General features: G+C 62.3%; 54 protein-coding genes and 1 tRNA gene (2 of these 55 only partly in view). 37 read left to right on the top strand and 18 right to left on the bottom strand.

Annotated elements, in window-relative coordinates:
• From C8N43_RS11580 to rbfA, 5 genes are all read right to left on the bottom strand, one after another.
• Nucleotides 1-297 carry the 5' portion of a DUF1643 domain-containing protein gene (locus C8N43_RS11580; RefSeq protein WP_107845746.1) on the bottom strand. Its footprint begins 213 nt before the window's first position, so the window shows 297 of its 510 coding nt (coding positions 1-297); its start codon is at nt 295-297; its stop codon lies off the left edge, out of view.
• A gap of 32 nt (nt 298-329) precedes the next feature.
• The gene (locus tag C8N43_RS11575; RefSeq protein WP_107846340.1) at nt 330-815 is read right to left on the bottom strand and encodes a hypothetical protein; all 486 of its coding nucleotides are present in this window, start codon (nt 813-815) and stop codon (nt 330-332) included.
• 168 nt (nt 816-983) lie between these two features.
• Nucleotides 984-1,898, bottom strand: coding sequence for a tRNA pseudouridine(55) synthase TruB (gene truB, locus C8N43_RS11570; protein ID WP_107845745.1), 915 nt, complete (start codon nt 1,896-1,898; stop codon nt 984-986).
• 51 nt (nt 1,899-1,949) lie between these two features.
• The gene (locus C8N43_RS11565) at nt 1,950-2,675 is read right to left on the bottom strand and encodes a phosphodiester glycosidase family protein (protein WP_107845744.1); all 726 of its coding nucleotides are present in this window, start codon (nt 2,673-2,675) and stop codon (nt 1,950-1,952) included.
• Nucleotides 2,662-3,075: a 30S ribosome-binding factor RbfA gene (gene rbfA / locus C8N43_RS11560; RefSeq protein ID WP_107845743.1), complete on the bottom strand. Its 414-nt coding sequence runs from the start codon at nt 3,073-3,075 to the stop codon at nt 2,662-2,664. The genes C8N43_RS11565 and rbfA overlap by 14 nt, the downstream gene beginning before the upstream one ends.
• Nucleotides 3,076-3,153: 78 nt before the next feature.
• Between rbfA and dapB the strand changes: the two genes are divergently transcribed.
• Nucleotides 3,154-3,954 carry a 4-hydroxy-tetrahydrodipicolinate reductase gene (dapB, locus tag C8N43_RS11555; RefSeq protein WP_107845742.1) on the top strand — a complete coding sequence of 267 codons (801 nt, stop codon included), beginning with the start codon at nt 3,154-3,156 and terminating at the stop codon, nt 3,952-3,954.
• A 68-nt stretch (nt 3,955-4,022) separates the two neighbouring features.
• The gene (locus tag C8N43_RS11550) at nt 4,023-4,388 is read left to right on the top strand and encodes a dihydrodipicolinate reductase (protein WP_107845741.1); all 366 of its coding nucleotides are present in this window, start codon (nt 4,023-4,025) and stop codon (nt 4,386-4,388) included.
• A gap of 21 nt (nt 4,389-4,409) precedes the next feature.
• Here C8N43_RS11550 and C8N43_RS11545 read toward each other — a convergent pair whose 3' ends face one another.
• Entirely contained in the window at nt 4,410-4,583 is a 174-nt protein-coding gene (locus C8N43_RS11545) for a DUF1674 domain-containing protein (protein ID WP_107845740.1), read from the bottom strand.
• Between the two features lie 59 nt (nt 4,584-4,642).
• Here C8N43_RS11545 and C8N43_RS11540 point away from each other — a divergent pair, with 59 nt between their 5' ends.
• The 10 genes from C8N43_RS11540 (at nt 4,643) to C8N43_RS11495 (ending at nt 16,646) form a co-directional block, all read left to right on the top strand.
• A complete protein-coding gene (locus C8N43_RS11540) occupies nt 4,643-5,935 on the top strand; it encodes an RsmB/NOP family class I SAM-dependent RNA methyltransferase (RefSeq protein ID WP_107845739.1) in 1,293 nt (430 codons plus the stop codon).
• A gap of 67 nt (nt 5,936-6,002) precedes the next feature.
• Entirely contained in the window at nt 6,003-7,751 is a 1,749-nt protein-coding gene (locus C8N43_RS11535) for a heparinase II/III family protein (protein WP_245912978.1), read from the top strand.
• Nucleotides 7,752-7,781: 30 nt separating this feature from the next.
• Nucleotides 7,782-9,368: a bifunctional phosphoribosylaminoimidazolecarboxamide formyltransferase/IMP cyclohydrolase gene (gene purH, locus C8N43_RS11530; RefSeq protein ID WP_107845738.1), complete on the top strand. Its 1,587-nt coding sequence runs from the start codon at nt 7,782-7,784 to the stop codon at nt 9,366-9,368.
• A 1-nt stretch (nt 9,369) separates the two neighbouring features.
• Nucleotides 9,370-9,858: a signal peptidase II gene (gene lspA, locus C8N43_RS11525; RefSeq protein ID WP_107845737.1), complete on the top strand. Its 489-nt coding sequence runs from the start codon at nt 9,370-9,372 to the stop codon at nt 9,856-9,858.
• A 56-nt stretch (nt 9,859-9,914) separates the two neighbouring features.
• The gene (locus C8N43_RS11520) at nt 9,915-10,430 is read left to right on the top strand and encodes a DUF3035 domain-containing protein (protein WP_107845736.1); all 516 of its coding nucleotides are present in this window, start codon (nt 9,915-9,917) and stop codon (nt 10,428-10,430) included.
• Between the two features lie 78 nt (nt 10,431-10,508).
• Nucleotides 10,509-11,855 (top strand): M16 family metallopeptidase, encoded by a 1,347-nt coding sequence (locus C8N43_RS11515; RefSeq protein WP_425437061.1) that lies wholly within the window; start codon nt 10,509-10,511, stop codon nt 11,853-11,855.
• Nucleotides 11,852-13,168: a M16 family metallopeptidase gene (locus C8N43_RS11510; RefSeq protein WP_107845734.1), complete on the top strand. Its 1,317-nt coding sequence runs from the start codon at nt 11,852-11,854 to the stop codon at nt 13,166-13,168. Before C8N43_RS11515 ends, C8N43_RS11510 begins: the two co-directional genes overlap by 4 nt.
• Before the next feature lie 45 nt (nt 13,169-13,213).
• Entirely contained in the window at nt 13,214-15,055 is a 1,842-nt protein-coding gene (gene mutL, locus C8N43_RS11505) for a DNA mismatch repair endonuclease MutL (RefSeq protein ID WP_107845733.1), read from the top strand.
• A complete protein-coding gene (locus C8N43_RS11500; protein WP_107845732.1) occupies nt 15,052-16,266 on the top strand; it encodes a DNA recombination protein RmuC in 1,215 nt (404 codons plus the stop codon). Before mutL ends, C8N43_RS11500 begins: the two co-directional genes overlap by 4 nt.
• A gap of 182 nt (nt 16,267-16,448) precedes the next feature.
• Nucleotides 16,449-16,646 carry a hypothetical protein gene (locus C8N43_RS11495; protein ID WP_107845731.1) on the top strand — a complete coding sequence of 66 codons (198 nt, stop codon included), beginning with the start codon at nt 16,449-16,451 and terminating at the stop codon, nt 16,644-16,646.
• Between the two features lie 76 nt (nt 16,647-16,722).
• Here C8N43_RS11495 and C8N43_RS11490 read toward each other — a convergent pair whose 3' ends face one another.
• Nucleotides 16,723-17,376 carry a ChrR family anti-sigma-E factor gene (locus tag C8N43_RS11490; RefSeq protein ID WP_107845730.1) on the bottom strand — a complete coding sequence of 218 codons (654 nt, stop codon included), beginning with the start codon at nt 17,374-17,376 and terminating at the stop codon, nt 16,723-16,725.
• Between the two features lie 8 nt (nt 17,377-17,384).
• Nucleotides 17,385-18,038, bottom strand: a complete 654-nt coding sequence (locus tag C8N43_RS11485; RefSeq protein ID WP_107845729.1) for a sigma-70 family RNA polymerase sigma factor — start codon at nt 18,036-18,038, stop codon at nt 17,385-17,387.
• Nucleotides 18,039-18,176: 138 nt separating this feature from the next.
• Between C8N43_RS11485 and C8N43_RS11480 the strand changes: the two genes are divergently transcribed.
• The 6 genes from C8N43_RS11480 (at nt 18,177) to C8N43_RS11455 (ending at nt 23,178) form a co-directional block, all read left to right on the top strand.
• Nucleotides 18,177-19,469 (top strand): NAD(P)/FAD-dependent oxidoreductase, encoded by a 1,293-nt coding sequence (locus tag C8N43_RS11480; protein ID WP_107845728.1) that lies wholly within the window; start codon nt 18,177-18,179, stop codon nt 19,467-19,469.
• Entirely contained in the window at nt 19,466-20,227 is a 762-nt protein-coding gene (locus C8N43_RS11475; protein WP_107845727.1) for a DUF1365 domain-containing protein, read from the top strand. Before C8N43_RS11480 ends, C8N43_RS11475 begins: the two co-directional genes overlap by 4 nt.
• Nucleotides 20,224-21,465, top strand: coding sequence for an MFS transporter (locus C8N43_RS11470; RefSeq protein WP_107845726.1), 1,242 nt, complete (start codon nt 20,224-20,226; stop codon nt 21,463-21,465). The genes C8N43_RS11475 and C8N43_RS11470 overlap by 4 nt, the downstream gene beginning before the upstream one ends.
• A 5-nt stretch (nt 21,466-21,470) precedes the next feature.
• A complete protein-coding gene (locus C8N43_RS11465; protein WP_107845725.1) occupies nt 21,471-22,043 on the top strand; it encodes a DUF3833 domain-containing protein in 573 nt (190 codons plus the stop codon).
• Nucleotides 22,040-22,771: an SDR family NAD(P)-dependent oxidoreductase gene (locus C8N43_RS11460; protein ID WP_107845724.1), complete on the top strand. Its 732-nt coding sequence runs from the start codon at nt 22,040-22,042 to the stop codon at nt 22,769-22,771. The genes C8N43_RS11465 and C8N43_RS11460 overlap by 4 nt, the downstream gene beginning before the upstream one ends.
• A 92-nt stretch (nt 22,772-22,863) precedes the next feature.
• Nucleotides 22,864-23,178: a DUF3775 domain-containing protein gene (locus tag C8N43_RS11455; RefSeq protein ID WP_107845723.1), complete on the top strand. Its 315-nt coding sequence runs from the start codon at nt 22,864-22,866 to the stop codon at nt 23,176-23,178.
• Nucleotides 23,179-23,196: 18 nt separating this feature from the next.
• Here C8N43_RS11455 and C8N43_RS11450 read toward each other — a convergent pair whose 3' ends face one another.
• Both C8N43_RS11450 and C8N43_RS11445 read right to left on the bottom strand, forming a co-directional pair.
• Nucleotides 23,197-24,243, bottom strand: a complete 1,047-nt coding sequence (locus tag C8N43_RS11450) for a saccharopine dehydrogenase (RefSeq protein ID WP_107845722.1) — start codon at nt 24,241-24,243, stop codon at nt 23,197-23,199.
• Between the two features lie 9 nt (nt 24,244-24,252).
• Nucleotides 24,253-24,918 (bottom strand): histidine phosphatase family protein, encoded by a 666-nt coding sequence (locus C8N43_RS11445; RefSeq protein ID WP_158269970.1) that lies wholly within the window; start codon nt 24,916-24,918, stop codon nt 24,253-24,255.
• 156 nt (nt 24,919-25,074) lie between these two features.
• Here C8N43_RS11445 and fdhF point away from each other — a divergent pair, with 156 nt between their 5' ends.
• A complete protein-coding gene (gene fdhF, locus C8N43_RS11440; protein WP_107845720.1) occupies nt 25,075-27,858 on the top strand; it encodes a formate dehydrogenase subunit alpha in 2,784 nt (927 codons plus the stop codon).
• Here fdhF and C8N43_RS11435 read toward each other — a convergent pair.
• Entirely contained in the window at nt 27,840-28,250 is a 411-nt protein-coding gene (locus C8N43_RS11435) for a DUF6326 family protein (RefSeq protein WP_107845719.1), read from the bottom strand. The genes fdhF and C8N43_RS11435 overlap by 19 nt on opposite strands.
• Before the next feature lie 244 nt (nt 28,251-28,494).
• Here C8N43_RS11435 and C8N43_RS11430 point away from each other — a divergent pair, with 244 nt between their 5' ends.
• On the top strand, nt 28,495-29,676 hold the full coding sequence (locus C8N43_RS11430) for a hydantoinase/carbamoylase family amidase (protein ID WP_107845718.1): 1,182 nt from the start codon (nt 28,495-28,497) through the stop codon (nt 29,674-29,676).
• Here C8N43_RS11430 and C8N43_RS19725 read toward each other — a convergent pair.
• The gene (locus C8N43_RS19725; protein WP_170114421.1) at nt 29,670-29,834 is read right to left on the bottom strand and encodes a hypothetical protein; all 165 of its coding nucleotides are present in this window, start codon (nt 29,832-29,834) and stop codon (nt 29,670-29,672) included. The two genes, C8N43_RS11430 and C8N43_RS19725, sit on opposite strands and share 7 nt — an antisense overlap.
• 154 nt (nt 29,835-29,988) lie before the next feature.
• On the opposite strand from C8N43_RS19725, the gene C8N43_RS11425 reads away from it, so the two are divergent.
• From C8N43_RS11425 to C8N43_RS11375, 11 genes are all read left to right on the top strand, one after another.
• Nucleotides 29,989-31,950, top strand: a complete 1,962-nt coding sequence (locus tag C8N43_RS11425) for an AMP-binding protein (RefSeq protein ID WP_245912977.1) — start codon at nt 29,989-29,991, stop codon at nt 31,948-31,950.
• 91 nt (nt 31,951-32,041) lie between these two features.
• Nucleotides 32,042-32,860: an ABC transporter ATP-binding protein gene (locus tag C8N43_RS11420; protein WP_107845716.1), complete on the top strand. Its 819-nt coding sequence runs from the start codon at nt 32,042-32,044 to the stop codon at nt 32,858-32,860.
• Nucleotides 32,853-33,404, top strand: coding sequence for a hypothetical protein (locus tag C8N43_RS11415; protein WP_146174208.1), 552 nt, complete (start codon nt 32,853-32,855; stop codon nt 33,402-33,404). Before C8N43_RS11420 ends, C8N43_RS11415 begins: the two co-directional genes overlap by 8 nt.
• Nucleotides 33,405-33,421: 17 nt before the next feature.
• Nucleotides 33,422-34,408, top strand: coding sequence for a branched-chain amino acid ABC transporter permease (locus C8N43_RS11410; protein WP_107845714.1), 987 nt, complete (start codon nt 33,422-33,424; stop codon nt 34,406-34,408).
• Between the two features lie 78 nt (nt 34,409-34,486).
• On the top strand, nt 34,487-35,563 hold the full coding sequence (locus C8N43_RS11405) for a branched-chain amino acid ABC transporter permease (protein ID WP_107845713.1): 1,077 nt from the start codon (nt 34,487-34,489) through the stop codon (nt 35,561-35,563).
• Nucleotides 35,564-35,631: 68 nt separating this feature from the next.
• Entirely contained in the window at nt 35,632-36,918 is a 1,287-nt protein-coding gene (locus C8N43_RS11400) for an ABC transporter substrate-binding protein (RefSeq protein WP_107845712.1), read from the top strand.
• A gap of 95 nt (nt 36,919-37,013) precedes the next feature.
• The gene (locus tag C8N43_RS11395; protein ID WP_107845711.1) at nt 37,014-38,216 is read left to right on the top strand and encodes a patatin-like phospholipase family protein; all 1,203 of its coding nucleotides are present in this window, start codon (nt 37,014-37,016) and stop codon (nt 38,214-38,216) included.
• A 14-nt stretch (nt 38,217-38,230) separates the two neighbouring features.
• Nucleotides 38,231-39,052, top strand: a complete 822-nt coding sequence (locus C8N43_RS11390) for an ABC transporter ATP-binding protein (RefSeq protein ID WP_107845710.1) — start codon at nt 38,231-38,233, stop codon at nt 39,050-39,052.
• Between the two features lie 24 nt (nt 39,053-39,076).
• Nucleotides 39,077-40,288, top strand: a complete 1,212-nt coding sequence (locus tag C8N43_RS11385) for a phenylacetate--CoA ligase family protein (RefSeq protein WP_107845709.1) — start codon at nt 39,077-39,079, stop codon at nt 40,286-40,288.
• 15 nt (nt 40,289-40,303) lie between these two features.
• Nucleotides 40,304-41,941, top strand: coding sequence for a peptidoglycan-binding domain-containing protein (locus C8N43_RS11380; RefSeq protein ID WP_158269969.1), 1,638 nt, complete (start codon nt 40,304-40,306; stop codon nt 41,939-41,941).
• Between the two features lie 8 nt (nt 41,942-41,949).
• Nucleotides 41,950-42,462, top strand: coding sequence for a GNAT family N-acetyltransferase (locus C8N43_RS11375; RefSeq protein WP_211308583.1), 513 nt, complete (start codon nt 41,950-41,952; stop codon nt 42,460-42,462).
• A gap of 66 nt (nt 42,463-42,528) precedes the next feature.
• Here the strand turns inward: C8N43_RS11375 and ykgO are convergent, their stop codons facing one another.
• Nucleotides 42,529-42,654: a type B 50S ribosomal protein L36 gene (ykgO, locus tag C8N43_RS11370; RefSeq protein ID WP_009828855.1), complete on the bottom strand. Its 126-nt coding sequence runs from the start codon at nt 42,652-42,654 to the stop codon at nt 42,529-42,531.
• 54 nt (nt 42,655-42,708) lie between these two features.
• Nucleotides 42,709-42,783, bottom strand: a tRNA-Val gene (locus tag C8N43_RS11365).
• A gap of 159 nt (nt 42,784-42,942) precedes the next feature.
• On the opposite strand from C8N43_RS11365, the gene C8N43_RS11360 reads away from it, so the two are divergent.
• Nucleotides 42,943-43,803 carry an N-formylglutamate amidohydrolase gene (locus tag C8N43_RS11360; protein WP_107845707.1) on the top strand — a complete coding sequence of 287 codons (861 nt, stop codon included), beginning with the start codon at nt 42,943-42,945 and terminating at the stop codon, nt 43,801-43,803.
• A gap of 104 nt (nt 43,804-43,907) precedes the next feature.
• On the opposite strand, the gene C8N43_RS11355 is transcribed toward C8N43_RS11360, so the two are convergent.
• On the bottom strand, nt 43,908-45,164 hold the full coding sequence (locus tag C8N43_RS11355; protein ID WP_107845706.1) for a DNA polymerase IV: 1,257 nt from the start codon (nt 45,162-45,164) through the stop codon (nt 43,908-43,910).
• A gap of 43 nt (nt 45,165-45,207) precedes the next feature.
• Nucleotides 45,208-45,864 (bottom strand): GntR family transcriptional regulator, encoded by a 657-nt coding sequence (locus tag C8N43_RS11350; RefSeq protein WP_107845705.1) that lies wholly within the window; start codon nt 45,862-45,864, stop codon nt 45,208-45,210.
• A 134-nt stretch (nt 45,865-45,998) separates the two neighbouring features.
• On the opposite strand from C8N43_RS11350, the gene dctP reads away from it, so the two are divergent.
• From dctP to C8N43_RS11325, 5 genes are all read left to right on the top strand, one after another.
• Nucleotides 45,999-46,985, top strand: coding sequence for a TRAP transporter substrate-binding protein DctP (dctP, locus tag C8N43_RS11345; RefSeq protein WP_107845704.1), 987 nt, complete (start codon nt 45,999-46,001; stop codon nt 46,983-46,985).
• 65 nt (nt 46,986-47,050) lie between these two features.
• Complete coding sequence (locus tag C8N43_RS11340) at nt 47,051-47,599, top strand: TRAP transporter small permease (RefSeq protein WP_107845703.1); 549 nt, start codon at nt 47,051-47,053, stop codon at nt 47,597-47,599.
• Entirely contained in the window at nt 47,599-48,915 is a 1,317-nt protein-coding gene (locus tag C8N43_RS11335) for a TRAP transporter large permease (protein ID WP_107845702.1), read from the top strand. The genes C8N43_RS11340 and C8N43_RS11335 overlap by 1 nt, the downstream gene beginning before the upstream one ends.
• Entirely contained in the window at nt 48,912-50,171 is a 1,260-nt protein-coding gene (locus C8N43_RS11330; RefSeq protein ID WP_107845701.1) for a malonyl-CoA decarboxylase, read from the top strand. Before C8N43_RS11335 ends, C8N43_RS11330 begins: the two co-directional genes overlap by 4 nt.
• Entirely contained in the window at nt 50,168-51,685 is a 1,518-nt protein-coding gene (locus C8N43_RS11325; protein ID WP_107845700.1) for a malonate--CoA ligase, read from the top strand. The genes C8N43_RS11330 and C8N43_RS11325 overlap by 4 nt, the downstream gene beginning before the upstream one ends.
• 43 nt (nt 51,686-51,728) lie before the next feature.
• Here C8N43_RS11325 and C8N43_RS11320 read toward each other — a convergent pair whose 3' ends face one another.
• Together C8N43_RS11320 and C8N43_RS11315 are read right to left on the bottom strand one after the other, a co-directional pair.
• Entirely contained in the window at nt 51,729-55,136 is a 3,408-nt protein-coding gene (locus C8N43_RS11320; RefSeq protein WP_107845699.1) for an ExeM/NucH family extracellular endonuclease, read from the bottom strand.
• 255 nt (nt 55,137-55,391) lie between these two features.
• Nucleotides 55,392-57,067: the 3' portion of an efflux RND transporter permease subunit gene (locus C8N43_RS11315; RefSeq protein WP_107845698.1), read on the bottom strand. Its footprint extends 1,462 nt past the window's final position; 1,676 of the gene's 3,138 nt are visible here — the last part of the coding sequence; its start codon lies beyond the right edge, outside the window; the stop codon is at nt 55,392-55,394.

The following is a 57,067-nucleotide window of genomic DNA, read 5'->3' as shown; positions in this document are numbered from 1 at the left end:
GTTGGCCGGGCCCACTGGCTCGGGCGCCTTGCGCATTTTGAAAGGGTCGGTGTCGCGCCACGCGAAGATGTTGCAGACACGGAACGCGCCGAAACCCAGCGCGCGTGCGCGGCGCTCGCACCGCTCAACCGTGGGGTCGTTTTGCACCTCCGTCGCGGTGGACGGGTTCAACATCACAAAGGCGACCTTGCGGCCGCCTTCGTCCCATATGCGGGTCAGGGCGTAGCGGTAGCGTTCGCAATCAGAGTAGATCGCCGTCGAAGCCGCGTCGCCCTTGAGATGTGTGCGCGTGATCATGGGCCGGGTTGTGCCAGCCCATGTGCATGGCTTCAAGCCTCCGCGCGTTTCGAGAATGGCCCGCGTTCGATGACGTAGACGGCGACTAGAGCGTAGACGATATGTCCCCAAAGTGCGACCCAGGTGATCCCGGTAAAGCCCAGAAACGGCTTGTTGCCCGCGATCAGATGCGCGACGCCATAGAGCGCAAAGACCCAAAGGCCGATGCCGTAGACGGTTGCGGTGATCGCCCAATGCAGGCCCGGCATGATCTTCTGCTGGATGGGTTTGGCGACAAGCAGGTAGCCCAGCGTGTAGACGAACAGGCCCGTTAAAATGTGCATGATATCGCCCGCGCCTTTCGGGATGTCCCCAAGGACGGTTTTCAGCGTTGCGGTCGCCAGCCCGACCGGGGCGAGTTTGGAAAACCCGAACGCCGGAGACAGGCCCTGTCCAAAGAGATCAAAGGCGACAGTGGCGAGCCCTCCTGCAAGCAGGACGGTCCAGATTTGGTGAGAGATGTTGGTTTGCGTGGTCATGGTAAGCTCCAGAATGTTGCGTTGGAACCTTTGTGCAAAATCGGTGCGCATACGAACAGATACCTCACGCGAATGCGTGATCTGCGCGCCTGTATCGTGAGAACTGTAACAATTCGGGCGGTTTTTGTGAAACAAACGCCCACTTCCCCGTGAGTTCGGAACCGATTGTTACAGAATTGCCTTTACGAACACTCTCGCAGGATGCAATTCGCCTGCCTTAAACCGGCCAACCGCGACCGCTTCGCCGTTCAGCGACGCCCAGCATTCATCGCCGTATTCAAGCCCGGTTGCGATCACGATGCCCGGATTGCCATTGCGCATCCTGGCCGCGCCCGCTTCTGTCGTTGGCACTTCCGGCAGGTCGGCCAGCCCGATCTCCAGCGGGCCGAGGAAGTCGAGCACACCGTCGGTCTTCGCCACGGCCTCGATTTCATCGAGCGTCACGGCATCCTCGATATCGAACGGTCCTGACCAGATGCGCCGCAGCTCACGCACATGGCCGTGGCAGCCAAGCGCCTCGCCCAGATCACGCGCGATCGAGCGCACGTATCCGCCCTTGCCACATGTCATTTCCAGCGTCACATGATCCGGATCCGGCCGCGCGACCAGTTTCAGCTCTTCGACGAAGAGCGGACGCGCGGCGATCTCCATCTCTTCGCCGTCGCGGGCCCGTTTGTAGGCACGCTCCCCGTCAATCTTCACCGCGGAGAATTGCGGCGGCACCTGCATGATGTCGCCCGTGAAGGCGGGCAGGGCCGCCTCGATCTCGGCATCCGTCGGGCGGGCATCGCTTTCGGCGATCACTTCGCCCTCTGCGTCGTCGGTGTTGGTGGCTTGTCCCAGTCGCACGGTGAAAAGGTAAGCCTTCATTGCGTCCGTCACGAAGGGCACTGTCTTGGTCGCTTCGCCTAGTGCAATGGCCAGAACGCCGGTCGCATCCGGATCGAGCGTGCCCGCGTGACCCGCTTTCTTGGCGTCAAACGCCCAGCGGACCTTGCCCACGACATTGGTCGAGGTGATCCCGGCAGGCTTGTCGATCACCACCCATCCGGAAATGTCGCGGCCCTTTTTGCGGCGTGCCATTGTCATGCTCCATTGTCTGAGCGGCGGGTCTAGAGCGCCGCGCGCCGGGCTTCAATCCCTCGCGCGCACCTGCCCGATGATCGGGCCCATCCGGCTGCCGCCATCCGAACGTCCCAACTCCGGCGCGTGCAGCCGTGAGATCGAGCCATCGAGAAACAGCGCATTGGGGCTGTCGAGCACATCGCGAAAGAGCGTGGCGAAGTCATGGAACCGCACAAACCCATTGGAGATCGCGAAATGGGTTCGCCCCGCACGGTCCACGCCCACGCCATTGCGCCGCTTTCGCGAGGTACTGTCGGGTAGAAACCTTGGATGCAGTTTGCCGTTGATGACCAGCATCGGCCCGGATTGCGTGGCGATGCGGCACTTGGGCGGGTTGGCAGCAAAGGCGCGGCTTTCGATCACGCGGGCCTTGCCGCCTGAGACGCAGAACACACCGTTCGGCAGCAGCCCGAAATTGCCCGGTCCCGCGCGGGTGACGATCGGGGCCTTCTGCTTGAACTCCGATATATATAGACCCACCGCGCGGCGATCCTCATGGTACATTCCGGCGTTCATCGCAAAGCGCAGCTCTTTGCCCTGCGCGGCGAGCATGTCCTCCAACGCGAAGAACTCGCCGATGACGCCCCGGTCGTCGTCCAGCCACAACCCGATGGACGACGCATCCTCCGCCGTGCAGACCGTGTAGCTATGTCCGAGATGGTCGATATTGCGGCAGGCCTCCGCCGTGCCGATCAGCGCGAACAGCGCCGCGATTGCGGCCTTAAGCCTCGTCATCAAGGCCTGGGGCCAAGTCGCGTTGCACGGCCTCGCTTGAGAACAGCCGCTTGGTCTCATCCATCCGGTCGAACGTGTCATCGAGGATGAACCGCAGGTCCGGTGAGTGCTTCAGCGCGATCTTCTTGGTGATCAGCCGTCGCAGTTCGCCCTTGTTGCGTGCCAGTGCCGCCAGCGCATCTTCCTTTTGGTCGCCACCCAGCGGCAGAACATAAGCGGTCGCGATTTTCAGATCGGGCGTCACGCGCACTTCGGAGACCGTGATCGACATACGGTTCAGGTCAGGGTCATGCACATCCCCGCGCGCCAGGATCTCGGCCATGGAGCGGCGGATCAGCTCGCCGACGCGCAGCATGCGCTGCGAAGGGCCTGCACCCGCGAAGTTGGATTTCTTTGCCATACGCTCGCACTTAAGGCCCTTGCACGGGCGGTGCAACCGGTCCTACATCGCCCGCAACGCTTTATGTGGGAGCACAGTATGACACGTATCGTCATCATGGGCGCCTCTGGCCGGATGGGCCAGATGCTGATCGAGACCATCAACCGTTCGGACAACGCGACCCTCGTGGGCGCTACCGAGCGGCCCGGTCACGCATGGGTCGGACGGGACCTTGGCGTTGCGATGGGTGGTGTCGAGACAGGTGTGCCCGTAGTCGACGATGCGCGTGATATCCTTGCAGGCGCCGATGCAGTGATCGACTTTACCAGCCCCGCGACAACGGTGGCGCTGGCAGACGTCGCGGCGCAGGCGGGTGTGGTCCATGTGATCGGAACCACCGGGCTGTCGGAGGATGATATCGCAGCCTTGGAGCAGATGCCTGACACGGCCAAAATCGTGCGGGCGGGCAACATGAGCCTTGGCGTGAACCTTCTGGTGCAACTGACCAAGAAAGTCGCCGCCGCGCTGGACGAGGATTTCGATATCGAGATCGTAGAGGCGCATCACCGGCACAAGGTCGACGCGCCGTCCGGCACGGCCCTGATGCTGGGCGAGGCCGCCGCCGAGGGGCGCGGCGTCGCGCTGAAGGACGTCAAGGACAGCGGGCGCGACGGCATCACCGGGGCACGCAAACGCGGGGATATCGGTTTCGCCGCCCTCCGTGGCGGGGATGTAGTGGGCGAGCACGACGTGATTTTTGCGGCCGACGGCGAGCGCATCGTCTTGCGCCATCTCGCGACAGACCGCGCGATCTTTGCGCGCGGCGCGGTGAAAGCGGCGGTCTGGGCGCAAGACAAGCAGCCAGGGCACTACAATATGCTGGACGTGCTGGGGCTTTGATCCGCGACGGAGTGATCCAAAAAGCGGCGTGTCGCGTAATATTTCCATAGCTTTGGGAGAACCACGCCATGTCATTCTATCGCTCCGCCTGCATCGCAGCCGCAATCGCTCTTCCCGCATCTGCAACTGCGGCCTCTGAAGGGTTCGAGAAGATCAGCACCAAGTCCCAATTCATGCAGGTCGTCAAAGGCAAGGACCTGACAATGCTTGGAATTTCGGTAAACGTGTCCTCCGACGGCGATATCGGGGGTAAGGCCTATGGCCGCAAGGTGGACGGCAAATGGAATTGGAAAGACGGCTACTTCTGCCGTGATCTGTTCTGGGGCGAGATGGACCTTGGACCAAATTGCCAAGAGGTCCGGGTCAATGGTGACGTGATCCGGTTTCAGTCTGATCGCGGCACGGGACGGTATGCTGACCTACGGATGCGCTAGAATCCGCCGAACTTCCGCGTCCTAGAAATCGATCGCGATTCCCTTCTTTTCCCAGTCGCCGTATCGGACCGGTTCCGGTCCGTCGCGTCCGCCCAGCTCTTTTGGAAGCTCAAGCGCTTTTTCTTTTTTCTTGCGCTCGGCGGCTTCGGCCAGCGCGCGCTGTGCTGCGGGGGGAAGATCGTCGCGCTCGTCCATGTCCCACTCCTTGTTCCGGTCTCTGGCTTGATATACGGCCCGTGACAAAGGAGACAAGCATGGTGCGACCCCATAGCCCGCCCCCCACGGGCCTGCCTGCCCGGCAGGCGGCCGTTATGCTGATGCGCGGGGTGCTCGAGGAGAAAGAGCAACTTTCGACACTGCTGGGCGCAGGCCTGCTTGACCGGCTGGAGCCCGCGGATCGTGCGCGGGCGCAGCGGCTGGCGGTCACCACCCTGCGGGAGCTCGGGCGCGCCGATACTGTGATCTCGCAATTCGTGGACAAGATGCCGCCAGCAAAGGCGATCAACGTTCTGCGCCTCGCCGTCGTCGAGCTCTGCGTCGAGGGGGCGGCGGCCCATGGTGTCGTCGACAGTGCTGTGAACCTGATGAAGCGCTCCGGCAACTCGCCCCGCATGGCTGGTCTGGCCAACGCCGTGCTGCGCAAGGTCGCGACCGAAGGGCCGCAGATGTGGCCTGATCTGCCCCCGTCAAAACTGCCCAAATGGCTGCGGCCCCGGATCGTGCATCTGCTTGATGAAGAGCAGACACAGGCCATCGAGGCGGCCCATCAGGCCGGTGCGCCGCTGGACCTGACCTTGCGTGACGAGGCCAAGACCACGGAGTGGGCCGGGCGCCTTGGGGCGGAGGTGCTGCCAACGGGCTCGCTCCGCATCGCGCGCAATGTTCAAGTCTCCGAGCTTGATGGCTACGAGGAAGGCGCGTGGTGGGTGCAGGATGCCGCTGCCGCCATCGCCGCCCAAATGCTTGGCGCGTCCAAGGGCGAGCGGGTGCTCGACATGTGCGCCGCACCAGGCGGCAAGACCATGCAGCTTGCAGCGACCGGCGCCGAGGTCGTAGCGCTCGATGTTTCGTCCGAGCGGATGGCGCGGGTCGAGCAGAACCTCTCGCGCACCGGCATGGTGGCTGATCTGGTCATCGAGGATGCGCTGAACTTTGATGCGCCGCCGTTTGACGCGATCCTGCTCGACGCGCCGTGCTCTGCCACTGGCACGATCCGGCGGCACCCCGACTTGCCTTTCGTCAAGAATGGTTCCGCCATGGCCGAACTGTGCGCGTTGCAGTCGGACATGATCGACGCCGCCGTGAGCCTTCTGAAACCCGGCGGGCGGTTGGTCTATTGCACCTGTTCGCTGCTCTTCGACGAAGGCGAGCGTCAGGCCAAGACGGCGATGGAGCGGCATGGCCTCGTCGAGATCGAGACGCGCCCAACCGGCGTGCCCTCGGAATGGCGCAGTCGGGTCGGCGGCTTGCGGATTACCCCGAACCTGTGGCCCGAACGCGGCGGTCTGGACGGCTTCTTCATGATCGCGCTGCGCAAACCGGAATAATCGGTGACAGGATCAAATCGCTCGGCCTAAACTGCTTCTTAAAAGAAACAGACGAAAAGTCGGTGATATGAGCATTGAGGCCAAGGCAGTCGCCACCCCACTGGTGGAGCGAAATATGACGTTGATGGACCGGGTGCACGCGCGCCTCGCAGCGATGGGGGCGCAAGCGACGAGCTTCGTGTCGCAGCCAGAGCCGCGCACGATCGGCTCCTATGCGCGCGGCAAGCAGCTTGCGGTCGGCAATTTTCAGTTTGGCGGGCATCTGGTGCAGGCGGGCGCACGCTCGCTGTGGGACATCACGCCGCCAGACGCGATGTACGAGGCGGAGCTGAACGGGTTCACATGGCTCGATGATCTGGCATCGGTCGGGGATCGCCGCTCTCGCCAGTTGGCGCAGGCCTGGGTGCATGAGTGGATCGCGCTCTACGGCAGCGGGCGTGGCAACGGGTGGTCGCCGGATCTGACCGGGCGCAGGCTGATCCGGTGGATCAACCACGCTGTCTTCTTGATGAACGGCCAACCGCCCGAGGCCAATGACCGGTACTTCAAATCGCTTGCGCATCAGGCGAATTATCTGGGGCGCAGATGGTCTGTCGCCTCCCGCGGATTGCCGCGGTTTGAGGCGTTGACAGGTTTGCTTTATGCCGGGCTGAGCCTTGGCGGGATGGAGCGCTTCGTGGTGCCCGCGACGAATGCGCTGGCCCGCGAATGCGCCGACCAGATCGACGCGGAAGGCGGTATTCCGACCCGCAACCCCGAAGAGCTTTTGGAGGTCTTTACCCTGCTGACCTGGGCCGCCGCCGCCCTGCAGGAGACAGGCCATGAGCCGCTCCCTTCTCACACAGAGGCGATTGCGCGGATCGCGCCGACCCTGCGCGCGTTGCGCCACGCTGACGGCGCGCTGGCGCGGTTCCATGGCGGTGGGCGTGGGCCGGAGGGACGCCTTGATCACGCCCTGGCAAGCAGCGGTGTAAAGGCCAGCCCGCGCGACGGACTTGCGATGGGATATGCGCGCCTGTCAGGAGGGCGAAGTTCTGTCGTGGTCGACGCAAGCGCGCCGCCCGCGCGCAACGCGTCGCAAGCTGCCCATGCCAGCACATTGGCCTTTGAGCTGACATCGGGCCGCCGCCCGGTGATCGTCAATTGCGGCTCCGGCGCGCCCTTTGGGGCCGAATGGCGCCGCGCGGGGCGGGCGACGCCGTCCCACAGCACCCTGTCCATCGACGGTGTTTCATCTGCCAAGTTGACCCAACAGGCCGGGTTCGAGCTGCTGACCAGCGCGCCGCGGACCGTCACCGCCCGGAAAGAAAGCGTCGAGGACGCAACCGAGCTTGTCGCAAGCCACGATGCCTATATCCGCGACTTCGGTCTGACCCATGTGCGCAAGATCGAGGTCAGCCTCGACGGGCGCCGGGTGACGGGCGAGGACACGCTTGCCGCTTTGTCAGAGACAGACCGGGTTCAATTCGAAAAGCACATGGACGCGGTGTCGCTGCAAGGCGTGCCCTACACGCTTCGCTTCCATCTGCATCCGGAGGTCGACGCAGAGCTCGACATGGGCGGCACGGCGGTCTCACTGGCGCTGAAAAGCGGCGAGATCTGGGTGTTCCGCACGTCCCAAGGCGTCAAAATGACAGTTGAGCCGAGCGTTTATCTGGAAAAAGGACGTCTGAAGCCACGTGCGGCCAAACAGATCGTTTTATCCTCCCGCGTGATGGAGTATGCGAGCCAGGTCAGCTGGTCCTTGGCCAAGGCGCAGGATACGCCGTCCTACTTGCGCGATGTGGATGAGGAGCTTGAGCTGGCGTTGAAGTAACGACTGCCAACTGACCTTCGAAGGAACTCCATGACCGATCTCGTCCCCGTGCGCCGCGCGCTTATTTCCGTGTCCGACAAAACCGGCCTGATCGATTTCGCCCGCGCGCTGATCGGCCACGGTGTTGAGCTGCTCTCGACCGGGGGGACGGCCTCTGCGATCCGCGATGCGGGTCTCGCAGTCAAGGATGTGTCGGAGGTGACAGGCTTCCCCGAGATGATGGATGGCCGTGTGAAGACGCTGCATCCGATCGTCCACGGCGGCCTTCTGGCCCTGCGCGATGATGACGGCCATGTGGCGGCGATGACAGAGCACGGGATCGGCGCGATCGACCTGCTGGTGGTCAACCTCTACCCGTTCGAGGAAACTGTCGCCAAAGGCGCGGATTACGCGACATGTATCGAGAATATCGACATCGGCGGCCCCGCGATGCTGCGGTCCGCTGCGAAGAACCACAAATTCGTCAACGTCGTGACGGACGTGCAGGACTACGAGCCCGTCTTGGCGGAGCTTAATTCAAATGACGGCGCAACCAGCTACGCGTTCCGCCAGCGCCTTGCATTAACCGCCTATTCGCGCACGGCGGCTTACGACACGGCGGTGTCGTCGTGGATGGCAGAGGCGCTGGGCGAGACGCCGCGCCGCAAGTCCTTTGCGGGCACGTTGGCTCAGACCCTGCGCTACGGCGAGAACCCGCATCAGCAGGCGGCGTTCTACACCGACGGCTCCGCCCGCCCCGGGGTCGCCACCGCGCAGCAGCATCAGGGCAAGGAGCTGTCATACAACAACATCAACGACACCGATGCCGCGTTCGAGCTGGTCGCCGAATTCGACCCGAAAGACGGCCCTGCGGTCGCGATCATCAAGCACGCCAACCCCTGCGGCGTAGCGCGCGGCGCGACGGTGGCCGAGGCCTACAAAAAGGCGTTTGAATGCGACCAGACCTCGGCCTTCGGCGGGATCATCGCGGTGAACCAGCCGCTCGACGCCGCGACAGCGGAGGAGATCAGCGGCATCTTCACCGAGGTCGTTATCGCCCCCGGCGCCGATGACGCCGCCCGCGCGATCTTTGCCAAGAAGAAGAACCTGCGCCTGTTGACCACTGATGGCCTGCCCGACCCGGTGACTGCGGCCCTGACCGTGCGCCAGGTCTCCGGCGGCCTGTTGGTGCAGGACAAGGACAATGGCCGCATCACCGAAAACGAGCTGAAGCTCGTGACCAAGCGGTCGCCCACCGATCAGGAAATGGCCGATATGCTGTTTGCGTGGCGGGTCGCCAAGCATGTGAAATCCAACGCCATCGTCTACGTCAAGGACGGCGCGACCGTCGGTATCGGCGCGGGGCAGATGAGCCGGGTGGACAGCTCGCGCATCGCTGCGCGCAAGGCGGTCGACGTGCAGGAGCTTCTGGGCCTGCCAGAGCCGCGCACGATTGGCTCCGCCGTGGCCTCTGATGCGTTCTTCCCCTTTGCGGACGGTTTGCAAGCGGCGGCGGAAGCGGGTGCGACCGCGCTGATCCAACCCGGCGGCTCGATGCGTGATGACGAAGTGATCGCCGCCGCCGACGAGCTGGGCCTTGCCATGGTCTTCACCGGCATGCGCCACTTCCGGCACTGATATGGGACGGCTCGCGCTCGCTGCCCTCGCGGCGTTTCTGACGGACCAGCTGTCGAAGCTCTATGTCATGTACGGCATGGGCATGCGCGTGGGCGATATGGTCGAGATACTGCCGCCGCTGGTCGTGTTCAAATTCGGCTGGAACCCCGGCATCAACTTTGGGCTGTTCTCCGGCTCGCCCGACTTTGCGCGGTGGGTCCTTGTCGCGCTGGCCGTCTTCATCTCGGGCATCTTGCTGTGGTGGGCGCGCAAGGCGCCGCGCAAGCCCATCGTGTTAATCGGCGTCGGCCTGATTGTGGGCGGTGCCGTGGCGAACGCGCTTGATCGGGTGGTCTATGGTGCGGTCGCGGATTTCCTGAACATGTCTTGCTGCGGCATCGACAATCCCTTCATTTTCAATATCGCCGATATCTGGATCTTCGCAGGGGCTTTCGCATTGGTGATCTTCGACACCGATCCGAAGAAGGACGCGGGGAAAGAAGCCTCGTGACGATCTCGCGCCGATAGGTTAAAACAGCCCAAAAGACAGAGCAGGAGCGATCCGACATGCCACGCCACGCGATGATCCTAGCCGGAATCTGTGCCGCAATGGTGCTGTCGGCGTGCGACCGTAACGCCGAGCCCAGCCTGCTGAACATCAAGTCCCAGCAGGTCGGCCCGGACGAATTCTCGATCCTGCCCAACAAGCCGCTCACCTTGCCTGATGACTACAGCGCCTTGCCTGCGCCCACGCGCGGCGGCAGCAACCGCGTTGATCCGACGCCCTTGGCCGACGCGACCGTTGCGCTTGGCGGCAATCCGGCGGGCGGCATCCGTGACGGGGGCCTCGTAAACTACGCGTCCCGCTACGGCGTTACGCCCAATATTCGCACAGCCCTCGCGGAAGAGGATCTGGAATACCGTCGCGACAATGACGGCCGTATTCTGGAGCGGCTTTTCAATGTGAATGTCTACTTCGAGGCCTATGCAGAGCAGTCGCTCGATCAGTACCGCGAACTGGAACGGATGCGGCGGCTTGGCGTACGCACGGTTTCGGCCCCGCCCGAAAGCACCGAAGACTAGATCGCTCACATCCCCGTTGGGTTGGTTGATTTTGCCAGCGGTGGTGCCATCTTTCCAACAAGCTGATTAACCCAAAGGATGCTTATGCGCCGTTTCTTTGCCTGCCTGATCGCCCCCGTACTGCTTGCCCTGCCTGCAGCGGCGGAAGACAAGATCACGACATTCACGCTCGACAACGGTCTCGAGGCCGTTGTGCTGGAAGATCACCGCGCCCCGGTGGTGGTTCACATGCTGTGGTACAAGGCCGGTGCCGCCGACGAGCCCGCCGGTGCGTCGGGAGTTGCGCATTTCCTCGAACATCTGCTGTTCAAGGCGACCGAGGAGATGGAAGCGGGCGAATTCTCCGCCGTGGTCGAGGCCAATGGCGGCTCTGACAATGCGTTCACGTCTTGGGACTACACCGGCTATTTCCAGCGCATCGCCGCCGACCGTCTTGAGCTGATGATGAAGATGGAAGCCGACCGGATGCGCAACATTCGGTTGACCGAAGAAGATATCATCACCGAGCGTAAGGTGATCCTGGAAGAGCGCGCGCAGCGCACCGACAGCGATCCCGGCGCGCTCTTCGGTGAGCAGCGACGCGCCGCGCAATACCTCAACCACCCCTATGGCATTCCGATCATCGGCTGGCGCCACGAGATGGAAGAGCTGGACATGGATGACGCGCTGGCCTTCTACAAAAAGTTCTACGCGCCGAACGCGGCTGTTCTAATCGTCGCCGGCGATGTGGAGCCGGACGAGGTGAAGGCTCTGGCCGAGAAATACTACGGCCCGCTTGAGCCGACCCCAGGCCTCGGCGAGCGCGACCGCGTGGAAGAGCCGCCGCAGCTGGCGGAACGGCGCATCGTGTTCGAAGACCCACGCGTCGCGCAGCCCTATGTGATCCGCAGCTATCTTGCGCCCGAGCGCGATCCGGGCGAGCAGGAAACCGCAGCAGCACTGACGCTGCTCGCGCAGATCCTCGGGGGAAGCTCGAACACCTCCGTGCTTGGCCGTGCGTTGCAGCAGGACAGCCAGAAGGCGGTCTACACATCTGCGTTCTACAACGGCATGAATTACGACGACACAACCTTCGGCATCTTCGTGGTTCCCGCCCCGGGCCTGACGCTGCAGCAGGCCGAGGACGACATGGACGCGGTTATTGCGCAGTTCATGCAGGATGGCGTCGATCCGGAGCAGCTGGAGCGCGTCAAAAGCCAGATCCGCGCCTCGCTCGTTTACGAGCGCGATGACGTGTCCGGTCTTGGCCGCGAATATGGTGCCTCGCTGACCTCTGGCCTGACGGTTCAGGACGTGCAGGACTGGCCCAAGATCCTCGATGCCGTCACCGCAGATGACATCATGCAGGCGGCAGCACTCGTGTTCGACCGCGACAAGGCCGTGACCGGCTGGTTCCGCAAATCCACCGAGGAGGTCAGCCAATGATCCGCTTCATCGCCGCGAGCTTTTTCGCCTTGCTGACGCTGCCCGCCTACGCTGCCAGCGCGATTGATATCAAGGAGGTGACCTCCCCCGGTGGCATCAAGGCCTGGTTGGTGGAAGAGCCGTCGATCCCGTTCATGGCGCTGGAAATTCGCTTCAAGGGCGGCGCGTCGCTCGACCGGGACGGCAAGCGCGGCGCGGCCTACCTGATGTCCGGCCTGCTGGATGAGGGCGCGGGCGATCTGCGCTCCACCGAGTTCGCGACCGCCGCCGAAGAGCTGGCGCTTCAATTCGATTTCGACGTCTCGCCCGACAGCTTCTCTGTCTCGGCGCAATTCCTGACCGAGAACCGCGACGCATCGGTAGAGTTGCTTCGTAAGGCGATCAACGCCCCGCGCTTTGATCCCGACGCGATTGAGCGGGTGCGCGCGCAGGTCCAGTCGATCATCGCGTCCGACCTGAAGGACCCCAACGACATCGCAGGAAAGACCTTTGCCCGGCTCGCCTATGGCGACCACCCTTATGCCACGGCAATCGAGGGGACGCAGGAAAGCGTGGCTCTGCTGACCCGCGATGATCTGATCCAGTCCCACAAAGACCTGCTGGCGCTCGACCGCATCCATATCGGTGCCGTTGGGGACATTACCGAGGCCGAGCTGGGCGCCTTGCTCGACACGCTTCTGGGCGATCTGCCCGCCGAGGGCGCACCACAGGCGGGGCCCGCGCCGTTTCTTCTGGACGGTGGCGAGACGGTCGTGGAATTCGACACGCCGCAATCCGTCGCGCTCTTCGGGCACGAGGGGATCAAGCGCACAGACCCTGACTTCTTCCCTGCCTTCGTGATGAACCAGGTGTTGGGGGCCGGTGGCTTCGGCTCGCGGCTGATGGAAGAGGTCCGCGAGAAGCGCGGGCTGACCTATGGCGTCTACTCCTACCTCGTCCTGCGCGAGCATGTGGAACTTGTGATGGGCCAGGTGTCTTCATCGAACGATGTGGTGGCCGAGGCGATCAACGTGATCCGCGACGAATGGGCCAAGATCGCATCCGAGGGCGTGACAGAAGAAGAGCTTTCGACCGCGATCACTTACCTGACCGGAGCCTATCCCTTGCGGTTCGACGGCAACGGCCAGATCGCCACGATCCTTGCCGCTATGCAGATGGACGACTTGCCCATCGACTATATCAACACGCGCAACGCGAAGGTTGAAGCGGTGACCGGTGAAGACATCAAGCGGGTTGCGGCGCGGCTGATGAAGCCCGAGAACTTGCATTTCGTGGTGGTCGGACGGCCCGAAGGTCTGGCCGCGTCGAATTAAGAAGCGCGTGGCCGAATCGCGGCCACGCATGCTACACCTTGGGGTATGAATGACCTCAGCCCCAACATAGGCGGTGCACAGCCCGCAAAACGGCCTCAAATCAGGCAGTTGGACGAGGTCGCCGTTAACCGCATCGCCGCGGGCGAAGTGGTCGAGCGCCCGGCCTCTGCCGTAAAGGAGCTGATCGAGAACGCGCTCGATGCCGGGGCCACCCGGATCGAGCTGTGTTTGAAAGACGGGGGCAAGACGCTGCTGCGGGTCATCGATGACGGCCACGGCATTCCCGCCGCCGATTTGCCGCTTGCGCTGTCGCGCCATGCGACCTCGAAAATTGACGGCTCTGACCTGCTCAACATCCACACCTTCGGTTTTCGCGGTGAGGCTTTGCCGTCGATGGCGGCCGTCGGCCGAATGACCATCACATCACGGATCGACGGCGCGGATGCGGCCAGCATCACCGTCGATGGCGGCGAGATGGGGGCGGTCAAGCCTGCAGCCCTGTCCAAGGGAACGGTCGTCGAGCTGCGCAACCTGTTCTACGCCACGCCCGCGCGGCTGAAGTTCCTACGCTCTGATCGGGCGGAAACCGCTGCCATTCTCGACGTAGTCAAACGCCTTGCCATGGCGGAGCCCTACGTGGGCTTCACCGTGCGTGATATCACGCGTGACGAGGCCGGCCGGGTATCCTTTCGCGCCGATGCGCAATCGGGCGACATGTTCGACGCGCTCGGGGCGCGGCTGCGGTCAATCCTCGGTGCGGATTTCGCGGACAATGCTTTGCCTATTGATGCGGAGCGGGAGGGCATCACCCTGACCGGCTTCGCCGCTCTGCCGACCTATTCGCGCGGCTCGAACGTGGCGCAGTTCCTGTTCGTCAACGGGCGTCCTGTCCGCGACAAGCTGCTGATCGGCGCGCTGCGCGGGGCTTATTCTGACTTCCTCAGCCGCGACCGCCACCCGGCCTGCGTGTTGTTCTTAGAACTGCCGCCGACCCGCGTGGACGTGAACGTGCACCCGGCCAAGGCCGAGGTCCGCTTCCGCGATCCGGGCAACGCGCGCGGGCTGATTGTCTCGGCGCTGAAACACGCGCTGGCAGAAGCAGGGCATCGCGCCTCGACCACCGTATCGGATGCCACGCTGGGCGCGTTCCAGCCCGAGCGGGTCGAGCGCCCGATCTACCAGATGGACCGTCCGTCCCAGACCGCGATGCGCGCGTCCTATCAGGCCCAAGCCCCGGGTTTTGCCGAAACGCAGCCCGTCTACGGACGCGTCGACGTGGTCGAGCCCGATCCGGTACCAGAGGCCGAGCAACCGCTTGGCGCCGCGCGCGGGCAGGTGCATGAAAACTACATCATTGCCCAGACACGCGACGGTATGGTGATCGTCGATCAGCACGCGGCCCATGAACGGCTCGTGTATGAAAAGCTGAAGCGCCAGATGGCAGAGAATGGCGTCGCCGCGCAGGCCTTGCTGATCCCCGAAATTGTCGAGATGTCCGAAGCGGACGCCGAGACTTTGCTGACCCATGCCGACGCCCTGTCGAAACTCGGCCTGACGCTGGAGCCGTTCGGGGCCGGGGCCATCGCGGTGCGCGAAACGCCAGCAATTCTGGGCGAGGTGAACGCCGAAGCGATGGTGCGCGATATTCTCGACGAGCTGGATGATCTGGGTGACACGCAATTGGTGGCCGACAAGATCGAAGCGGTGCTTTCGCGGGTGGCCTGCCATGGCTCGATCCGCTCGGGCCGCTGGATGCGTGCCGACGAGATGAACGCGCTGCTGCGCGAGATGGAAGCGACGCCGCATTCCGGCCAATGCAATCACGGGCGGCCCACCTATGTGGAGCTTAAACTGGCCGATATCGAGCGGCTGTTCGGACGCACATGATCGAGATTAACGGCATATTCTACACATGGAACGATCCCATCATTCTGGCCGCTGCGGCGGCAGTTATCGTTGTGTTGGTCCTTTTCATCACCCTGCGCGCGGTGCTGAAATCCGCCAAGGCGGTCGAGCCGATGATGATGCAGATGGGGCAGCTCAACCAGACCGTGCAGAACCTCGGTGCAGGGCAATCGCAGCTGACGGGCGGGCTGGAGAGCCTGTCGAAAAGTCAGACCATGACGATCCAGACGATGGAAGTTCGGCTGGCCGAGGTGCAGCGGCAGATGGCCGAGAAGCTCCACGAGTCGTCGATGAAATCCGCGCGCTCGCTGTCTGATCTGCAAGAACGGATGAACGATACGCTCCATGGCTCTTCGGAGAAGACGACTAAGAGCCTCACCCAGTTGCAGGAGCGGCTGGCGACGATTGACCGTGCGCAGAGCAATATCGAGAAGCTGTCGGGCGATGTGCTGTCGCTGCAAGACATCCTGTCGAACAAGCAGCGGCGGGGGATGTTTGGCGAAATCCAGCTCAACGACATCGTCTCCAAGGCGCTGCCGGCGAATGCCTACCAGATGCAGGCGACGCTTTCGAACGGGAAGCGGGCGGACTGTCTGATTCACCTTCCGAACCCTCCGGGGCCGATTGTGATCGACGCAAAGTTTCCGTTCGAGGCGTTCGAGATGCTGGCCGCCGCCGAGGGTCCCGAGCAGACCAAACGGGCGCTGCGAGATTTCGGGGCCGCGGTGCGGGTGCATATCAAGGCGATTTCGGAGAAGTATATCCTCGACGGGGAGACGGCCGATGGGGCGCTGATGTTCCTGCCATCGGAGGCGATCTACGCCGAGCTGCATGCGCGGCTACCTGAGGTTGTGCGCGAAGGCTTCGCGGCGCGGGTCTGGATCGTGTCGCCGACGACCTGCATGGCCACGCTGAACACGATGCGGGCGATCCTGAAGGACGCGCGGATGCGTGAGCAGGCGGGTGCGATCCGACGCGAGCTGGGGCTGCTTTACAAAGATGTAGACCGACTGGGCACGCGGGTGGAAAACCTGGACCGGCATTTCGGGCAAGCGGCCAAGGATATCTCGGAGATCAAGATCTCCGCCGAGAAAGCCGGCACCCGCGCGCGGCGGCTCGATACATTTGAGTTTGATGAGCCCGACGAGGCGATTGAGACGGTGCCGCCCGTGGCCCGAATTGTCGAGCCATAGGGCGCAATAAAGCAAGATTAAAAGCCGCGCTCACACCACCCGTTCATCGTAGCGCCAGATTTCTGACATTTTTTCGGCTCGTTCACGTCCCGTTCATGAACGGGGTGTTAACTGTTTCTTTAACGAGGCGGACCTCTGACATGCCGCCCGTTCAGTTCAGAATCCAAGGGAGACGAAGACCGATGCTACAGGTCGCCTTCATTCTTTTGTGCCTTGCGCAGATTATCCATCTGTCAAGGCACTGGTATGCGCTGGATATGCGCCTGCGCGAAGACGCCAGATCAGCTAAGCTGCGCCATGCGGTCGATTGGACGGCGCAGCCGGTCCGGGAGCGAGAGCCCCACGGGAGGTTGTTTGATAAGGTGAAAGAGCACTTCTGAGTTGCGGCCGACCGGCTGACGCAAAAAAGGCGGGGTCGATGCCCCGCCTTTTCTTAAATCTACTGTGCTTAATGGCTCAGATGCGCAGGAATGGTTGCGCGATACGTTGCAGCAAACCATTGAATTTCAAAGGTGCGTCCGTCGCTGACAGGCAAATGCAGTCCACATCCATCTCGGCAATGGGAGTGTGTTCATCTTCCTCGGTCGCGATCTCGATGTCGCCGGGGCCGAAACGATCATGCTCGTCGCGGAACGCGCCTTGCAATACGAGTGTCAGCTCCATCCCGCGATGACCGTGATCCGGAACTTTGGTCCCCGCGGGGATATACAACAGCCGCACGGACGCGTCCTTGGAGGTCGGCAGGATCGCCTGCCGCACGCCCATCCCGACGGAACGCCATTTCACATCCGCGAGACTGCCACCGATGTAATCATGTAATGCCGCGGGTAGCTCGCCAGATTTGGCCGCAACGCGAATTTCGTCTTTCGACCCGCGTTCGATCCGCGCCATGGTGGCGTCAAGATCAACCTCGGGCAGTTGGTTGGCGGATGCGGGCACCGCGTCTTGCAGCATGACACCGCCGACGGCTTCAAATGCGCCCAGCCGTGCACGGCATTCGTCGCACATCGTTATGTGTGTGGCGACGACTAGATTGAACGCCTCTGGCAGATTGCCGGCCGCATAGGACAGCAACAGCTGGTCGTTCAGATGATGTTTGATCTGATCCATTTTCCCGTTCACTTCATTGCATGGCGCAGTCGTTCCAGCGCCAAACGTATCCTCGATTTGATCGTGCCCAATGGCAGGCCAGTTTCCGCCGCAATCTCGCTATGCGACAGGTCCCCGAAAAAGGCCTTTTGGACCAGATCCCTCTGTTTTTCCGGCAGCTCAGCCAAGGCTTCGGCCAACCGGGCACTCTCCTGTTGCAGCTCCATCACGTCGGCCGCTTCCGGCTCCGGCTCTGGGCCCCATGTTAACTCGTCCGGCTCGGGCCGCCGCTGCTTGCGCAGCATGTCGATCCGCCGGTTTCGCGCGATGGTGAACACCCAGGTGCTCACCGACGCCCGTGCGGGGTCAAACAGGTGGCTTTTGTGCCAGAGCGTCGCCATCACATCCTGCGCGCACTCTTCTGCCATCCCTGCATCCGTTCCCGACTTCATCAAGAACGCCTTCACCCGCGGCGCGAAGTGTCGGAATATCTCAGCGAAGGCTGCCCTGTCCTGGGCGTCCCGAATTCGCTGAACACATTCGACCCATCGCAGGTCATCTTTCACGTTGCGGGACACTTTGCGTCTCTTCGCCTTGTTCGTTCTGGCCAGCATAGCCACGGCGCTCTGCGCAGTGGCAGCGGCGTCCTCGGCGGGCTGGAAGGTGTTGTCTCCCGTCAACATACACATCTTACGCACGCAATTGGGAAGTGGATCAATGATTTCTCTTCAATCCAATTGGCGCTGGCATCCGTAGTGGTTGTAAATCTACTGCGCAGAGTGTCATCTCAAGTTGACACCTGTCCACTATCGGAGACACGAATGCCCTTTGAACCACTTATCACCGCCCCCAAACGCATCGCCGTCATCGGGGGCGGCATCTCGGGCATGGGGGCGGCGCACGCCCTGTCGAAATCCCACCGCGTTGTCCTGTTCGAGGCCGAGTCGCGCCTGGGCGGCCACGCCTGCACTGTCACCGCAGGCAAGCGGGGCGATCAGCCGGTGGATATGGGCTTCATCGTCTACAACACGGTCAACTACCCCCACCTTGTGGAGCTGTTTGCCGAGCTGGGCGTCGAGACTACCGAGAGCAACATGAGCTTCGGCGCCTCGATGAAGGGCGGCAAGCTGGAATACGCGCTGCACTCGGTTGACGCGATCTTCGCGCAGCGCCGCAACGCGGTGGACCCGCGCTTCCTGCGGATGGTGCGTGACATTGTGAAGTTCAACAAGCACGCTCTGCGGGTGGCGAAAGACCCCGACATTTCGATCGGCGAGATGCTGGGGCAGCTGGGCACGGGCACGTGGTTCCGCGACAAGTATTTGCTGCCCTTCACCGGCGCGATCTGGTCGACGCCGGTTTCCCGGATGATGGATTTCCCGGCCCAAGCGCTGGTGCGCTTTATGAAGAACCACGCGCTGCTGGACTACGAAGGCCAGCACCAGTGGTACACGGTCAAGGGCGGATCGATCCAGTATGTCACCAAGCTGGAATCCGCGTTGCGGGACCAGGGCGTGGACCTGCGACTTGGTGCGCCGGTGAAGGCCGTCACGCGCGGCGAGCGAGTCGAAGTGACCTGCGAAGGCGGCACGCCGGAGCGGTTTGACGAGGTCGTCTTCGCCTCCCACTCGGACCAAGCGCTGTCGATGCTGGCGGACGCGTCCAAGATGGAGCGCGCGCAGCTGGGCGCGGTGCGCTACCAGCCCAACGAGGCGGTACTGCATGCCGACACGTCGATGATGCCCAAGCGCCGCAAAGTCTGGGCCAGCTGGGTCTATTGCGAAGATGTGGTCAAACGCACCGACCGGATCGACCTGACCTATTGGATGAACTCGCTGCAGCCGATCCCCCATGACGACCCGCTGTTCGTGACGCTCAACAACACGCGCAACATTCGCGAAGAGTTGATCTACGAAACCCGCACCTTCCACCACCCCGTCTACGATCTGGCGGCGTTGCAGGCGCAGAAGACGATCTCGGCCATGAACGGCACGAACCGGACGTGGTTCTGTGGCGCATGGATGAAAAATGGCTTTCACGAGGACGGGTTTTCCTCGGGCCTCGATGTGGCGCGGGCCATCGCCGCGCGCGATGAACGGCTTGTGGCCGCGTGAGCCGGGGCATCGATCATATCGCGGGCGTGACCTTCCACGGGCGCAAGGGAGCGGTGGACAACGCCTTCCGCTACGGCGTGGATTATGTGCTGTTTGACCCGTCCGAGGACGTGGCCGGCCCGGCGCTGTTTTCGCGCAACGGGCGCAATCTGGTGTCGCTGCATGATCGTGACCATGGCGGCGCGCCGAAGGATGGCGTGGGCCTGCCTTGGGCGCGGGAGGTCTTCGCGGCCCATGGGCTGGATGCCGTTGTAACGCGGATTGAGCTGCTGGCGCAGCCGCGGGTGCTGGGCCATGTGTTCAACCCGGTCTCGTTCTGGCTGGGCTTTGATACCGATGGCGGTTTGCGAGCGGTGATCCCGGAAGTGTCCAACACCTATGGCGACCGCCATTCCTACCTATGCGCCCATGACGATATGCGAGTGATCGCGCCGAGCGATACGCTGAGCGCGCAGAAGATTTTCTATGTTTCGCCCTTCCAGCCGGTCGAAGGCGACTACACGTTCCGCTTTGATTTCACTGGCGACAAGGTTGGCGTCTGGATCGATTACAACGCAGGCAACAATGGCCTGCTCGCGACGCTAACCGGCAAGCGCCGTCCGCTGACGAACCTGTCGATCCTGAAAGCCTGCCTGCGCCGCCCGTTCGGGTCGCGCCGGGTGCTGGGGCTGATCCATTGGCAGGCGTTCAAGCTGTGGTGGAAAGGCGCAAGCTTCCGCACGCGGCCGGAGCCGCCTGCAGAGGAGGTTTCAAGATGACCTCTGCCGCGCTTCCGAAGATGGGCGACCGATTGGGGGCCTACGCGCTCTTCGCCGCCGTTTTGTCGGGGGCGGGGCTGCCGATTTATATCTATGCGCCGAAATTCTACGCCGACACCTATGGCGTCAGCCTCGCGACACTGGGCACGGTGCTGTTCGTGCTGCGCCTGCTGGACGTGGTGCAAGACCCGGTGCTTGGCTGGGTGTCAGAGCGTTTGGGCGCGGCCCGCAAGTTCGCCGTCAGCGCGGGCGCGCTGATCCTGGCACTGTCGATGCTGGGGTTGTTCGGGATCACGCCGCCAATCTCGCCCGTGTGGTGGTTTGGCCTGATGATCACCGGTCTATTCAGCGCGTTCAGCTTTCTGACGATCAACTTCTATGCCCAAGGTATCACCAAGGCGCGCGATCTCGGCGACGCTCACACGCGGGTCGCCGCCTGGCGCGAGACCGGCGCGCTGCTGGGCGTGTGCGTGGCTGCGGTGACGCCGACGCTTCTGGAAGGTGTCATAAGCGCGCCTTTCGCGGCCTTTGCGGCGGGCTTTGCCGGGGTGACGATCATCGCGGCGAGCCTGATGGCTCCCGAATGGCCCGGCGAGGTCGAGCAAGAGCCTACGGCCATCGGCGCCATCCTGAAAGACAAGGTCGCCCGGCGCCTGCTGTTGTTGGCACTGGTCAACGCAACGCCGTTGGCGGTGTCATCGACCCTATTCCTGTTCTACGTCGAAAGCCGCCTGGGCGCGCCGGGATGGGAAGGCCCGCTTCTGGTGCTGTTCTTCCTGGCTGCGGCGGCGTCTGCGCCGCTTTGGGCGCGAGGCGCGGATCGGTGGGGCGAGAAGCCCATGCTTCTGTCGGCCATGGTGATGGCCATTGCGGCCTTTGGCTGCGTGATGTTTCTGGGTGCAGGCGACGTTTGGATCTTCGCGGCGATCTGCGTCGCCTCGGGTGCGACAATCGGCGCGGACCTGACCCTGCTTCCCGCCCTGTTCGCCCGGCGGATGGCCGCTATTTCGCCCAATGGCGGTCAGGGCTTCGGCCTGTGGTCGCTGGTGAGCAAATTCACCTTGGCCTTTGCGGCGGCGATCCTGCTGCCGGTTCTTGAGGCACAAGGCTTCCAATCGGGCGCGGCGGAGAACCCTGCCGACGCTCTGACGACTCTGACTATTCTCTACGCCCTGGTGCCGTGCGCACTGAAACTGGTTGCCATCGGATTATTGCTGGCAACCCCTTTGAAGGAGTGACGACCATGGAACTGCTTGGCTTCACGCTGCTTGGGATGGCTTTGATGACGAGCCTCTACTGGCTCTGGACCCGTAAACTGTCCTTTCTGGGCCAGCGCCCGGAGGATTACGCCGGCAAGGGCCCGGCGTTCAACGTGCGCGAGCATCTGAGCGGGCCGATTCAATGCGAAGGCATGATCTATGGGCCGACGGGCCGGGTGACCTCGCGCTTTGTGGCGGACATGGATGTCACGTGGGACGGCAATGTGGGCATGATGCACGAGGTCTTCACCTATGACAGCGGCGCCGTGCAAAAGCGCCACTGGAAGCTGACCGTCGGCAACGACGGCTCAATCCAGGCGGAGGCGCCCGATGTGATCGGCATGGGCCACGGCCAGCAGGCAGGCCCGGCGTTGCAGCTGAACTACCGCATCAAGTTGCCCGAGGAGTCCGGCGGGCATGAACTGGACACCGTGGACTGGATGTATCTGGTGGAGAACGGAACCATCATGAACCGCTCGCAGTTCCGCAAGTACGGCATCAAGGTCGCCGAACTGGTCGCGACCATGCGCAAGAAAGATATGAGGCAAGCTGCGTGAGATCTTTTCAGGGCAAACGGTATTGGTTGGTGGGTGCGTCCGCCGGGCTGGGGCGGGCGCTAGCCGACAAATTGGTCGCGGCGGGTGCCGAGGTGGTGCTGTCGGCCCGGGGTGAAGAGGACCTGCAAAAGGCCGTATCCGAGATCGGCGAAAAAGCCTCCTATGTGACAATCGACGTGTCCAAGGATGATGACGTGAAACGCGCCGCCAAAGAGGTGGGCGAGATAGACGGGTATGTGCATTTGGCCGGGGTCTATTGGCCCCAAGGCGCCAAGGAGTGGGATGCGGGCGAAGTCACCGCAATGTGCGATATCAACTTCACCGGCATGGCGCGGGTTCTAGGTCAGGTCGTGCCCGCCATGGTCGAACGCGACCGCGGGCATATCGTCCTGACCTCCAGCCTGACGGGCTTTCGCGGGCTTCCGGGCTCCATCGGCTATACCGCTTCTAAAGCGGGCTGCATGTCGCTCGCCGAGTGCATGTATGCTGACTTGCGCCAGACTGGCGTCGACGTGCAGGTCGCCAACCCGGGGTTCATCAAGACCCAACTGACCGAGAAAAACGACTTCAACATGCCGTTCATCATGGAGCCTGATGAGGCCGCGCAAACCATGTTTGACCACATGAAATCGGGCGGCTTCAAGCGCTCTTTCCCGACGCTTTTCAGCCTTGTGTTCCGCGGCTCGCAGTTCTTGCCCGACTGGATTTACTTCCGCATCTTCTCCTGATTGCGGGGCCTGCGGAAACTTGATCCATGTCATGGGGCTTCGGCCCCTTTTTTCATACTCTCGCGTCAAACACGCGACGAGGAATTGTACACATGGAACTGTCCCTGAACACCGTGGCCCAAGTGGTCCTTTATGCTCATGAGCGCGAGCGCGCCGAAGCAGAGTTGCGCGCGTTCATCGGCGCGATGGGAGAGCAAGAGCAAATCGAGTTGGTCGCGTTGACCTGGATTGGACGGGGCAGTTTCGACGCGGAGGAATGGGAGGAAGCGGTGCTTACGGCCCGGCAGGAAGCAAGCACGCCGACCGCGGATTACCTGCTGGGAATGCCACATGTCGCGGACCATCTTGAGTCGGGGGCGGAGGCGCTTGGCCTCGATCTGAGTGCTGCGGAAGAAGACCTCCTTTAGACACTCCAAGATTGAAGCCTAGAGGTTGCGCTGGAACGTCTCGTAGGCGCGGCCCCAGACGCCACTGTCCAGATCGCCAAGTGTCAGCAACGACGGCAAGAGCTGCTCGGCAAAATCCTCGGAGCTTTCGACAGGCAGCATCGACGGCAAATTGTCGATGGCGGTCACGTCGAGAGGCGGGGCGTCGTGGACCCTCAGCGCGGGTGCATCCCATGTCGTGACGCGGTCATAAACCTTGATGGGCGAGAAGTCGCTGTCGGGGTCGCAGGCGATATCGCCGATCACGCTGAGATTGCGCGGCGCGACCTTGGCGGATGCCGGCACAAAAACCGGCGTGCCGGGGCGGGCAAGAATGCAGTTCAGGAAGATCGTGTGGGCCAGCACCTCTGGGAAAGGGCCGCCGGAGGCGGTCTCTGCCATGTCCCATTTGGTGACGGGCACGCCAAGCGCCGTGCACAGATCAGACGCGCCCGTTCCGACGCGGCCAAGCGCGCCGATGACCAGCGCCGTAGGGCGGTGGGTGCCAAGGGTGATCAGCTTCTCCTGCAGATCGGAGAGCATGTGGTTGGAGGACGGGTAGACGCCAACGGGCTCGGCAATCATGCCGCGTTGCTGCGCGATCCAACACAGGATCGACACGGCGGCACCGGCGTAGCCCGCCCAATAGCCAAAAGCCGCGACGCGGCGGTTGTCCGCGTCAACGAGGTACTCGAGATCATAAAGCGCACCGCCCCCAGCTTTGAAGCGCTCCAGAAGAGTACGCCCCGACGGCTGGCCCTTGAACGCGTGGCCGAACATGATGTGGCGATGGGGCAGGGGCGTCCCGTCATCCGGCAGTTCTTTGAGCCCGAAAATGATCGCGTCCTTAGGCGCGTCGGTCCACGCGCCTTCCGGCGCGATGGCGCAGCCGGTGGCGCGGTAGCCGTCGATGGGCAGTGCGCGGGAGGCGCTGTCTTCCACCGTGACTTCGATGCCCTTCGCCATCAGCGCTTTGACGCCTTGGGGCGTGATGCCCACCCGTTGTTCGTGATCGCGGCTTTCCGCGCGGACCCAAAGATGTGTCATGTGCTGGTCCTATACCATGGTGCGGGCGTGATGCCGGTCCGGGTGATCGAGATGTGGCGTGGCGCCGTACTGCGCGACATACAGCTCCTCACGTCCGGCGATGTCGTAAAAGGCGAAGCGGTGCAGCGAGGTGTGGGCGACGTGCAGAAACATCTTGGCCTTGTTGTGGGTCTCGAGCCCCAGGGCGATGGCGGTCAGGGACGCGATCACGCCGGTGGAGCTGACGAGTAATGTGCGGCCGGGCAGCTTGGCTGCATCTTGGACCGCCGCGAATATGCGGCCGCGGAAATGCGCGTAGCTTTCGATCTCCGGCGGTGTTTCCTCGGCCGCCCAATGGCTTAGGATCTGCGGCACGTGGGCCGCAAAGCTTTCGGCGCTGTCGGGAAAGGGCACGCCATGCATGTCCTGCAGCGAGTCCGAGAGCGCGAAGTAATTCAGCTCGTTCAGTCGCGAGTCGATCTCGTGCGGTAAGCCGTTCAGGTTCAACCCGCGCGCCGTATCGATCTGCCGGTTCAGCCCGCCCGAGATGATCCGGTCGAAGCCTTGGGTCTGGGCGAAATACTCCCCGAGCCATGCCGCCTGCTGGTGGCCCAAGGGCGTGAGGCGGTCGTATTCCTCTTCGGTTTTCGCGCCTGCATTTGCCTGGCCGTGCCGGGTGATCGTGATCTCTGCCATGTCGGTCCTTCTTTGCGTCCAGATGTAGGCGAGGTTTCCGATAGGCGCCAGCCCGGTCCGCCCCATGGCGCAAATGCGAGGTCGCGTGTCGCGGGCGGGGGCATAGGGGCGCGCAATTCCATGCTTTATGCTGCCGTGACACACGGGAGATTGCGCATGTCCGACACGATCCGATTCACCCTGGACGGGGCAGAGGTGGAGGCGAAAGCTGGCGAGACCATCTGGGAAGTGGCCAATGGCCGTGGCCTGCAAATCCCGCATCTGTGCCACAAGCCTGCGCCGGGGTATCGCCCGGATGGCAACTGCCGGGCCTGCATGGTCGAAATCGAGGGCGAGCGTACCCTTGCGGCCTCCTGCATCCGCGAACCGCTTGAGGGCATGGTGGTGACCACCAATTCCAACCGCGCCGAGACCGCCCGCAAGATGGTGGTCGAGATGCTGCTGGCCGACCAGCCCGAGCGCGAGGCTGCCCATGACCAATCCTCGCATCTGTGGGACATGGCAGAGCTGCAGGGCGTGTCGGAAAGCCGTTTCCCGAAGCTGGAGAAAGAGCGCATCCCGCTGCTCGACGACAGCCATGTGGCGATGTCGGTGAACCTGGATGCCTGCATCCAGTGCGGGCTGTGCGTGCGCGCCTGCCGTGAAGTGCAAGTCAACGACGTCATCGGCATGGCTGGACGCGGGCATGACGCCTACCCGGTCTTCGATATGTCCGACCCGATGGGCGACAGCTCTTGCGTGGCTTGCGGTGAGTGCGTGCAGGCCTGTCCGACCGGTGCGCTGATGCCGTCCACCGTGGTCAACGAGGCCCAGATGGGCGACAGCGCGGATTTCGACGAAGAGATCAAATCCGTCTGCCCGTTCTGCGGCGTCGGCTGTCAGGTGTCGATGAAGGTCAAGGACGGCAAGATCAAACACGTCGAAGGCATCAACGGCCCGGCGAACGAGGGGCGTCTGTGCGTCAAAGGCCGCTTTGGCTTCGACTACATCAACCACCCGCATCGCCTGACCAAGCCGCTGATCCGCCGCGAAGACGCGCCGGAGAAAGCGCTGAACGTGGACCCGGAGAACTGGCAGGAATTCTTCCGAGAAGCGACCTGGGAAGAGGCGCTGGACAAGGCCGCTCACGGGTTGGTGGATCTGCGCAGCTATTACGGCGGCAGCGCAGTGGCAGGATTTGGATCGGCCAAATGCACCAACGAGGAAGCCTACCTGTTCCAGAAATTCATCCGGCAGGGCTTTGGCCATAACAACGTCGATCACTGCACGCGGCTGTGCCATGCCTCGTCCGTGGCGGCGTTGATGGAGAATGTCGGCTCTGGCGCCGTGACGGCGACCTTCAACGAGATCGAGAATGCTGATCTGGCGATCGTGATCGGGGCGAACCCGACCGAAAACCACCCGGTCGCAGCCACTTATTTCAAGCAGTTCACCAAGCGCGGTGGGCAGCTGATCGTGATGGACCCGCGCGGGCAGGGCCTGAAGCGGCACGCGACCCACATGCTGCAATTCCGCCCCGGCACCGACGTTGCGCTGTTGAACGCGATCATGAACGTGATCGTGGAAGAGAAGCTCTATGATCGGAATTACATCGAGGGCTTCACCGAAGGCTTCTTCGAGTTCCGCGACCATATCCGTGCCTTCACGCCGGAGCGGATGGCTGATCTCTGCGGGATCGAGGCAGAGGTGATCCGCGATGTGGCGCGCCGCTTTGCCGATGCGAACCGCGCGATGATTTTCTGGGGCATGGGTGTGTCGCAGCATATCCATGGCACCGACAATGCGCGCTGCCTGATCTCGCTGGCGCTGCTCTGTGGCCATGTGGGGCGTCCGGGCACTGGGCTACACCCGCTGCGCGGGCAGAACAACGTGCAAGGGGCATCGGACGCGGGACTGATCCCGCAGTTCCTGCCGGATTATCAGTCGGTGAAGGACCCCGAAGTCCGCGAGCTGTTCCGCCATATCTGGCGGGGCACCGAAATCTCGCCGGAGCCGGGGCTGACCGTGGTCGAGATCATGGACCGCGTCTACCGTGGCGAGATCAAGGGGATGTATATCCTGGGTGAAAACCCGGCTATGTCGGATCCAGACGTGGAACATGCCCGCAAGGCGTTGGGCCAGCTCGACCATCTGGTTGTGCAGGATATCTTCCTGACCGAGACGGCGATGTTTGCAGATGTGATTTTGCCGGCCTCCGCCTTTGCGGAGAAGTCGGGGACCGTGACGAACACCAACCGTCAGGTGCAGGTGGCACGTCAGGCCGTGCAGCCCCCGGGCGACGCGCGCGAGGACTGGGCGGTGCTGGTCGAGATGGCGCGGCGCGTGGGGCTCGATTGGGACTACGACGACCCGCGCGAGGTGTTTGATGAGATGAAGATGTCGATGCGTTCGCTCCATCACATCACGTGGAAGCGGCTCGAGGCTGAAAGCGCGGTAACCTATCCGACCACGGGCCCCGATGATCCGGGCCAGCCGGTGGTGTTTGGCGACGGCTTCCCGCGCCGGGCGGGCCGGGCGAAATTTACGCCCGCACGCCTGACGCCGCCCGCCGAGACGCCGGATGACGCGTTTCCGATGATCCTGACCACCGGTCGTCAGTTGGAGCATTGGCACACCGGGTCGATGACCCGGCGCGCGACGGTTCTGGATGCGGTCGAGCCTGAGGCGAATTGTTCGCTGCACCCGTCGACCTTGCGCAAGCTGGGCGTCGCCCCGGGCGGTATGGTCCGCCTGACAACGCGCCGCGGCACGGTCGAGGTGATGGCGCGCGAGGATCGCGCGGTCTCGCCGGATATGGTGTTCCTGCCGTTTGCCTATGTCGAAGCGGCGGCAAATATCCTGACGAACCCGGCGCTCGACCCGTTTGGCAAGATCCCGGAATTCAAGTTCTCTGCCGTTCGGGTCGAGGCTGTCGATACCGCTCAGGTGGCCGCGGAATAACGCGGCTGCCAGACCCACGCGATATGGGCGGCATAGGCGAGGATGCAGAGCTCGCCAAAGGCGTGAAACCAATCGGCTGAGCTGCCCGGAAACGGCATTGTAAGCACGGCCATGATGCCTGACAGCGGAAGGGCGATCAGGTTTGCGCGCCGTGATGCGACAGGCGAGAGCGCGACGCTGAGCACGATCATCGCGATTGGAATGTTGACCAGAATTCCACCGATCAACAGCAGACCTTCGTTCAGGAGCGTGCCGTTGAGCGAGTCGGTCAGGACCTCTTGCAGGACGCCGGGGCGGATAAATTCGTGAATGTCGCGGAAGATGATGTTGAAGATATAGGCGAGCCAGAGCGCGGAGAGCAGCGTGGCGGTTTGCGTGTGCGTGCGGGGCATAATGGAAGTCCTTTTGCAGTGATGGGCGGCACATACGCGGCGGCCGTGCCTGCGGAAATTGCCCAAAGCTGCATCTGCGTTATGCGCTTTTGCAGCGGTCGTGACCTCAAGGTGCGCTGACGCGCCCGCGATGCTTTTGCGTGATTTGAGGGCTGCGCCCTCAGCCACGCGGGCAAACTCCCCCGACGCGCGTCATTGTCGCCGTCGGCTTGCTGGGAGCGGATGCGCGCGCCATAGTTGCGCGATGATCAACGCCGAGCGTTTCCTGTCCGACCTTCACCATTTGCGCAGCTTCGGCGCCTCGGGCTCCGGGGTTGTGCGGCCCGCCTATTCGGAGCCGGACATCGCCGCACGCATCTGGCTGGCGGAGCGGATGTCGGAGGCTGGGCTCGCAACGCGGTTTGACGAGGTCGGAAATCTGTTTGGGCTTCGTGACGGGCAGAGCCTGCTGATGGGGTCTCACACTGACAGCCAGCCCGAAGGTGGCTGGCTGGATGGCGCGTTTGGCGTAATTGCGGCATTGGAGGTGTCTCGGGCCAGCGCGGAGCGGGGTGGGCCGCCGGTCTCGGTCGTCTCGTTTCAGGACGAGGAAGGTCGCTTCGGGGTGACGACCGGAAGTGCGGTCTGGTCAGGTGGGCTCGAGTTGGCGGAGGCCGACGCGCTGCTGGACCATTCTGGCGTGAGCTTCGCTGAAGCCCGCGCCCGCATGGAACATCTGACCAGCGGGCCAGTTGACGCGTCGCGCTTCACCGGTTTCATCGAGGCGCATATCGAGCAGGGGCCTGTGCTGGATCAGGCGGGCGAAACGCTGGGCGTCGTCACCGACATCGTGGGTATTCGCGATATGCGCGTGACGCTGACGGGACAGCAGAACCATGCGGGCACGACGCCCATGCATTTGCGGCGGGACGCGGTTCAGGGGCTTGCGCGGATCGCGGTTGGGCTGGAGGAGCGGTTGCGCAACGTTGTGACCCCGACCTCCGTCTGGACAATCGGGCATGTGAGCGTGTCGCCAAACGCATCGAGCATCGTGCCGGGCAAGGTGGTCTTCTCGATGCAATGGCGGGATGGCGATCTGGAACGACTGGCGCGGATGGAAGAGGTGATCCGCGACGTGATCGGCGAAGTTGCGGAGCAGTTGGGTTTGGCACTGGAGTATGGCCCGCTTTTGGGCCTTGATCCGGTGGCGATGGACACGGGATTGCAGTTGAGGCTGGCGTCGGCGGCCGACCAGGTCGCGCCGGGCAAGTGGCGGCACATGCCGTCTGGCGCGCTCCATGATGCAACGAATGTGGCCCGGAGACTTCCGGTCGCGATGCTGTTCGTGCCATCCATTGGTGGCATCAGCCACGATTTTGCGGAAGACACCGCCGAGGCAGACCTGATCGCGGGGGTGGAGACGCTGGCACGGGCGGTCGCTCAATAGCCGCCGAATACCCCGCGGATCATCGGGAGTAAGGCCGCAGCCGCGATGCCAACAACCGCGCCGATCCCCATGCGGGTGGCAGTCGAGCCGAAATTTGGTGCAAACACACTCAGAAGGCCGCAAACAATGGCGTAAAAGACAAGCGATAGAATATCCATCCGGTTACGCTAGCACAGCTCCGTGGCCTCGCGAAGAGGCGCTATATGAACGCCCGTTCAAAAAATTTAATTGACCTAGGAAGATATGAGTCTCAGTATCGTGGGACAGGGCGAAAAGCCCGACGTCGGAGCAAGACCGACTTGGGAGGAAAATTTGGCTGACACAGCATCTGGATCAGGTGAGCTGACCACGTTGCCGCGCCTTTTGGCGCGCAATGTTGCGTCTTTTGGCGGGTCTCCGGCGTATCGCGAAAAGGAGTTCGGGATCTGGCAAAGCTGGACCTGGGCTGAGACCGCGGACGAGATCGAAGCGCTTGCACTGGGCCTGCTCACCCTTGGCGTGAACGAAGGCGACCACGTGGCAATCATCGGACGCAACCGGCCTTACCTCTATTGGTCGCTTGTGGCGGCGCAGATGGTGGGCGCGGTGCCGGTGCCACTCTATCAGGATGCCGTGGCCGAAGAGATTGCCTATGTTCTGGACCACTGCGGAGCGCGCTTTGTCGTGGCGCAGGACCAAGAGCAGGTCGACAAGGTGCTCGAGATCAAGGAGCAGGTGCCGGGCGTCGAGAAGATGATCTATCTCGACCCGCGCGGGATGCGGAAATACGACCCGGAGCACCTGACGCAGTTCCAGAAACTGCAGGAAAAGGGCCGTGCCGATGGCGACAAGGCCGAGCTTCGCGCGCGTCAAGACCGCCAGACCTACGACGATACATGCGTGATGCTTTACACCTCCGGCACGACGGGAAAGCCCAAGGGCGTCGTGCTGTCCAATCGCAACATCATTGAGACGTCGAGAGCGTCAGCCGAATTTGACCACTTGCGCGCCGATGATGACATTTTGGCCTATCTGCCGATGGCGTGGGTCGGGGATTTCATCTTCTCGATCGGGCAGGCCTATTGGACCGGGTTCTGCGTGAACTGCCCCGAGAGCCCGGCGACGATGCATCACGATTTGCGCGAGATCGGGCCGACATATTACTTCGCTCCGCCACGCGTGTTCGAGACACAGCTCACGGATGTGATGATCCGGATGGAGGATGCGGGCCGTTTCAAGAAATGGCTGTTCCACCACTTCATGGCCCATGCCAAGAAGGTCGGCCCGGACCTGCTGGACGGGCGTCCCGTCAGCTTCGGTGACAGGCTGAAATACAAGCTGGGCGATTTGCTGGTTTATGGACCACTTAAGAACACGCTTGGCTTCAGCCGTGTGCGCGTCGGATACACCGCGGGTGAGGCCATCGGGCCGGAGATTTTCGATTTCTACCGCTCTCTCGGGATCAACCTGAAGCAGCTTTACGGTCAGACGGAAGCGTCGGTCTTCATCACTCAACAGCCCGATGGCGAAGTTCGGTCCGACACGGTGGGTGTACCGTCGCCGGGCGTGGAGCTGAAAATCGCTGATAATGGCGAGGTGTTCTACCGCTCGCCCGGCGTCTTCGTGCGCTATTTCAAGAACGACGAGAGCACGGCGTCTACCAAGGACGCCGAAGGTTGGGTCGCGACGGGGGATGCGGGCTTCATCGAAGAGGGTTCGGGCCACTTGCGTATTATCGATCGCGCCAAGGACGTGGGCAAAATGGCGGATGGTTCCCTGTTTGCGCCGAAATACGTTGAGAATAAGCTTAAATTCTTTCCGAATATTCTGGAGGCCGTCGTCTTCGGCAATGGCCGCGAGATGTGCACAGCCTTCATCAATATCGACCTGACAGCGGTGGGTAACTGGGCGGAGCGCAACAACATCGCATATTCAAGCTACCTGGAACTCGCCGGACACCCGCAGGTGCTGGCGACGATCCAGGGCCATATCGAAGAGGTGAATGCGAGCGTGGCGGAGGACCCGATGCTGTCAGGCTGCCAGGTGCATCGCTTTCTGGTGCTGCACAAACAGCTTGATGCCGATGACGGCGAATTGACCCGCACACAGAAGGTGCGCCGTCGGATCATCGAAGAGAAATATGCCGATCTGATTACCGCGCTCTACGATGGCTCGTCGTCTGTCTACACAGAGACGGAAGTGACCTACGAGGACGGGCGGAAAGGCAAGATCAAGGCGACCCTCGAAGTGCGGGACGCCAAGGTGGCCGAACCCATGAAAGTCGCGGCGGAATGACGATGCGACGCACAGCTGCGCTTTCGCCCCGCCCGCCATCCCGCGAGGCCTCCGACGCGAGTATTTGGGACCAAATGGAGATCACTGCGCGATGAACGCGATGTCCGGCAACTACACCACCGCAGATGGGCGCCAGATCGGTGATACCCTGATGGAAATGAAGAACATTACCCTGCGGTTTGGCGGGGTCGTGGCCATCAAGGATATCTCCTTCGACATCCATGAGGGCGAGATCCGCGCCATCATCGGGCCGAACGGGGCGGGGAAGTCTTCGATGCTGAATGTGGTGTCCGGCTTCTACAACCCTCAGGAAGGCGAGGTGTGGTTTCGCGGCTCTAAACGCCCGCCGATGAAGCCTTATCAGGTGGCGCAGCAGGGGATTGCGCGGACGTTTCAGAATATTGCTTTGTTCGAAGGGATGACGGTTCTCGACAACGTGATGACCGGGCGGCTGACCCATATGAAAACGGGGCTGTTCTCCCAGATGATCTGGAAGGGCAAGGCCGAGCGCGAAGAAGTGGAGAACCGCGAAGTCGTCGAAAAGATCATCGACTTTCTTGAAATCCAAGCGATCCGCAAGACGCCCGTGGGGCGGCTGCCCTACGGTCTGAAGAAGCGGGTGGAGCTGGCGCGCGCGCTGGCCGCAGAGCCTAAGCTCTTGTTATTAGACGAACCTATGGCCGGGATGAATGTCGAGGAGAAGGAAGACATGTCCCGCTTTATCCTCGATGTGAACGATGAATTCGGCACCACGATTGCACTGATCGAGCATGACATGGGCGTCGTGATGGACCTGTCGGACCGGGTGGTCGTGATGGATTATGGTCGCAAGATCGGCGATGGGACGCCCGACGAGGTGCGCAACAACCAAGAGGTCATCGACGCCTATCTCGGGGTGTCGCATGATTGAAGCGGGCGTCGGATACCTGTCGGCTTTGCGTCGGCTTTGTGTCGGGCAGATCGTCGGACCACTAGGGCTAGTGATGGTTTCGGTGTGCGGCGCGCAGGCGGGTGCCTGGGACGAGTTTGAGGCACGCTGTCTGGTGCCGATGGAGAATTTCGAGGCTCCGAGGACCGACGGGTTCGAAGTCAGCAGGAGCTACGGGACGTCCGAGCTGTTTCTAAATGATCTGCTTCGGCTGAGCGTGTCGCGCGACAACGGACACATCACAGGTTGCGATGGGGTTGGCGTCGAGACAACCTTCAACGCCAACGGCCCGCTTTCAAATACGCGCCACAAGATAATTGATAACGCGATTGCCCATTTCGATGCGCAACAGGCGCTGGATCGGTATCGACTGATCGAGGTTTCCCAAGAGCCCTATCAGGACATCCTTTTTGAGCGGCGCGTCCTGCATTCGCATCTTTGGCGTGAGCCGGTGCTTGAAGTGGTGCTGGAAGTCTGGCCGACCCATGGCAGTATTTCCGTAAAGGAGACCGACCTTGAATCGTGATCTGACAGGAGGCGTGCATGCCTGAGCAGCTACTCTTTGCGATGGAAGTGACCCTGAACGGGCTGATGGCAGGCGTGCTGTATGCGCTGGTGGCGCTGGGCTTTGTGCTGATCTTCAAGGCATCGGGCATCTTCAACTACGCCCAAGGGGTCATGGCGCTGTTTGCGGCGCTGACCCTTGTGGGGATCATGGAAGGGCAGGTGCCGTTCAGCCACCTGATCAACGCGATATTCGGGACGGAAATCCACCATTTCGGCTGGCACGTGCCTGCGTTGCTGGCGATCATATTGACTATCGGGGTCATGGTCGTCTTCGCGTGGGCCGTGCAGCGGTTCATCTTCCGCCATCTGGTCAACCAAGAGCCGATCATCCTGTTCATGGCGACCATCGGCCTTGCCTTCTTCCTGGAGGGCGTGGGCGATCTGATGTGGGGCGCGGACATCAAGAAGCTGGATGTGGGCCTTCCGCAAGGGATCAACGACTGGATCGATATCACGACCTTTGAGGCGTTCGGATACGGGTTCTTCATCGACAACCTTGATATCTCGGCCACGATTGTGGCGATCATTCTGGTGGCCGCCCTGATCACGTTTTCTCAATACACCAAGCAGGGCCGGGCGCTGCGCGCGGTGGCCGATGACCACCAGGCGGCCCTGTCGGTGGGCATTTCGCTGAATTACATCTGGATCCTGGTCTGGTCGATTGCAGGCTTTGTGGCGCTGGTCGCAGGCATCATGTGGGGGGCAAAGTCGGGCGTGCAGTTCTCGCTGTCGCTCATTGCGCTGAAGGCGCTGCCGGTGCTGATGCTGGGTGGATTTACGTCCATTCCGGGCGCGATTGTCGGCGGGCTGATCATCGGGGTGGGCGAGAAACTGTTCGAGTTTCTCATCGGTCCGATGGTGGGCGGCGCGACCGAGAACTGGTTCGCCTACGTTCTGGCGCTGGTCTTTCTGGTGTTCCGCCCGCAGGGGTTGTTTGGGGAGAAGATCATTGAGCGTGTTTGATCTTTGTTCGAGTGACCGCGTCTCGCGGGGCTCGACGACACCCACCCGCCCACAGACCTTCACTAGGGGAGCGTGCTGATGTTTTACCGTGAAGCCGGTGATTTCTCGACCACCTACCAACAAGACAGCCAGACCTTCCCGATCAAGTTCGACCGGTATCGCTACTACATTGTGCTGGCGGTGGCGTTTCTGGTCATCCCGTTCGTGATCAACGATTACTGGGCCAACGCGGTCTTCGTGCCCTTCCTGATCTACGCCATTGCGGCCATCGGGTTGAACATCCTGACGGGCTATTGCGGGCAGGTCTCGCTGGGGACAGGGGCGTTCATGGCGGTGGGGGCCTATGCGGTCTACAAGCTGATGACGGCCTTCCCCGAGGTCTCGATGCTGATCCATGTGCCAATCGCCGGCCTGATCACGGCGGGGGTCGTGACCCTGTTCGGCCTGCCGTCGCTGCGGATCAAAGGCTTCTATCTGGCCGTGGCGACCTTGGCCGCGCAGTTCTTCCTCGTCTGGCTGTTCAACAAGGTGCCGTGGTTCTACAACTACTCGGCGTCGGGCCAGATTTCCGCGCCGGAGCGCTCGGTCTTCGGGATCATCGTCACGGGGCCCAATACCGAGGCCTGGGCAAAATACATGATTTGCCTGATCTTCGTGACGCTGGCCGCTGTCATCGCACGCAACCTGACGCGCGGCTCGGTCGGTCGCAAATGGATGGCGATCCGGGACATGGATATCGCGGCCGAGATCATCGGGGTGAACCCGATGATGTCGAAGCTCACCGCCTTTGCGGTCTCGGGCTTCTTCGTGGGCATCGCGGGGGCGCTGTTCTTCAGCGTCTATCTGGGTGCCGCGGAAGTGGGCGAGAGCTTCGGCATCGACAAGTCGTTCCTTGTCCTGTTCATGGTCATCATCGGCGGCCTCGGCTCGATCTTCGGGTCCTTTGCGGGCGCGGCCTTCCTGGTGCTGCTGCCGGTGTTCTTGAAGAACGTGCTCGTGGGCATGCTGGGCTGGCCCACGGATCTGGCGGCGCATTTGCAGCTTGTGATCGTGGGCGGGCTGATCATCATGTTCCTGATCGTCGAGCCGCATGGGCTGGCGCAGCTTTGGCGGCTGGCGAAAGAGAAACTGCGGCTTTGGCCGTTCCCACACTAACCCATGAGGCGGGGGAGAAACCCCGTCCTTCATCATCCATCGAAATATCCTAGGGAGGAAATGAAACGATGAAACTGACAACGATGACACTGACAACGATGACACTGGCGGCCATCATGGCGGCCTCCCCGGTCCTAGCGGACCTGGTGTTCCCAAGCCTGTCCTACCGGACCGGGCCCTATGCGGCGAACGGCATCCCCTTTGCGGATGGCTATGAGGACTACTTCACCCTGCTCAACGAGCGTGACGGCGGCATCGGCGGCATCCCGGCCCGCGTGCTGGAATGCGAGACCGGCTACAACACCGAGAAGGGCGTGGAGTGCTACGAGGCGACCAAAGGCGAGGGCGCGCTGGTGTATCAGCCGCTGTCGACCGGCATCACCTACCAGCTGATCCCGAAAGTGACCGCCGACGGCATTCCGATGCACACGATGGGCTACGGCCGGACTTCTGCCAAGAATGGCGAGGTGTTCTCGAACGTGTTCAACTACCCGGCCAACTACTGGGACGGCGCGAGCCACGCGATCAACCACATCATGTCGCTGGGCGACATCTCCGGCAAAAAGATCGCGCTGGTTTACCACAACTCAGCCTATGGCAAGGAGCCGATCCGTACGCTGGAAGAGCTGAGCAAGAAGCATGGCTTCGAGCTGATGCTGGTGCCGGTGGATCACCCCGGCCAGGAGCAGAAGTCGCAGTGGCTGCAAATCCGCCAGCAGCGCCCCGACAATGTCATCATGTATGGCTGGGGCGTGATGAACCAGGTGGCCATTCAGGAAGCGGCCAACATCCGCTACCCGATGGAGAACTTCATCGGCATCTGGTGGTCCGGCTCTGAAAATGACGTGCTGCCCGCGGGTGACCGTGCCAATGGCTACAAGGCGCTGACCTTCCACAACCTTGGCCGCGACTACCCGCTCTATGATGACCTGCAGCAATATGTGGTCGACGCGGGCAAGGCCGCCGGTGCGGGCGATCAGCTTGGCACGGCGCTCTACAACCGTGGCATGTATGCCGCGATGTTGGCTGCCGAGGCCGCGAAGACCGCGCAGGAAATCCATGGCACCGCCGACATCACCCCTGCGATGATGCGCGACGGGATGGAGGCGCTGGAGATGACCGAGGCGAAGATGGAGGCCCTTGGCCTGCCGAACTTCGGCCCGGAATTCAAAGTGTCCTGTGAAAACCACGGCGGCAACGGTCTTGGTGCCGTGGCGCAGTGGGATGCGGCCGCTGGCAAGTGGAACCTGATCACCGGCTACGAGGGCTCCGACCAGGATGTCATCCTGCCGCTGATCGAAGAGGACAGCGCCGCGTTTGCGGCTGAGGCTGGCATCACGCCGGGCTGCTCCTAAACCACACGACCTCCCCCGGCATGCCCAAATGTGGCGCGCCGGGGGAGTTTCTCTTTTCCCTTTGACCCGCATGTGTTGTGAGACCTGTCGCCCCGATGTCTATCGCTGCCTTCCTTGCCTTCGGCCTGAGCGCCTGCTCGGGCTCTATGGTTGCGGACAACATGTGTGCGGGGCTGACCCATGACGCGCCCATAGAGGTCGCGAGCCAAGGCGCTGTCCCGTCCGAGCCGGACATGGGGGCGGCTCTGGGCAATATGATGCTGCGGGTGATCGAAGGCGAACAGGCCCCCGAGCCCGCCACCGCACCGACCCGCCGTGCCGCACCGCCGCGCCGCACCGTGCAGCTGAACCTTTTGGCCCTGTCGACGGGCGGCCAGTACGGCGCGTTCGCGAGCGGATTTCTTGCGGGATGGACCAAGGCCGGCACGCGGCCTGATTTCAATGTCGTGACAGGGGCCAGCGCCGGTGGGATCATCGCCCCGGTGGTTTTCGCGGGCGCAGCCTTCGACGATCGCCTGCGCCTTAACACCGGCGTGGGTGACCGCGATCTCGTGCGCGCGCGTGGCCTGTTCGAGCTTTTGGGGGCCAACGCGCTCTATGACGTAAAGCCGCTCGAGGCGCGGGTACGGGCGGCCATTGATGCCGAGCTGATTGAGGCCATCGCCGCGCGGTGGAAGGCCGAGAACGAGCTGGTGATCGGAGCCACGAATATCGACACGGGGCGGTTTTCACTGCTGGACGTCGGACTGTTTGCGGCCAAGGAGGACGTGCCGCTGGCGGTGAAGCGCGACTGTTTGACGGAAGCCGTGCTGGCGACCAGCGCGATCCCCGGCTTCTTTCCGCCGCGCCGGATCAACGGGCAGCTTTATACCGATGCGGGGGTGCGAGAGCACATCTTCCTCGACGGTATTGAGCGAGGACTGCGCGAAGGCGCGAATTTGCTGAACGTGGATCTAAGGGTGAATGCCTATCTGATTATCAATGACGATCTGCGGGTACGCGAGGTCGAAACGGGCACCAAGCTGTCCGATCTCGCCGAGCGCAACATCGACCTGATCATCGACGAGGGGCTCCGCAGCTCGCTGTTGCGCACGGTCGAGGTGGCGGAGCGCGCAGGCTGGCGCTTGCGCGCGGTCAAAGCCCCTGACTTTGAAGAGTTGGGGTGCGATGAAACAGACGAGATATTTTCGGCCTGTGTCACAAGGGCGCTCTACGCGCGCGGCGAGGCCTTGGCGATGAGCGGAAACATCACATGGAAGGGCCCGCGCGAAGTGCGCGCCGCGGCCCTGGAATTCTAGGAGAGGTTTGAGACATGCTGGACGGCGCGAAAACCGACACCCTGCTTGAGGTGAACAATATCGAGGTGATCTATAACCATGTGATCCTCGTGCTGAAGGGCGTCTCGCTAAAGGTGGCGCAGGGCGGGGTCACCGCGCTTCTGGGCGGCAATGGCGCGGGCAAGACGACCACGCTGAAGGCGGTGTCGAACCTGCTGCATTCCGAGCGCGGTGAGGTCACCAAAGGCTCGATCATCTATCGCGGCGATCATGTTGCGGGGCTGGACCCGGCGGATATGGTCAAGCGCGGCGTGATTCAGGTGATGGAGGGGCGGCATTGCTTCGAGCACCTCACGGTCGAGGAGAACCTCATGACCGGGGCTTACACCCGCTCCGATGGGCGGGGGGCCGTGGCTGAGGATCTGGAGAAGGTCTACACCTACTTCCCGCGTCTCAAGGAACGGCGGCAGAGCCAGGCGGGCTATACATCGGGCGGCGAGCAGCAGATGTGCGCCATCGGCCGCGCGATGATGGCGCGACCCGAGACGATCCTGCTCGACGAGCCCTCGATGGGGCTGGCGCCGCAGCTGGTGGAAGAGATTTTCGGGATCGTGAAATCGCTCAATGAGCAGGAGGGCGTGTCCTTCCTGCTGGCCGAGCAGAACACGAACGTGGCGCTGCGCTTTGCCCATTATGGCTATATTCTGGAGTCCGGTCGCGTCGTGATGGACGGCCCCGCCGCCGAGCTGCGCGAGAACCCGGATGTGAAGGAATTCTACCTCGGCATGAGCGACGAGGGCCGCAAATCCTTCCGCGACGTGCGCAGCTACCGGCGGCGCAAACGGTGGCTGTCGTAGCCACATTTGAGTATTTCTAACCAAATGGAGACAGGGCGCTTGGGCTATTTTGACGACTTGGAGACACGATCTCAGGATGCCCGTGAGGCCGCGCACCTGGACGCGCTGAATGCGCAGCTCACGCGCGTGCGGTCCGGCAACGACAATTGTTTGCCGGATGGCGGTGCGCTTTCCACCCTGTCTGAACTGCGCTCGCTTCCGGTCTTGCGCAAGTCCGACCTCGTGACATGGCAGGCCGAGACGCCGCCCTTCGGCGGTATGGCCGTCAGCAACGCCGCCCATGTGTTTCAATCGCCCGGACCGATCTATGAGCCGGGTGGCGTGTCACATGACTGGTGGCGGTTCGGGCGGTTCCTGCATGCCTGCGGCATCGGCGCAGAGGACACGGTGCAGAACTGCTTTGGCTACCACCTGACGCCCGCGGGCATGATGTTCGAGAATGGCGCGCGAGCCGTGGGCGCGCGGGTGCTGCCTGCAGGGACCGGGCAGACGGAGCTGCAGGTGCGCGCGGCCAAGGACGTCGGCGCGACCGCCTACGCGGGCACGCCGGATTACCTGAACGTGATCCTCGAGAAGGCCGACGAGATGGGCGTGGCGCTTGGGTTTACAAAGGCGGCGGTGTCCGGCGGCGCGCTGTTCCCGTCTCTGCGACAGGCCTATGCGGATCGCGGCATCAGCTGCCTGCAATGCTATGCGACCGCCGATCTTGGCCATATCGCCTATGAGAGCGAGGCGATGGAGGGCATGATCCTCGACGAGGGCGTGATCGTCGAGATCGTCACGCCCGGGACGGGCGATCCGGTGCCGGAAGGGCAGGTGGGCGAGATCTTGGTGACCTCGCTCAACCCGGACTATCCGCTGATCCGCTTTGCCACGGGGGATATGTCGGCGATCATGCCCGGCCTGTCACCCTGCGGGCGAACCAACACGCGCATCAAGGGCTGGATGGGGCGCGCGGATCAGACGACCAAGATCAAGGGCATGTTCGTGCGGCCCGAACAAGTGGCCGATCTCGTTGCGCGCCACCCCGAAGTGACCCGCGCCCGCGTGATCGCAAGCCGCGAGGGTGAGATGGATGTGATGTCCGTCAAGGTGGAAAGCCCGGGTGGAGATGCGCAAGCCTACGCGGCCTCGGTCGCGGAGGTGCTGAAACTAAAGGGCGCGGTCGACGTTGTGCCCGTGGGATCCCTGCCCAATGACGGTTTGGTCATCGAGGATACCCGCAGCTACGACTAACAAAGGATGCCGAACATGCGACCCACTGCCTGCCTGACCGCCCTGCTTCTGAGCGTCGCCCCGGTGGGCGCTGCGGACGTCGCGTTCCTCGCCGCAACCGAAGACTACGCCAACGGCCGAGATTTACGCGCGGCGGATGAGATATTCGACGCGGTGGCTCCGCTTCAGGATGCGGGCTTCGAGGTGGTCGAGGCCGACGAGCTGGGCTTCCCGGATATGATTGATGCGCTGTCCGGCTTCGAGGCGCAGGCGGACGGTTCGGGTCGGATCGTGATCGCCTTGGCCGGGCATTTCGCGCGGAGCACGGGTGAGACATGGTATCTGACCGGGGATGCGGACGCTCCCAGCTTGGTGACGGTGGCGGATCAGGGGATTTCGCTTGGCACGATTTTGGAGATCGCGGGTCGCGCGCCCGGCGGCGCGGTGGTTTTGCTGGGAAGTGAAGGTGCAGAATTCGACTATGGCGCGGGGCTGGTGCAGGGCATCGGTGCGTTGGACATCCCGCAAGGTGTCACGGTGATCGAAGGCCCGACCGAGGCGCTCGCCGATTTTGCGAGGGACGAGCTGGCGCAGCCGGGGCGCTCGCTGGTCACCGCGCTAGAGGGTTGGCCGTCGCTGATCCTGCGCGGCTTTCAGGCACCGTTGGTGCCGTTTCTGCCTGCGGACGGACAGGCCGCGCCGGTTGTGGACCCGGATGCGTCAGAGAAGAGTTTATGGCGGGTGACGCAAACCATCGGCACGGTCGAGGGCTTCCGGAACTACCTTCAGCAACACCCGGACGGGCTTTTTGCAGATGAGGCACGGGCGCGCATTGCAGAGATCGAAAATGAGCCTGCGCGCCGGGCCGAGGCTGCTGAGGATGCGCTGTCACTGAACCGTGCGCGGCGGCGGGAAATCCAGCGAGCCTTGTCGCTTCTTGATTATGATCCGCGAGGGATTGATGGCATCTTCGGCCCGGGGTCGCGCGCGGCCATCGCGAAATGGCAAAGCGAGAATGCCGCCGAAGCGACGGGGTTTTTGACCGGACCGCAGCTGACCCTGTTGGCCACCCAAGCGGAGCGCCGAGCGGCAGAGCTGGAGGAACAGGCGCGGCTGCGCCAGCTCGAGATCGAGCGCGCTGATCGGGCGTATTGGCAGGCAACCGGCGAGCAGGGGGATGAAGCGGGCTTGCGCGCCTATCTCGAGCGCTACCCTGACGGGGTCTTTGCGGAAATCGCGCAGGCGCGGCTGAAGCCTTTTGAGGCTGCACGGCGTGAGGCTGCTGCGACGCAGGACCGCGCGACGTGGGATGCGGCAGTCTCCACCGGGACACTTGCGGCGTATCAAGGATACTTGCAGGGCAATCCCGCCGGGGCGTTTGCGGCTGAAGCGCAGGCCAAGATCAGCGATCTGGAGTTCCAGCAACGCAATGCTGCCGCCCTGCAGGCCGCCGCGCGAAACGAGGAGCGGCTGGGCCTGAACGTCGGAACGCGGCGTCTGATCGAGGATCGGCTGGCAAAACTCGACCTGAAACCAGGCGAGGTCGACGGCACATTTGACGAAGAAACACGCCGCGCCATCCGCAGGTATCAGGAAGCGCGCAACCTGACGAAAACCGGTTACCTCAATCAGGCGACACTTGTGCGCCTGCTTGCCGACTCTGTCTTGCGCTAGGGGGCGTCTTGTCCCGAGATATTTTCACGGATCGCTTGTTTCTGACGCCTTACGCGCCAGAGCACGCTGCGCAGCTAAATGTTATGAGCAGCGACCCGGAAGTGATGCGTTATTTGGGTGATGTCGAGACGATGGCGGAGACTGAAGCCTATATCGCCAAGGCGCAGATGCGTTGGCAAAAATATGGGTTTGGCTGGTGGTCGGTCTTCTTGCGAGACAGCGACACGTTGGTCGGTGCCGCCTGTCTGCAGCACCTTGCACACGAGGAAAGCGCACCGTTGGAAATTGGCTGGCGGTTGGTTCCGGCTTTTCACGGGAAAGGTTTTGCAACCGAGGCCGGGCGGGCGGCGATGGAATATGGCTTTCAGCAAGTTGGAGTCGATTATCTGGTCTCGGTCGCCCATCGGGACAATCTGGCATCGCAAAAAGTGATGGAGCGTTTGGGGATGACCTATCGTGGGCTTGAGACCCATTACGGTGAGTCCTGTGCGGTCTATGAGATTACGCGGCCTGGGCTTTGAGCAGACCTTTGAGAACGAAAAAGGCCGCCCCAAAAGGAGCGGCCCTAAAAACCTGTTGCGCGGGGTTTAGCCCTGGCGGGCTTTGAAACGCGGCTGGGTCTTGTTGATCACATAGACGCGGCCCTTACGGCGCACGATCCGGCAATCCCGGTGGCGCGACTTCAGGGAGCGAAGCGAGTTCTTGACCTTCATGTCTCTTCTCCTGTGGTCCAGCGCGGTGGGCGCCTTCATTGAATTCGTCTCAGATGGTGGGCACTACTGGGATCGAACCAGTGACCACTTCGATGTCAACGAAGTGCTCTACCGCTGAGCTAAGCGCCCATCTGAGCCATACTTTTCCGACTTTGCCACAGCGATATGGCCCCGCCGGAGCGGATTGGTCTGCGCTCTATAGAAGGAGTCGGAATGTGGTTCAAGGGCTTTTGAAGCGCGCGGGTTTCGCCCTATAGTCGTGGGAACCGAAGCCTTGAGACCCGCCTTTTGACCACCGACGCCTACACCCTGTCCCTGCCGGACGTCCAGACCACGCATATGGTCTTTGCCAGCCCCCATAGTGGCCGGGCTTACACGCGTGCGTTCCTGCGCCGCTCGATGCTTGATGAGCTGCAGATCCGATCCTCGGAGGATGCGTTCATGGACAGGCTGGTGGGCCCGGTTGCGGGTTTCGGCGCACCGTTCTTGGCGGCAACCATGCCGCGGGCCTTTCTGGATCTGAACCGGGCCAGCGACGAGTTGGACCCAGCCGTGGTCGAAGGCGTGAGGCGTCCGGCGCATAACCCGCGCATCGCGTCTGGCCTTGGGGTGATCCCACGGGTCGTGGCCAATGGGCGCGCGATCTATTCCGGCAAGATCGGCGCGGCGGAGGCCGAGCGGCGCATCAGCCAGTATTGGCACCCCTATCATGCGCGGCTGCGGCAGTTGATGGACGACACGACACGCGCGTTCGGGCAGGCGGTTCTGGTGGATTTCCACTCCATGCCCCACGAGGCCGTGCAATCGGTCAGCGCCCCGGGCCTGCCACGCCCGGAAGTCGTTTTGGGGGACCGGTTCGGCGCATCGGCTGCGGGCCATATCGTCGACCGGATCGAGACGATTTTTCTGGAGGCGGGTCTGAAGGTCAGCCGCAACGCGCCCTTTGCGGGGGCGTATATCGCGCAGACCTACGGGCGTCCTTCCCGGGGGCAACATGCGGTGCAGATCGAGATCGATCGCGCACTTTACATGAACGAGCAGTTCGTGCGGCCGAATGGCAATTTCGACAGTTTCCGGCAATTGATGGCGCGGGTTTTGCGCGAGATTGCGGAACTGGGCAGGCCGGCTTTGCCGCTGGCGGCGGAGTGATCCTAAGGCGCGCGGCGCGCCCGCGATGCTTTTGCGTTCTTTGAGAGACGCTGTCTCTCAGCCACGCGGGCAAACTCTCTGGAGTATTTCGACCAAAACGAAGCCTATCTAAGTGAGCGGCCTTTCAGAATCGCGTCAGGCCCGAATTTCTCGCGGATTTTGTCGGTTGCGCGTTCCGCATCCGCGCGCTTGCCTGCAGTCGGGTCGAGCAGGTCGGGTGTGCGGTCGGCCTCTGTTTCGGGCGTGAGGTGGGAGATGCCGACGCCGAGAAGGCGGTAGGGGCCTTGATCGACCTGATCCATCATCTCGCGTGCGGTGCGGTAGATCGTGTCGGCCATCTGGGTCGCGTCGCGTAGGGTCTGGCGGCGGGTGACGATCTGGAACTTTGCAGTTTTCAGCTTCAGCGTCACGACGCGGCCCGCGATCTGCTTTGCCTTGGCGCGGTCTGAGACCTTTTCGGCCATGCGCCAAAGATGGCCGTCGAGCAGGTCGGTGTCGGCGGTATCCTCGTGGAAGGTGGTCTCATTCGAGATGCCCTTGACCGGCTCATGGGCTGAAACGCGGCGATGGTCCTGCCCGCGGGCCAGATGGTAGAGCCGCTCGCCCATGGAGCCGAAGCGCGCGTGAAGGTCTTGCCGGTCCCAGCGTAGCAGGTCGGAGAAGGTTCGAATGCCCGCCTTTGCCAGGCTTTCGCGGCCCACGGCGCCGACGCCCCAGATCATCGAGACCGGCTTGTCGCGCAAGAACGCATCGGTTTCCACCTTGCCGATGACCGAAAAGCCCTTGGGCTTGTCGAGGTCAGATGCGACCTTGGCCAGAAACTTGTTGTGGCTGAGCCCGATCGAGCCTGTCAGGCCCAACTCCTGCTCCATGCGACCCACGAGACGGGCCAGCATAACGGCGGGCGGCGCGTGGTGCAGCCTTTCGGTGCCGGTAAGATCAAGGAACGCCTCGTCGAGAGATAGAGGCTCGATGGCGGGCGTGAGCTCTTCCATCATCGCGCGGATTTGGCGGGACACTTGCACATAGACATCCATCCGGCCGCGCACCACTTCGGCCTCGGGGCAGAGCTTGAGCGCCTGGAACATCGGCATCGCGGACCGCACGCCCTTGATCCTGGCGATATAGCAAGCGGTGGACACGACCCCGCGCCTGCCGCCGCCAATGATGACGGGCTTGTCGCGCAGGGCAGGATTGTCGCGCTTCTCGACCGAGGCGTAAAAGGCGTCACAGTCCATATGCGCGATGCTCAGATCGAACAGTTCCGGGTGGTTGAGAATGCGCGGCGAGCCGCAGTCGGGGCAGCGGCGCGGGGCAGGATCGGTCAGTTGAGAATAGCAGGCGCGGCAAAGGGCGGGCATGCGCGATATCTAGCCAGTGGCGCGGCTGCGCGCAATGGCCCGGCTATTCCGCAGCGGGGCGCAGGCTGGCCATCAGGTGGTGGAACTTCTCGCCCTGCACGGCGACATGGCCGCGGATCGTGTCGGCCGCCTTTGTGCCGTCCCCGGCTTCCAATGCGCGTACGATATCCTCATGCTCTGCCATGGATTGCGCGAGCCGCCCGCGCAGGCGCAGCTGGGTGCGACGAAAGGGCTGCAGGCGCTTTTGCAGGCGCAGGCATTCCTGCTCCAGAAAGCTGTTGCCGGACTGCTGATAAAGGATCGCGTGGAAGCTTTCGTTCTCGCGGTAATAGCCGTCGGCATCTTGGGCCTTCACGGCGGCCTGACAACGGGCATTGGTCTGTTTCAACCTTTGCAGTGCATCCTCGGTGATCCGTGTCGCCGCGAAGCGGGCGCTTACCGCTTCGAGCTCTGCCATGACTTCGAACATTTCCATCAGCTCGATCGGGCCGGGTTGCCGGACGAAGACCCCACGGCGTGGCAGATGTTCGGCCAGCCCCGACTGCGCGAGCCGGAGCAAGGCCTCGCGAACGGGGGTGCGGGAGGTGCCAAAGCGCTCTGACAGCTGCACTTCGTCCAGCCTGTCGCCATCGCCGAAAGTGCCGTCGAAGATCAGACCTTCAAGCTGATCGGCGATGATGTCTGACCGTTTACGTTCCATGGCTTTTCTTATCACAGGGCCATTTTGCACGCAACATGTGGCTTCTTGTATACAAAAACATTGACAAGATACACAACCGCGATAGCTTGCCGAGTAGCCCGTCCGTGAGCCGGGATCTTTCTGGGAGGAAATTCATGAAAACCAAATTCACTGCCACTGTCGCGGCCGCCGCGATGTTTGCCGGAACTCTGGCCGCAAGCGCAACAGAGCTGCGGCTTTCACATCAATGGTCCACCTCCGATGTGCGCCACCAGGTGGCCCAGATGGTCGCCGATGACGTGGCCGCTGCTGGAGTGGATCTTGAGATCAAGATTTTTCCGTCCAGGTCCCTTTTCAAACCGCGCGAGCAGTACAAGCCGCTGAGCCGCGGCCAGCTTGACATGACGGTTTTCCCGCTGAGCTACGCGGGCGGACAGCAACCGGCCTTCAACCTGACGCTGATGCCCGGTCTGGTGAAAAACCACGATCACGCCGCGCGGCTCAACGAGAGCGAGTTCATGGGCAAGATCGAAGAGCTCATGGCCGAGGATGACGTGATGGTCCTTGTGCACGGCTATCTGGCTGGCGGCTTTGTCGGCAAGGACGGCTGCATCACCGCGCCCGAGGATGTGCAGGGTCAGCAGATCCGTGCCGCAGGCAAGGCGTTCGAGCAGATGCTGGCGGGCGCGGGCGCGTCCATCGCATCCATGGCCTCGTCGGAGATCTACAACGCCATGCAGACAGGGGTGCTGACAGCGGCCAACACTTCTTCGTCTTCCTTCGTGAGCTACCGCATCTACGAGCAGGTGGCCTGCTACACGCCTGCCAGCGACTTCGCACTGTGGTTCATGTATCAGCCGATGCTGATGAACAAATCGACCTTCGACGGGCTGACGCCGGAGCAGCAAACCGCGCTGATGGACGCGGCGGCGAAGGCGGAGGCGTTCTATCTCGAAGAGGCCAAGAAGCAGGATGCGAATTCTGCCAAGGTCTTCGCCGACAATGGCGTCGAGATCGCGCAAATGACCCAGGAAGAGTTCGACGCGTGGCGTGCACTTGCGCAGGAGACGTCCTACAAGGCGTTCATTGAAGAGACGCCCAACGGGCAAGAGCTTCTCGACGCGGCGCTCGCGGTCGAGTGACAAACGGGCCGGGGCGGCACCACTGCGCCCCGGCCAAATCCATTCAGGTAGACGAGGAGGCCGCCATGGCTGGCCAAAGCTCCGCCACCGTTGCGCGCGTGGGCGACAATGTTTTCCTGCGCGTGGTCGCAGCGATTTCGACCGTCGCGGGGTGGTGCTCTGCGGCGATGATCGTGATCGCCGTGGGTATCACGTGCCAGATGATCTTCATCCGCTTCGTGCTGAACGGCTCGACCGTGTGGCAGACGGAGATGGTCATTTACCTCGTCGTCGCGGCCACCTTGATCGGTCTGCCCTATGTCCAGCGGCTGCGCGGCCACGTCAATGTTGACCTGATCCCTCTTGCGCTTGGGCGGCGCGCGCGGTTCGGGCTGGCCTGCATCACGCTGTCGCTTTCGATCCTGATCGTCGCGGTGATGGTCTTCTACGGCTACGAATACTGGCATTTCGCGTGGCAGCGCGGCTGGCGCTCCGACACCGTCTGGGGTGTGCGTCTTTGGATTCCGTACCTCTCGATCCCCGTGGGCTTCGGACTTCTTCTTTTGCAGCTGGTTGCGGATTTCGTGGCCGTCCTGACGGGCGTCGATAAGCCCTTCGGTTTGGAGGAGAGCTGATGGACCCGCTTGTTCTTGGCGCGATTGTCGCCTTCGCGACGATCTTCGTTCTGTTCTCCGGGGTGTCGGTGGCGCTAGGACTGCTAATCGTCTCCGCGGGCTTCCTGATCATTTTCGACGGGATGCGCTCGCTAGAGCTGATGCCCGAGATCCTGTTCGGCAAGCTCGACAACTTCGCCCTTTTGTCGATCCCGATGTTCATCATCATGGGGGCCGCGATCGCGTCTACCCGAGCGGGCGCGGACTTGTATGAGGCGCTGGAGCGCTGGTTGACCCGGGTGCCGGGGGGCTTGGTGGTCTCGAACCTTGGGGCCTGTGCGCTGTTCTCGGCCATGTCCGGCTCGTCGCCCGCGACCTGCGCGGCCATCGGCAAGATGGGCATTCCGGAGATGCGCAAGCGCGGCTACCCGGATGCGGTCGCGGCGGGCTCGATCGCGGCGGGCGGCACGCTGGGCATTTTGATCCCTCCATCGGTGACGATGATCGTCTACGGCATCGCCACGGAAACCTCGATCGGGCGGCTTTTCCTTGCAGGCGTCTTCCCCGGGTTGCTGCTTGTCAGTTTGTTCATGGCGTGGTCGCTCTATTCCACGTGGCGGTCCGGCGATGCGGCTGTGCTCAGCTCTGGCAGCTACACATGGCGGGAGAAGTTCGAGATCCTGCCACGCGTGCTGCCCTTCGTGGCGATCATCCTCGGTGTGCTCTATGCCATGTATGGCGGCATCGCGACCCCGTCCGAGACCGCTGCCGTCGGCGCCTTGCTATGCCTCGTGATTGCGATGGTGATCTACAAGCTGTGGCACCCGAAAGACCTTTGGGTCGTCCTGCGCGACAGCACTAAAGAGAGCGTGATGATCCTGTTCATCATCGCCGCTGCGGGCGTGTTCAGCTACATGCTGTCGTCGCTGTTCATCACCCAGGCCATCGCCGAATGGATCGGCACATTGGATGTAAACCGCTGGGTTCTGATGGGGGCTGTGAACATCTTCCTGCTGATCGCGGGCTTCTTCCTGCCGCCCGTGGCTGTGATCCTGATGGCCGCACCCATCCTGTTGCCGATCATCACCACGGCGGGGTTTGACCCGATCTGGTTCGCGGTGGTTCTGACCATCAACATGGAGATCGGGCTGATCTCCCCCCCGGTTGGTCTGAACCTCTATGTGATCAACGGCATCGCGCCGGATATCTCGCTGAAGACGATCCTGCGCGGCTCGCTTCCATTCGTGGCCTGCATGGTGATTGCCATCATTTTGCTGTGCATTTTCCCGGGCATCGCCACGTGGCTGCCGGATGCGGTGATGGGATCAACGATTTGACGATGCTTGCCGATCTTCTGTCGACGGTCTTCGAGCGTCGGATGCGGGTGGCGCGGACACCGGAGGACGATGCGCGCAGCACGCAGGAGCTTGCGGATGCGCTGGTCGGCGCGGATGGCGAGATTTCCGGGCAGCGGCTGGGACGGCTGATCCTTGAGCGGTTCGCTGGTATGAGCGATGATGAGAAACGGGAATTCTTCGGCCACCTTGCCCACGCGATGAATTTTGATCCCGAGGCGGTTCGCTCCGCGCTGGAAGACTACGAGTCCAACCCGGGTCGCGCGACCTACGCGCGGTTTGCCCGCGCGGCAGAGCCCAAACGGCAAGAGCTGATGCGTCGTCTGAACCGCGTGCCCCACGCGACTGGCGCGCTGGTGGACATGCGGGCAGACCTGCTTCGACTGGGCGAAGACGATCCGGCGCTGGGGGCGCTCGATCTCGATATCCAGCATCTGTTTTCGTCGTGGTTCAATCGCGGCTTCTTGGTTTTGCGCCCGATCAGCTGGGAAAGCCCCGCGCATATCCTCGAGAAAATCATTGCCTATGAGGCCGTGCATGCGATCCAGAGCTGGGATGATCTGCGTCGCAGGCTTGAGCCGACCGACCGGCGCTGTTTTGCGTTCTTTCACCCGGCGATGCCCGATGAGCCGCTGATCTTCGTCGAGGTGGCTTTGACCCAAGGTGTGCCCGGTTCGATCCAGACGCTGCTGTCGGAGGACCGAGAGGGGATCGTGGCGCAAGAGGCTGATACAGCCGTGTTCTACTCGATCTCCAATTGCCAGGCGGGGCTTGCGAAAATCTCGTTCGGCAATTCCCTGATCAAACAAGTCGCGGCGGATTTGTCGTTGGAACTGCCGGGGCTGAAGACATTCGTGACGCTGTCACCGATCCCGGGACTGACCGCTTGGACGGCGGAGCGGGGGCTTGCGATCGACGACGACCCGGTCCGGGTACAGGCCTTGGCTGCGTATTATCTGCTTGAGGTCAAGCGTCCCAACGGCAAGCCTCGTGACCCGGTGGCCCACTTCCACCTTGGCAATGGCGCTATCCTTCACCGGGTCCACGCGGGTGCCGATCTGTCAGAAAAGGGGATAGCGCAGTCGGCAGGTGCGATGGTGAATTATCTTTATGATCTTGCCGCGGTATCGCAAAACCACGAAGGGTTCGCGACGACGGGCGCGATTGCGGCGTCGCCCGAGGTGCAGGCTGCAAGCACGGCCGCCAAAAAACACTTTCTTGAGGATGCGGGTCCATGACCAATCCCCTTTACGATCAGCTTTTCGGCATTCATGCGGGCAAGGAGAGCACTTTCCTGCATTTGGTGGACGGCACGTCCCTGACCCATGCGGCGTTTCTTCAAACCGCGTCCCAAATAGCCCATGCTCTGGTCGATCGCGGGTTGAAGCCCGGTGACAGGCTTGCCGCGCAGATCGAAAAGTCACCAGAGGCGCTGGCGCTTTACGCCGCTTGCGTCCAAGCGGGCGTCATTTTCCTGCCGCTCAATACGGCCTACACCACCGAAGAGCTTCGCTATTTCATCGACAATTCCGGAGCGCGTCTGGTTGTGTGCGATGCGCGCGTTCGCGAGGCCTTGTCCCCTGTGACAGAGGCGCTTGGCGCAGGGCTTGATACGTTGAACGCCGACGGATCGGGCAGCCTGATGGAGGCCGCGTCGCAGCAGCCCGACACATTCGAGACCGTCGCTCGGCAAGCCGATGATCTGGCCGCGTTTCTATATACCTCCGGTACCACCGGGCGCTCGAAAGGCGCGATGCTGACGCAGGAGAACCTGCTGTCGAACGCGCGCACTCTGGTTGAGTATTGGCGCTTTACAGAAGAGGATGTGCTGTTGCACGCCCTGCCGATCTTTCACACCCACGGGCTGTTCGTGGCGACAAATATCTCGCTGCTAAGCGGTGCGGCGATGATCTTCCTGCCGAAATTCGACCTTGATGCGATGATCGCGGAGATGCCACGCGCGACCACGATGATGGGCGTGCCCACCTTCTACACACGTCTTCTGAGCGACACGAAGTTCGACGGGGAATTGACCGCGCATATGCGTCTGTTCATCTCTGGCAGCGCGCCACTGCTGGCGGAAACGCACAAACAATTCGAAGCGCGCACCGGTCACCGCATTCTGGAACGCTACGGGATGACGGAGACGAACATGAACACCTCCAACCCCTATGATGGCGAGCGACGGGCCGGGACGGTGGGCTTCCCCTTGCCCGGCGTCGAGCTGAAGATCACCGATCCGGCGAGTGGCGAGACGATGCCAGATGGTGAAATCGGGCAGATCGAGGTGCGCGGCCCAAATGTGTTCAAGGGCTACTGGCAGATGCCCGACAAAACGGCGGCGGAGCTTCGGGCCGACGGCTTTTTCATCACGGGCGATCTGGGTCGCGTGGACGAGGATGGCTACGTGCACATCGTAGGGCGGAACAAGGATCTGATCATCTCCGGCGGCTACAATATCTATCCCAAGGAGATCGAGCTGGTGCTGGATGAGCAACCGGGCGTTCTGGAGAGCGCCGTGATCGGTGTGCCCCATGCCGATTTCGGTGAGACCGTGCTGGCTGTGGTTGTGCCGGAGCCGGGTGTCGAGCTGGACTGCGACGCAACACTCAAGGCTGCGACGACGGAACTGGCGCGGTTCAAGCATCCGCGTAAACTTCTGCCGGTCGATAATCTTCCGCGCAATACGATGGGTAAGGTGCAAAAGAACCTGCTGCGCGAGCGGTTCGGAGATATCTTCTCAACCGCTTAGCGGAGTGCTCCGCGCAGGATTCGACCCGCGCGGAGCGATTGGCCTAGCCCAACAGCATATCGTCAGCGAAGACGATCTCATCTGCGTCGCGCACGCCCCAAAGCTCGATCCGGTCGCGGCCACCTTCGAGTGTCAGCCGGACACCGAAGCCTAGGTCCCGGACATGGGCGATTTCTGCCCCGCCAAGATCGATCACATCGTGGTCGACGTCGAAATCCTTGATCACGGTCTTGTCGCGGCGATGATCCTCTGCCTGCGCGGCAGAAAAGATGAACGTGTCCATGCCGCCGCCGCCGAACGCGATGTCGTTGCGTCCCGATCCCATGGTGATCTGGTCATCACCCGCGCCACCGAAGACAAAGTCGTTGCCTTGACCTCCGTTGATCTCGTCCGAACCGTCGCCGCCGAACAGGACGTCGCGACCGCGTCCGCCCAGCACTACGTCGTCGCCACCTCCGGCAAAGACCACATCATTGCCGCCCTTGGCATCGATCTCGTCCGCGCCTTGCGTGCCGAACAACACATCGCGGCGATTGGTGCCTGCGATCTGGTTGAGCACGGGTTCGAACTCGAAACTGACGATGACAGGGTCGTGGTCCGAGTTGCGCGCCGGGCTGTCGCCATCAAAGAGCGTCGGGTCGCGTCCGAAGTCGAGGTTGTAGTCAATTGCGTCGGCCTCATCGGCATTGATATGCCACTCCGTCACGCCCACCACGTTGTCGGCGAGAGCGTCGTTCGCAAGGGCGTAATCGAGTGTTCCAATCTGGCCGTCGAATACAAAGGAATAGGCATTCTCACCCAGCGTGGCGGCGGCAAGATCGGTGTAGCCCGCATCTGCCAGTACGGTCAGCGGGTCTTCCCGCGCGTAGGCATTCAGATCTCCAAGGATCAGCGTGTTCTCGGAGCCTTGTCCGGTCGGATCGCTGGCGAGCCAATCCGCCAGGATATCTGCGGCCTCGGTCCGGGTGGCGTTGTTATTGCCCTGGCCGTCGCCTTGATTCTCGTCGACCTCAAGACCTGATAGCGAGCCTTTGGATTTCAGGTGATTGACCGAGATCGTGATGGTCTGGCCGGTATCGATATCCTCGAATGTCTGTGCGATGGCGGCACGATTGAGCCCTCGCCCTGCATCGAGCGGGTCGATGAAGTCGCGGCCTTCGAACTCGGTCAGGATCGCCATGTCGCCATTCAAGTCGACCCGGTCTGTCCGGTAGATCATGCCATTGGCAATGGCGTCACCGCCTACGAATTCCTGGCCCGGATCAACGAAGGCGTAGACATCTTCACCAATCGCCGCGTTCACACGGTCGACCAGATCCTGGATCGCGAAGCTGTCGCCCGCGAAGTCATTCTCGATCTCGATGAGACCCAGCACGTCGGCATCAATCTCGACAATTGCATTGATGAGTTTCTCTGCCTGCCGCTCGAACTCTTCAGGCGAGTCTGCCCCGCGCGGGTCGAGGCCAATATCCGTCTGCGCGCCCTCCACATCAATCGTCGTGAAATAGTTCAGCACGTTCAGGCTTGCGACCTTGAAATTGCCACCCAATTCTTCGGTTGTCTGCGGGCGTGGGGCCGTCTGCTCGTAGACCCCTTCGGCGGCGTTAATGCGAAACTCGCCGAAGGAAAACCCCACGACGCCGGAGATTTCCGAGATCGTGTCGCCCATGCGGAAGCTGTCCTCGGCGGTGAGCACGCCGTCATTGCCGTCGATGATCCGCAACTCGTCCGGGTTCTGACTGGACAGGCCATCATCGAGCACGAGCGTGCGCGCGGCGGTCTCCTGCAAATGCTGCTCGAACGCGGCGACATCTGGCGCATTGTCTTGTGTGAACTGGACCGGGCGGCCATCGGACGTCACGTTGTACTGGCCGAAGCGATCAAGGTTGAACAGCTCGGACACGGTCATGTCCTGCTCGATATTCACCAACATGCCCTCATAGGCTTCGAGATTGGCGACGTAGTTGCCGTCGTCATCCTGAAGCACGGTGGCGGTCGGGAATTCGACATCCACGGCCGTCGGTAGCATCTGGTCAGTTTCAAGAACCGCGACGACATCTGCAGAGATCTGTGTCTGCCCGCGGAATTCGGACACGGTGCCGGTGATTTCCACGAGGTCGCCAATTCCGACATCGATATCGGGGTTGCTGCCATCGAAAATGAAAATGCCTTCGGAGGTGAGATCGTTGAAATCGTAGTCGATTTCTTCTTCCTGGATGTAAAATCCGTTGAGATCGCCCTGACTGCCCAGCAGACCGTCCTGGAAATCGGCGGTAACAATGGCCCGAACGGTGACGACTTGGCCTATCAGGGGGCTCAGATCGTCTTCGCCGATCTCTGCCAGATTAGAAGTCGTCGCCTCGCCCTGAATTTCGCTGATGAGCGTGATCTCGGCAGGCGGCGCGATCTCGTTGCTTTCGCCGGGGGTGGCGGTTTGAACGACAAATTCGCCGGACCCATCCGGCAGGCGCGCGACAGATTGGGTTTCGCTGTCACCGTTGGCGTCTTCGTTGAATTGCTCGGTCAGGCCGAGCGCCGCGAGCAGGCCTGTGTCATCGGCTTCATTCGTGTCATAGACGACGGCATCGATCAGATTTTCGGTGGTCGCTGGCGTTCCGTTCGCGGGGGGCGGTCCGCTGTAGAGCGCCACGGCGTCGGCGCCATTTTGTAGCCCATTGGTCGTGAATTCGATCAGGTCGACATTGGGCACATTTGCGGAGCCTACGACGAAATACCCGTTTTCATCTGTGGAGAAGCCGTCGAGCGAGATCGCGTCATAGGACGCGTCGCCATTGCCGTTGAACAACACAAGGCTCAGCCCGTCCAATGATGCATTGCCGACGCCCCCGTCGTAAATCTCGATGAATTCCGCGCTGTCGGTGCTGGCTTGATCCGCATCCACCTCGTTAATGACAAACTGCGCGCCGGGCGGAGGTGTCACAGGCCCACCGGCCGGGAAGGGCGTTGTGGCGGCGGAATTCGTGGTTGCGCCATCAAGCGCGTTTGGTCCCGAGAATGTCCATTGGCTGATATCGAATGTCGGGCTCGCTGTCGTGCCGGGATTGCGAGAGGCCCAGCCGTCGAGATACTCCCACGGCTGCCCAGTGCCATCCACACTAATCTCGCCAAACGTGTCGATCACGGTGCCGTTCTCGAACAGCTCGATGGCATCGTCGCCATTGATTGACGCCACGCTCGAGGTGAAGTCGGGCGCGAACCCGAGGAAGCTTTCAAACGCGTCGCTCTCGGTGCCAATGTAGAGATAGGTGCCCGCGGCCGCGGCTTGCGCGGGGAAGGTGAATTCCTGCCCGTCCGTGCCGCCGCCGTTGTTCGCGGCGCCGACGCCGAAGACCGATAGATCGCTTACATCCGCGGCAACCAGAATCTCGATCGCTTTCGGCAGCCCGCCGGGCAGCGGACCATCCAATACGCCAGTGATAATGAGAGACATCCGTATCCTCCTGAAAACTGCCCGCGTCACATACGTGCGGGCTCTTTGATTTTATGTGGTTGCGCGTAACAACTGCATGAAATGCCGACGGCAGTCTTGCCGCATGGCACATCAGAACTGGCCGAAAAATACAGGCCGATCGCGCGGGAACGTCCGACCAGCGAAGCGCAGAAATTCGGGTCTGGCAAGGGGGAAGGCCAGCGAGGGGAGCGCTGGCCTTCCGGGACCTTACGTCAGTTGCCTATTCCGTCGGCATTATTCTGCCGCAAGATCCAGAACAACGGGCGCAGGGTAGTCGGGTGCCGTTTCACGGGCGTCGCGTTTTTGCCGGCGATACACCAAGGCATAGAGCGGCGGAGTGAAGTAGAAGGACACGACGGTCGAAAGCAGCACACCCCCCGCAATCGCGACCGCGAACGGAGGCCAGAATGCCCCCCCTTCAAGGATCAGGGGAAGGAAACCGCCGAAGGTCGTGATCGTGGTCGATATGATGTGTCGGCTCGACCCGGTGACCACACGCGCCATTGCGGCGCGGTCGCCTGATGCTGCCTGCGGGTCCTGTTGCAAGCCTGTCAGGATAATAATCGCGGCGTTGATCGACACACCGATGGACCCAATGACCCCGATGATCGCATTGATCCCAAACGGGTATTGCATGATCGCGAGCGACAGCATCGACAGCCCTGCGGACAAAACGCAAACCACAAGGGCGATCCCGGTGAGGCGGAAGGAATTGAAGGTTAGCGCGATCGTGGCGATGGTCAGCGTGACGATCAGACCAACAGAGGCCAGAAGATTTCCGACCGTATTGGAGCGCGCGTCGCTGTCGCCACCAAGCTCGAGCGTATAGCCCGACGGCAGCGCAAAGCCGCGCGCGTCGAGTGCGGTGAGCACCTCTTGCAACGCCTCTTCCGGCAGGACGCCGGGGACGATGAACGCCTGAACCGTGTTCTCGCGCAACCCATCGGTGCGGGTGATGACGCTTTCGGAAGGCTCGACGATGAGGCTGGCCAATTCCGACAATGGTACTGCGGGAAATGCCCCCGTGGCAGAGACCTGCGCGGCGTTCGGCAGCAAGATCGGCATGTCGGCGATCGCCTGCAGGTCGCTGTTCAGGCCGTTGCCCAATCGCACGCGCACGGGCAATTGTTCAGTCCCTTCGACGAGCGAGCCTCCGGTCAGACCAACCAGCGCCGTGTTGAGTTGCGCGGCGATGTCGGTCACGTCGAGACCAAGCAGCCGGGCCTTCACCTCGTCGATCTGGAAGCGCACCTGCGGCGCACCACCGTTCACGCCAGCCCTTGCCTGGGTCACTACGTCCAGATCCGCCATGATCGCGCGCACCTCGTCTCCCAGCAGGCGCAGCGTCGAAATATCCTGCCCCTTGATGGAAATTTCGACCGGGGCGTCGACGGGCGGGCCCTGCACAAGACCGCGCACGATCACTTGCGCATCGGGGAACGCCGCGTCGAAGCGGGCCTGCAGATTGCGTACAAGTCGATCTGCGTCTTCGTTCGTGACCGTTGTCACCATCGCCTGCGCGAAGCCGGGCTCCTGCGCGCGATTGCCGACGATGTTGTAGTAGAAGGCGGGCCCGGATTGGCCAACGGTCCAGTATACGCTTTCGACACCGGCATCGGCGCGGATAACGTCGTCCATTTCGGCGACGGTTTGTGCGGTTTGGCTGAGGGCAGAGCCAGATGCCATGTCGATCTCGATATAGAACTGGTCGCGCTCCACACCCGGAAAAAATTGCGCCGTCAGTGTGGGAAACGCGGCGAACCCCAGAACCGGCAGGATCAGTGACACGGCGATTGCGCGGATCGGGTTGTTGACGGCAAGGCGGATTGATCCTTCGAACACGCGCGCGAGGGCGGGCATAGATATGCCACGGCTCAGCGCCGTGCCTTTGTCAGCCTCCGGAAGAATCC

The organism is Litoreibacter ponti (assembly GCF_003054285.1).
Taxonomy (GTDB): domain Bacteria; phylum Pseudomonadota; class Alphaproteobacteria; order Rhodobacterales; family Rhodobacteraceae; genus Litoreibacter; species Litoreibacter ponti.
This window is presented reverse-complemented; position numbering and strand designations above follow the sequence as displayed.

Coding starts and splice junctions, on each gene's coding strand:
- purH (WP_107845738.1), top strand. CDS start 7,782: ATGACCGATCTCGTCCCCGTGCGCCGCGCGCTTATTTCCGTGTCCGAC.
- C8N43_RS11565 (WP_107845744.1), bottom strand. CDS start 2,675: ATGACGAGGCTTAAGGCCGCAATCGCGGCGCTGTTCGCGCTGATCGGC.
- C8N43_RS11490 (WP_107845730.1), bottom strand. CDS start 17,376: ATGGATCAGATCAAACATCATCTGAACGACCAGCTGTTGCTGTCCTAT.
- C8N43_RS11575 (WP_107846340.1), bottom strand. CDS start 815: ATGACCACGCAAACCAACATCTCTCACCAAATCTGGACCGTCCTGCTT.
- dapB (WP_107845742.1), top strand. CDS start 3,154: ATGACACGTATCGTCATCATGGGCGCCTCTGGCCGGATGGGCCAGATG.
- C8N43_RS11335 (WP_107845702.1), top strand. CDS start 47,599: ATGGACCCGCTTGTTCTTGGCGCGATTGTCGCCTTCGCGACGATCTTC.
- C8N43_RS11510 (WP_107845734.1), top strand. CDS start 11,852: ATGATCCGCTTCATCGCCGCGAGCTTTTTCGCCTTGCTGACGCTGCCC.
- lspA (WP_107845737.1), top strand. CDS start 9,370: ATGGGACGGCTCGCGCTCGCTGCCCTCGCGGCGTTTCTGACGGACCAG.
- C8N43_RS11400 (WP_107845712.1), top strand. CDS start 35,632: ATGAAACTGACAACGATGACACTGACAACGATGACACTGGCGGCCATC.
- C8N43_RS11500 (WP_107845732.1), top strand. CDS start 15,052: ATGATCGAGATTAACGGCATATTCTACACATGGAACGATCCCATCATT.
- C8N43_RS11350 (WP_107845705.1), bottom strand. CDS start 45,864: ATGGAACGTAAACGGTCAGACATCATCGCCGATCAGCTTGAAGGTCTG.
- ykgO (WP_009828855.1), bottom strand. CDS start 42,654: ATGAAGGTCAAGAACTCGCTTCGCTCCCTGAAGTCGCGCCACCGGGAT.
- C8N43_RS11385 (WP_107845709.1), top strand. CDS start 39,077: ATGGAGACAGGGCGCTTGGGCTATTTTGACGACTTGGAGACACGATCT.
- C8N43_RS11430 (WP_107845718.1), top strand. CDS start 28,495: ATGATCAACGCCGAGCGTTTCCTGTCCGACCTTCACCATTTGCGCAGC.
- rbfA (WP_107845743.1), bottom strand. CDS start 3,075: ATGGCAAAGAAATCCAACTTCGCGGGTGCAGGCCCTTCGCAGCGCATG.
- C8N43_RS11405 (WP_107845713.1), top strand. CDS start 34,487: ATGTTTTACCGTGAAGCCGGTGATTTCTCGACCACCTACCAACAAGAC.
- C8N43_RS11465 (WP_107845725.1), top strand. CDS start 21,471: ATGGAACTGCTTGGCTTCACGCTGCTTGGGATGGCTTTGATGACGAGC.
- C8N43_RS11550 (WP_107845741.1), top strand. CDS start 4,023: ATGTCATTCTATCGCTCCGCCTGCATCGCAGCCGCAATCGCTCTTCCC.
- C8N43_RS11535 (WP_245912978.1), top strand. CDS start 6,003: ATGAGCATTGAGGCCAAGGCAGTCGCCACCCCACTGGTGGAGCGAAAT.
- C8N43_RS11420 (WP_107845716.1), top strand. CDS start 32,042: ATGAACGCGATGTCCGGCAACTACACCACCGCAGATGGGCGCCAGATC.
- C8N43_RS11445 (WP_158269970.1), bottom strand. CDS start 24,918: ATGGCAGAGATCACGATCACCCGGCACGGCCAGGCAAATGCAGGCGCG.
- C8N43_RS11480 (WP_107845728.1), top strand. CDS start 18,177: ATGCCCTTTGAACCACTTATCACCGCCCCCAAACGCATCGCCGTCATC.
- mutL (WP_107845733.1), top strand. CDS start 13,214: ATGAATGACCTCAGCCCCAACATAGGCGGTGCACAGCCCGCAAAACGG.
- C8N43_RS11355 (WP_107845706.1), bottom strand. CDS start 45,164: ATGCCCGCCCTTTGCCGCGCCTGCTATTCTCAACTGACCGATCCTGCC.
- C8N43_RS11410 (WP_107845714.1), top strand. CDS start 33,422: ATGCCTGAGCAGCTACTCTTTGCGATGGAAGTGACCCTGAACGGGCTG.
- C8N43_RS11540 (WP_107845739.1), top strand. CDS start 4,643: ATGGTGCGACCCCATAGCCCGCCCCCCACGGGCCTGCCTGCCCGGCAG.
- dctP (WP_107845704.1), top strand. CDS start 45,999: ATGAAAACCAAATTCACTGCCACTGTCGCGGCCGCCGCGATGTTTGCC.
- C8N43_RS11520 (WP_107845736.1), top strand. CDS start 9,915: ATGCCACGCCACGCGATGATCCTAGCCGGAATCTGTGCCGCAATGGTG.
- C8N43_RS11470 (WP_107845726.1), top strand. CDS start 20,224: ATGACCTCTGCCGCGCTTCCGAAGATGGGCGACCGATTGGGGGCCTAC.
- C8N43_RS19725 (WP_170114421.1), bottom strand. CDS start 29,834: ATGGATATTCTATCGCTTGTCTTTTACGCCATTGTTTGCGGCCTTCTG.
- C8N43_RS11380 (WP_158269969.1), top strand. CDS start 40,304: ATGCGACCCACTGCCTGCCTGACCGCCCTGCTTCTGAGCGTCGCCCCG.
- C8N43_RS11450 (WP_107845722.1), bottom strand. CDS start 24,243: ATGACACATCTTTGGGTCCGCGCGGAAAGCCGCGATCACGAACAACGG.
- C8N43_RS11495 (WP_107845731.1), top strand. CDS start 16,449: ATGCTACAGGTCGCCTTCATTCTTTTGTGCCTTGCGCAGATTATCCAT.
- C8N43_RS11415 (WP_146174208.1), top strand. CDS start 32,853: ATGATTGAAGCGGGCGTCGGATACCTGTCGGCTTTGCGTCGGCTTTGT.
- C8N43_RS11455 (WP_107845723.1), top strand. CDS start 22,864: ATGGAACTGTCCCTGAACACCGTGGCCCAAGTGGTCCTTTATGCTCAT.
- fdhF (WP_107845720.1), top strand. CDS start 25,075: ATGTCCGACACGATCCGATTCACCCTGGACGGGGCAGAGGTGGAGGCG.
- C8N43_RS11390 (WP_107845710.1), top strand. CDS start 38,231: ATGCTGGACGGCGCGAAAACCGACACCCTGCTTGAGGTGAACAATATC.
- C8N43_RS11320 (WP_107845699.1), bottom strand. CDS start 55,136: ATGTCTCTCATTATCACTGGCGTATTGGATGGTCCGCTGCCCGGCGGG.
- C8N43_RS11485 (WP_107845729.1), bottom strand. CDS start 18,038: ATGTTGACGGGAGACAACACCTTCCAGCCCGCCGAGGACGCCGCTGCC.
- C8N43_RS11435 (WP_107845719.1), bottom strand. CDS start 28,250: ATGCCCCGCACGCACACGCAAACCGCCACGCTGCTCTCCGCGCTCTGG.
- C8N43_RS11545 (WP_107845740.1), bottom strand. CDS start 4,583: ATGGACGAGCGCGACGATCTTCCCCCCGCAGCACAGCGCGCGCTGGCC.
- C8N43_RS11340 (WP_107845703.1), top strand. CDS start 47,051: ATGGCTGGCCAAAGCTCCGCCACCGTTGCGCGCGTGGGCGACAATGTT.
- C8N43_RS11515 (WP_425437061.1), top strand. CDS start 10,509: ATGCTTATGCGCCGTTTCTTTGCCTGCCTGATCGCCCCCGTACTGCTT.
- truB (WP_107845745.1), bottom strand. CDS start 1,898: ATGGCACGCCGCAAAAAGGGCCGCGACATTTCCGGATGGGTGGTGATC.
- C8N43_RS11325 (WP_107845700.1), top strand. CDS start 50,168: ATGACCAATCCCCTTTACGATCAGCTTTTCGGCATTCATGCGGGCAAG.
- C8N43_RS11395 (WP_107845711.1), top strand. CDS start 37,014: ATGTCTATCGCTGCCTTCCTTGCCTTCGGCCTGAGCGCCTGCTCGGGC.